The 53,818-nt window shown below is 69.0% G+C and carries 59 protein-coding genes (2 of these 59 cut by a window edge); 25 read left to right on the top strand and 34 right to left on the bottom strand.

The window, feature by feature from the left end:
• The 3 genes in view from NKJ07_RS16765 to hemC are tightly spaced (each overlapping or abutting the next) and all read right to left on the bottom strand, a layout consistent with a single transcriptional unit that may run on beyond the window.
• Positions 1 to 94, bottom strand: the 5' end (the start) of a protein-coding gene (locus NKJ07_RS16765) for a uroporphyrinogen-III synthase (protein WP_318567932.1). Its footprint begins 650 nt before the window's first position; 94 of the gene's 744 nt are visible here — the first part of the coding sequence; its start codon is at positions 92 to 94; its stop codon lies off the left edge, out of view.
• Positions 91 to 876: a uroporphyrinogen-III C-methyltransferase gene (gene cobA / locus NKJ07_RS16760; RefSeq protein WP_318567931.1), complete on the bottom strand. Its 786-nt coding sequence runs from the start codon at positions 874 to 876 to the stop codon at positions 91 to 93. The genes NKJ07_RS16765 and cobA overlap by 4 nt, the downstream gene beginning before the upstream one ends.
• Positions 873 to 1,952 (bottom strand): hydroxymethylbilane synthase, encoded by a 1,080-nt coding sequence (hemC, locus tag NKJ07_RS16755; RefSeq protein ID WP_318567930.1) that lies wholly within the window; start codon positions 1,950 to 1,952, stop codon positions 873 to 875. Before hemC ends, cobA begins: the two co-directional genes overlap by 4 nt.
• Before the next feature lie 165 nt (positions 1,953 to 2,117).
• Here hemC and NKJ07_RS16750 point away from each other — a divergent pair, with 165 nt between their 5' ends.
• Entirely contained in the window at positions 2,118 to 2,543 is a 426-nt protein-coding gene (locus NKJ07_RS16750; protein WP_318567929.1) for a hypothetical protein, read from the top strand.
• 29 nt (positions 2,544 to 2,572) lie between these two features.
• Here NKJ07_RS16750 and NKJ07_RS16745 read toward each other — a convergent pair whose 3' ends face one another.
• Positions 2,573 to 3,238: a hypothetical protein gene (locus tag NKJ07_RS16745; RefSeq protein ID WP_318567928.1), complete on the bottom strand. Its 666-nt coding sequence runs from the start codon at positions 3,236 to 3,238 to the stop codon at positions 2,573 to 2,575.
• Between the two features lie 168 nt (positions 3,239 to 3,406).
• Between NKJ07_RS16745 and NKJ07_RS16740 the strand changes: the two genes are divergently transcribed.
• Entirely contained in the window at positions 3,407 to 4,792 is a 1,386-nt protein-coding gene (locus NKJ07_RS16740; protein ID WP_318567927.1) for an MATE family efflux transporter, read from the top strand.
• Between the two features lie 28 nt (positions 4,793 to 4,820).
• Here NKJ07_RS16740 and hemL read toward each other — a convergent pair whose 3' ends face one another.
• The 9 genes from hemL to hemB form a co-directional block, all read right to left on the bottom strand.
• Entirely contained in the window at positions 4,821 to 6,158 is a 1,338-nt protein-coding gene (hemL, locus tag NKJ07_RS16735) for a glutamate-1-semialdehyde 2,1-aminomutase (RefSeq protein ID WP_318567926.1), read from the bottom strand.
• 108 nt (positions 6,159 to 6,266) lie between these two features.
• Positions 6,267 to 8,273 carry a hypothetical protein gene (locus NKJ07_RS16730; RefSeq protein ID WP_318567925.1) on the bottom strand — a complete coding sequence of 669 codons (2,007 nt, stop codon included), beginning with the start codon at positions 8,271 to 8,273 and terminating at the stop codon, positions 6,267 to 6,269.
• Positions 8,274 to 8,456: 183 nt separating this feature from the next.
• Positions 8,457 to 8,804 (bottom strand): nitrogen regulatory protein GlnK1, encoded by a 348-nt coding sequence (glnK1, locus tag NKJ07_RS16725; RefSeq protein WP_318567924.1) that lies wholly within the window; start codon positions 8,802 to 8,804, stop codon positions 8,457 to 8,459.
• Entirely contained in the window at positions 8,801 to 10,141 is a 1,341-nt protein-coding gene (locus NKJ07_RS16720; protein ID WP_318567923.1) for an ammonium transporter, read from the bottom strand. The genes glnK1 (NKJ07_RS16725) and NKJ07_RS16720 overlap by 4 nt, the downstream gene beginning before the upstream one ends.
• 498 nt (positions 10,142 to 10,639) lie before the next feature.
• Positions 10,640 to 10,987 (bottom strand): nitrogen regulatory protein GlnK1, encoded by a 348-nt coding sequence (gene glnK1, locus NKJ07_RS16715; RefSeq protein WP_318567922.1) that lies wholly within the window; start codon positions 10,985 to 10,987, stop codon positions 10,640 to 10,642.
• Positions 10,984 to 12,360 carry an ammonium transporter gene (locus NKJ07_RS16710; protein ID WP_318567921.1) on the bottom strand — a complete coding sequence of 459 codons (1,377 nt, stop codon included), beginning with the start codon at positions 12,358 to 12,360 and terminating at the stop codon, positions 10,984 to 10,986. Before NKJ07_RS16710 ends, glnK1 (NKJ07_RS16715) begins: the two co-directional genes overlap by 4 nt.
• A 313-nt stretch (positions 12,361 to 12,673) precedes the next feature.
• The gene (locus NKJ07_RS16705) at positions 12,674 to 13,342 is read right to left on the bottom strand and encodes a plastocyanin/azurin family copper-binding protein (protein WP_318567920.1); all 669 of its coding nucleotides are present in this window, start codon (positions 13,340 to 13,342) and stop codon (positions 12,674 to 12,676) included.
• 27 nt (positions 13,343 to 13,369) lie between these two features.
• Positions 13,370 to 15,148, bottom strand: a complete 1,779-nt coding sequence (locus tag NKJ07_RS16700; protein WP_318567919.1) for a hypothetical protein — start codon at positions 15,146 to 15,148, stop codon at positions 13,370 to 13,372.
• A 385-nt stretch (positions 15,149 to 15,533) separates the two neighbouring features.
• Positions 15,534 to 16,514 (bottom strand): porphobilinogen synthase, encoded by a 981-nt coding sequence (hemB, locus tag NKJ07_RS16695; RefSeq protein ID WP_318567918.1) that lies wholly within the window; start codon positions 16,512 to 16,514, stop codon positions 15,534 to 15,536.
• Positions 16,515 to 16,871: 357 nt separating this feature from the next.
• Between hemB and NKJ07_RS16690 the strand changes: the two genes are divergently transcribed.
• Positions 16,872 to 17,399, top strand: a complete 528-nt coding sequence (locus tag NKJ07_RS16690; RefSeq protein ID WP_318567917.1) for a DedA family protein — start codon at positions 16,872 to 16,874, stop codon at positions 17,397 to 17,399.
• A gap of 114 nt (positions 17,400 to 17,513) precedes the next feature.
• Complete coding sequence (locus NKJ07_RS16685; protein ID WP_318567916.1) at positions 17,514 to 17,945, top strand: universal stress protein; 432 nt, start codon at positions 17,514 to 17,516, stop codon at positions 17,943 to 17,945.
• 115 nt (positions 17,946 to 18,060) lie between these two features.
• Here NKJ07_RS16685 and NKJ07_RS16680 read toward each other — a convergent pair whose 3' ends face one another.
• The 3 genes from NKJ07_RS16680 to NKJ07_RS16670 form a co-directional block, all read right to left on the bottom strand.
• Complete coding sequence (locus NKJ07_RS16680) at positions 18,061 to 19,266, bottom strand: inorganic phosphate transporter (RefSeq protein ID WP_318567915.1); 1,206 nt, start codon at positions 19,264 to 19,266, stop codon at positions 18,061 to 18,063.
• 402 nt (positions 19,267 to 19,668) lie between these two features.
• Positions 19,669 to 19,833: a DUF6757 family protein gene (locus tag NKJ07_RS16675; RefSeq protein ID WP_318567914.1), complete on the bottom strand. Its 165-nt coding sequence runs from the start codon at positions 19,831 to 19,833 to the stop codon at positions 19,669 to 19,671.
• 50 nt (positions 19,834 to 19,883) lie between these two features.
• Entirely contained in the window at positions 19,884 to 20,678 is a 795-nt protein-coding gene (locus tag NKJ07_RS16670; protein ID WP_318567913.1) for a PHP domain-containing protein, read from the bottom strand.
• Between the two features lie 188 nt (positions 20,679 to 20,866).
• Here NKJ07_RS16670 and NKJ07_RS16665 point away from each other — a divergent pair, with 188 nt between their 5' ends.
• Positions 20,867 to 21,151, top strand: coding sequence for a DUF5789 family protein (locus NKJ07_RS16665; RefSeq protein ID WP_318567912.1), 285 nt, complete (start codon positions 20,867 to 20,869; stop codon positions 21,149 to 21,151).
• A gap of 62 nt (positions 21,152 to 21,213) precedes the next feature.
• Here NKJ07_RS16665 and NKJ07_RS16660 read toward each other — a convergent pair whose 3' ends face one another.
• Positions 21,214 to 22,203 carry a DUF5784 family protein gene (locus NKJ07_RS16660; RefSeq protein WP_318567911.1) on the bottom strand — a complete coding sequence of 330 codons (990 nt, stop codon included), beginning with the start codon at positions 22,201 to 22,203 and terminating at the stop codon, positions 21,214 to 21,216.
• Positions 22,204 to 22,459: 256 nt separating this feature from the next.
• Here NKJ07_RS16660 and NKJ07_RS16655 point away from each other — a divergent pair, with 256 nt between their 5' ends.
• Positions 22,460 to 22,633, top strand: a complete 174-nt coding sequence (locus NKJ07_RS16655) for a DUF5786 family protein (protein WP_318567910.1) — start codon at positions 22,460 to 22,462, stop codon at positions 22,631 to 22,633.
• On the opposite strand, the gene NKJ07_RS16650 is transcribed toward NKJ07_RS16655, so the two are convergent.
• Genes NKJ07_RS16650 through NKJ07_RS16640 form a run of 3 tightly spaced genes read right to left on the bottom strand, consistent with a single transcriptional unit; the run spans position 22,620 to position 25,348 of the window.
• Complete coding sequence (locus NKJ07_RS16650) at positions 22,620 to 23,345, bottom strand: DUF7530 family protein (RefSeq protein WP_318567909.1); 726 nt, start codon at positions 23,343 to 23,345, stop codon at positions 22,620 to 22,622. The genes NKJ07_RS16655 and NKJ07_RS16650 overlap by 14 nt on opposite strands.
• A 16-nt stretch (positions 23,346 to 23,361) precedes the next feature.
• Positions 23,362 to 24,420 (bottom strand): NAD-dependent epimerase/dehydratase family protein, encoded by a 1,059-nt coding sequence (locus NKJ07_RS16645; RefSeq protein ID WP_318567908.1) that lies wholly within the window; start codon positions 24,418 to 24,420, stop codon positions 23,362 to 23,364.
• A gap of 43 nt (positions 24,421 to 24,463) precedes the next feature.
• A complete protein-coding gene (locus NKJ07_RS16640; RefSeq protein ID WP_318567907.1) occupies positions 24,464 to 25,348 on the bottom strand; it encodes a YkgJ family cysteine cluster protein in 885 nt (294 codons plus the stop codon).
• 528 nt (positions 25,349 to 25,876) lie between these two features.
• On the opposite strand from NKJ07_RS16640, the gene NKJ07_RS16635 reads away from it, so the two are divergent.
• The 3 genes from NKJ07_RS16635 (at position 25,877) to NKJ07_RS16625 (ending at position 28,484) form a co-directional block, all read left to right on the top strand.
• Positions 25,877 to 26,113, top strand: coding sequence for a DUF7561 family protein (locus NKJ07_RS16635; RefSeq protein ID WP_318567906.1), 237 nt, complete (start codon positions 25,877 to 25,879; stop codon positions 26,111 to 26,113).
• A gap of 30 nt (positions 26,114 to 26,143) precedes the next feature.
• The gene (locus NKJ07_RS16630; protein ID WP_318567905.1) at positions 26,144 to 28,012 is read left to right on the top strand and encodes an ATP-dependent DNA helicase; all 1,869 of its coding nucleotides are present in this window, start codon (positions 26,144 to 26,146) and stop codon (positions 28,010 to 28,012) included.
• 280 nt (positions 28,013 to 28,292) lie between these two features.
• On the top strand, positions 28,293 to 28,484 hold the full coding sequence (locus NKJ07_RS16625) for a DUF7317 family protein (RefSeq protein WP_318567904.1): 192 nt from the start codon (positions 28,293 to 28,295) through the stop codon (positions 28,482 to 28,484).
• Positions 28,485 to 28,591: 107 nt separating this feature from the next.
• Here the strand turns inward: NKJ07_RS16625 and NKJ07_RS16620 are convergent, their stop codons facing one another.
• The 3 genes from NKJ07_RS16620 to NKJ07_RS16610 form a co-directional block, all read right to left on the bottom strand.
• Entirely contained in the window at positions 28,592 to 29,734 is a 1,143-nt protein-coding gene (locus tag NKJ07_RS16620; protein ID WP_318567903.1) for a 60S ribosomal export protein NMD3, read from the bottom strand.
• A 55-nt stretch (positions 29,735 to 29,789) separates the two neighbouring features.
• Positions 29,790 to 30,458: a phosphoribosyltransferase gene (locus NKJ07_RS16615; protein ID WP_318567902.1), complete on the bottom strand. Its 669-nt coding sequence runs from the start codon at positions 30,456 to 30,458 to the stop codon at positions 29,790 to 29,792.
• 120 nt (positions 30,459 to 30,578) lie between these two features.
• Positions 30,579 to 31,469, bottom strand: a complete 891-nt coding sequence (locus NKJ07_RS16610; RefSeq protein WP_318567901.1) for an NAD-dependent epimerase/dehydratase family protein — start codon at positions 31,467 to 31,469, stop codon at positions 30,579 to 30,581.
• A gap of 429 nt (positions 31,470 to 31,898) precedes the next feature.
• On the opposite strand from NKJ07_RS16610, the gene htpX reads away from it, so the two are divergent.
• The 8 genes from htpX to NKJ07_RS16570 all read left to right on the top strand — a co-directional run bounded on the left by htpX (position 31,899) and on the right by NKJ07_RS16570 (position 38,900).
• Positions 31,899 to 32,780, top strand: coding sequence for a zinc metalloprotease HtpX (gene htpX / locus NKJ07_RS16605; RefSeq protein WP_318567900.1), 882 nt, complete (start codon positions 31,899 to 31,901; stop codon positions 32,778 to 32,780).
• Positions 32,781 to 33,386: a PspA-associated protein PspAB gene (gene pspAB, locus NKJ07_RS16600; RefSeq protein WP_318567899.1), complete on the top strand. Its 606-nt coding sequence runs from the start codon at positions 32,781 to 32,783 to the stop codon at positions 33,384 to 33,386. It abuts the gene before it with no gap.
• A gap of 346 nt (positions 33,387 to 33,732) precedes the next feature.
• Positions 33,733 to 34,764, top strand: coding sequence for a DNA repair and recombination protein RadA (gene radA / locus NKJ07_RS16595; protein WP_318567898.1), 1,032 nt, complete (start codon positions 33,733 to 33,735; stop codon positions 34,762 to 34,764).
• A 168-nt stretch (positions 34,765 to 34,932) separates the two neighbouring features.
• Positions 34,933 to 35,169, top strand: coding sequence for a sulfurtransferase TusA family protein (locus tag NKJ07_RS16590; protein WP_318567897.1), 237 nt, complete (start codon positions 34,933 to 34,935; stop codon positions 35,167 to 35,169).
• Between the two features lie 74 nt (positions 35,170 to 35,243).
• Positions 35,244 to 36,386 carry an NAD(P)/FAD-dependent oxidoreductase gene (locus tag NKJ07_RS16585; protein ID WP_318567896.1) on the top strand — a complete coding sequence of 381 codons (1,143 nt, stop codon included), beginning with the start codon at positions 35,244 to 35,246 and terminating at the stop codon, positions 36,384 to 36,386.
• A gap of 9 nt (positions 36,387 to 36,395) precedes the next feature.
• Positions 36,396 to 37,022 (top strand): helical membrane plugin domain-containing protein, encoded by a 627-nt coding sequence (locus tag NKJ07_RS16580; protein WP_318567895.1) that lies wholly within the window; start codon positions 36,396 to 36,398, stop codon positions 37,020 to 37,022.
• Between the two features lie 160 nt (positions 37,023 to 37,182).
• Positions 37,183 to 37,737 carry a metal-dependent hydrolase gene (locus NKJ07_RS16575; protein ID WP_318570481.1) on the top strand — a complete coding sequence of 185 codons (555 nt, stop codon included), beginning with the start codon at positions 37,183 to 37,185 and terminating at the stop codon, positions 37,735 to 37,737.
• 215 nt (positions 37,738 to 37,952) lie between these two features.
• Complete coding sequence (locus NKJ07_RS16570) at positions 37,953 to 38,900, top strand: zinc-dependent alcohol dehydrogenase (protein WP_425504772.1); 948 nt, start codon at positions 37,953 to 37,955, stop codon at positions 38,898 to 38,900.
• A gap of 8 nt (positions 38,901 to 38,908) precedes the next feature.
• On the opposite strand, the gene NKJ07_RS16565 is transcribed toward NKJ07_RS16570, so the two are convergent.
• Positions 38,909 to 39,271, bottom strand: a complete 363-nt coding sequence (locus NKJ07_RS16565; protein ID WP_318567893.1) for a MoaD-like domain-containing protein — start codon at positions 39,269 to 39,271, stop codon at positions 38,909 to 38,911.
• 112 nt (positions 39,272 to 39,383) lie between these two features.
• Here NKJ07_RS16565 and NKJ07_RS16560 point away from each other — a divergent pair, with 112 nt between their 5' ends.
• From NKJ07_RS16560 to NKJ07_RS16550, 3 genes are read left to right on the top strand one after another with little or no spacing between them, the layout of a single operon-like run.
• Positions 39,384 to 39,767: a 6-pyruvoyl trahydropterin synthase family protein gene (locus tag NKJ07_RS16560; RefSeq protein WP_318567892.1), complete on the top strand. Its 384-nt coding sequence runs from the start codon at positions 39,384 to 39,386 to the stop codon at positions 39,765 to 39,767.
• An 18-nt stretch (positions 39,768 to 39,785) separates the two neighbouring features.
• Positions 39,786 to 40,877, top strand: coding sequence for a glycosyltransferase family 4 protein (locus NKJ07_RS16555; RefSeq protein WP_318567891.1), 1,092 nt, complete (start codon positions 39,786 to 39,788; stop codon positions 40,875 to 40,877).
• Positions 40,874 to 41,791, top strand: coding sequence for a hypothetical protein (locus NKJ07_RS16550; RefSeq protein ID WP_318567890.1), 918 nt, complete (start codon positions 40,874 to 40,876; stop codon positions 41,789 to 41,791). The genes NKJ07_RS16555 and NKJ07_RS16550 overlap by 4 nt, the downstream gene beginning before the upstream one ends.
• Here NKJ07_RS16550 and sufU read toward each other — a convergent pair whose 3' ends face one another.
• Together sufU and NKJ07_RS16540 are read right to left on the bottom strand one after the other, a co-directional pair.
• Positions 41,792 to 42,211, bottom strand: coding sequence for a Fe-S cluster assembly sulfur transfer protein SufU (gene sufU / locus NKJ07_RS16545; RefSeq protein ID WP_318570480.1), 420 nt, complete (start codon positions 42,209 to 42,211; stop codon positions 41,792 to 41,794).
• A gap of 74 nt (positions 42,212 to 42,285) precedes the next feature.
• Positions 42,286 to 42,447, bottom strand: a complete 162-nt coding sequence (locus NKJ07_RS16540) for a hypothetical protein (protein ID WP_318567889.1) — start codon at positions 42,445 to 42,447, stop codon at positions 42,286 to 42,288.
• A gap of 198 nt (positions 42,448 to 42,645) precedes the next feature.
• On the opposite strand from NKJ07_RS16540, the gene NKJ07_RS16535 reads away from it, so the two are divergent.
• Positions 42,646 to 43,332 carry a DUF998 domain-containing protein gene (locus NKJ07_RS16535; RefSeq protein ID WP_318567888.1) on the top strand — a complete coding sequence of 229 codons (687 nt, stop codon included), beginning with the start codon at positions 42,646 to 42,648 and terminating at the stop codon, positions 43,330 to 43,332.
• A gap of 116 nt (positions 43,333 to 43,448) precedes the next feature.
• Here the strand turns inward: NKJ07_RS16535 and NKJ07_RS16530 are convergent, their stop codons facing one another.
• The 6 genes from NKJ07_RS16530 to NKJ07_RS16505 form a co-directional block, all read right to left on the bottom strand.
• Positions 43,449 to 44,033 (bottom strand): mechanosensitive ion channel family protein, encoded by a 585-nt coding sequence (locus tag NKJ07_RS16530; RefSeq protein WP_318567887.1) that lies wholly within the window; start codon positions 44,031 to 44,033, stop codon positions 43,449 to 43,451.
• Between the two features lie 120 nt (positions 44,034 to 44,153).
• A complete protein-coding gene (locus tag NKJ07_RS16525; protein ID WP_318567886.1) occupies positions 44,154 to 44,447 on the bottom strand; it encodes a hypothetical protein in 294 nt (97 codons plus the stop codon).
• A gap of 14 nt (positions 44,448 to 44,461) precedes the next feature.
• On the bottom strand, positions 44,462 to 44,986 hold the full coding sequence (locus tag NKJ07_RS16520) for a DoxX family protein (protein ID WP_318567885.1): 525 nt from the start codon (positions 44,984 to 44,986) through the stop codon (positions 44,462 to 44,464).
• A gap of 235 nt (positions 44,987 to 45,221) precedes the next feature.
• Complete coding sequence (gene sufS / locus NKJ07_RS16515) at positions 45,222 to 46,499, bottom strand: bifunctional cysteine desulfurase/selenocysteine lyase SufS (RefSeq protein ID WP_318567884.1); 1,278 nt, start codon at positions 46,497 to 46,499, stop codon at positions 45,222 to 45,224.
• A gap of 225 nt (positions 46,500 to 46,724) precedes the next feature.
• Positions 46,725 to 47,027, bottom strand: a complete 303-nt coding sequence (locus NKJ07_RS16510) for a DUF424 domain-containing protein (protein ID WP_318567883.1) — start codon at positions 47,025 to 47,027, stop codon at positions 46,725 to 46,727.
• Positions 47,028 to 47,774 (bottom strand): tetratricopeptide repeat protein, encoded by a 747-nt coding sequence (locus tag NKJ07_RS16505; protein ID WP_318567882.1) that lies wholly within the window; start codon positions 47,772 to 47,774, stop codon positions 47,028 to 47,030. It abuts the gene before it with no gap.
• Positions 47,775 to 47,846: 72 nt separating this feature from the next.
• Between NKJ07_RS16505 and thpR the strand changes: the two genes are divergently transcribed.
• Positions 47,847 to 48,401 (top strand): RNA 2',3'-cyclic phosphodiesterase, encoded by a 555-nt coding sequence (gene thpR, locus NKJ07_RS16500; RefSeq protein WP_318567881.1) that lies wholly within the window; start codon positions 47,847 to 47,849, stop codon positions 48,399 to 48,401.
• A gap of 14 nt (positions 48,402 to 48,415) precedes the next feature.
• Here the strand turns inward: thpR and NKJ07_RS16495 are convergent, their stop codons facing one another.
• Both NKJ07_RS16495 and NKJ07_RS16490 read right to left on the bottom strand, forming a co-directional pair.
• Entirely contained in the window at positions 48,416 to 49,345 is a 930-nt protein-coding gene (locus NKJ07_RS16495; protein WP_318567880.1) for a DMT family transporter, read from the bottom strand.
• Positions 49,346 to 49,727: 382 nt separating this feature from the next.
• Entirely contained in the window at positions 49,728 to 50,237 is a 510-nt protein-coding gene (locus tag NKJ07_RS16490) for an Lrp/AsnC family transcriptional regulator (RefSeq protein ID WP_318567879.1), read from the bottom strand.
• Between the two features lie 348 nt (positions 50,238 to 50,585).
• On the opposite strand from NKJ07_RS16490, the gene NKJ07_RS16485 reads away from it, so the two are divergent.
• From NKJ07_RS16485 to NKJ07_RS16475, 3 genes are all read left to right on the top strand, one after another.
• Positions 50,586 to 51,008 carry an NAD-binding protein gene (locus tag NKJ07_RS16485; RefSeq protein ID WP_318567878.1) on the top strand — a complete coding sequence of 141 codons (423 nt, stop codon included), beginning with the start codon at positions 50,586 to 50,588 and terminating at the stop codon, positions 51,006 to 51,008.
• 10 nt (positions 51,009 to 51,018) lie between these two features.
• The gene (locus tag NKJ07_RS16480; protein WP_318567877.1) at positions 51,019 to 53,196 is read left to right on the top strand and encodes a universal stress protein; all 2,178 of its coding nucleotides are present in this window, start codon (positions 51,019 to 51,021) and stop codon (positions 53,194 to 53,196) included.
• Between the two features lie 478 nt (positions 53,197 to 53,674).
• Positions 53,675 to 53,818: the 5' portion of an LOG family protein gene (locus tag NKJ07_RS16475; protein WP_318567876.1), read on the top strand. Its footprint extends 438 nt past the window's final position; only the first 144 of its 582 coding nucleotides appear in the window; the start codon lies at positions 53,675 to 53,677; the stop codon falls past the right edge of the window.

Genomic DNA, 53,818 nt, shown 5'->3' with positions numbered 1-53,818 from the left:
CCGGCGTCGCGCCGAGCGACTCCAACAGCTCGACTGCGCTGGCGAGCCGGTCGTCGTCCGGGCGGAAGACGGCGACGCGAACCTGTTGTGTCATTCGTTTTTCACACTCCCTGTGGGCACTTCGTACCCCTGTAACAGCGAGCGAACCCGGTCGCGGGTCGCCGCCACCGCGCCGACGACGGTGATCGCCGGCGGTTCGATCTCCGCCTCGTCGCGGACGTCGACGATAGTTTCCAGCGTTCCGGTCGCGACCCGCATGTCGGGCCACGTCGCCCGCTCGACCAGCGCCACGGGCGTGTCGGGGGCCAGCCCCGCCCCGAGGAGTTCGGCGGTGTACGCCGGGAGCTTCCCGACGCCCATCAGCACGACGATCGTCCCGCCGGTCGCGGCGAGCGCGTCCCAGTCGACCGCCGACTCCTCTTTCGTCGGGTCCTCGTGGCCCGTCACGAACGAGACCGAGGAGGCGTGGTCGCGGTGCGTGACGGGGATGCCGGCGGCAGCCGGTCCCGCGATGGCGGAGGTGATGCCGGGGACGACCTCGAACGGGATCCCCTCGCGCGCGAGGTGTTCCATCTCCTCGCCGCCGCGCCCGAAGACGAACGGATCACCGCCCTTCAGCCGGACGACGTGCTTGCCCTCCAGGGCGAGTTCGACGAGCCGTTTGTTCGTGTACTCCTGGGGCGTCCACTCGCCGCCGGCGCGTTTGCCGACGTCCTCGCGGCGCTCGTCGGGGACGAGCGAGATGATCTCGGGGCCCGGGAGTTTGTCGTGGAGCACCACGTCGGCCTCGTCGAGGAGTCGGCGCGCCTTCACCGTCAGCAGGTCCGGGTCGCCCGGGCCAGAGCCGACGAGCGAGACGAAGCCCACGTCGCTCATTCGGTCGCCTCCGTCGCGCGGTCGATCAGATCGGCCGCTCCCCGGTCGCGGAGGTCCGCGGCGAAGTCGGCCGCGGCGGTCGCGTGCTTTTCGACGGGCAGGTCGCGCGACCCCTCGACGAGGTCGCCGTCGGGGCCGAACGCCTGTGCCGTCACGTGGACGTACGCCCCCTGGAGGACGGCGTAGACGCCGATCGGCGCGATACAGCCACCGCCGAGTTCTTTCAACAGCGTGCGCTCGACGGTCGTCTCGACCCGCGTGCGCGGGAAGTCGAGGACGTCGTTGAGTTCCTCGGCGCGCTCGGTGGCCGTCACGGCGATCGCGCCCTGGCCCGGGGCGGGGACGAACTGCGTCGGGGGGAGCCGAACGAACTCGACGTGGCGGTCGAGCCCGCTCCGTCGGAGCCCCGCCTCGGCGAGGACGATCGCGTCGTACGCGACGTCCGTCTCGCGGCCGAGCGCGTTGCGTTCGATCTCCGAGAGGGAGTCGAACCACTCCTCCGGCCGACGGTCGTACTCGGGCTCGTAGTCGTCGTCGCCGATGTGGCCTTTCCGGTCTTTGTCGGCCTCGATGCGGGTCTCGTGTTCGGCCTGCAACGGCGGGGCGAGCACCTTCTCGACCCGCGTGTCGACGTTGCCGCGGAGGGGTTCGACGGTCAGGTCCGGGCGGGCGTCGAGCAGTTGTGCGCGGCGGCGGAGCGACGACGTCCCGACCGTCGCCCCCTCGGGGAGTTCCTCCAGGGTGTTCCCGTCGGGTGTCACGAGGACGTCGTTCGGGCGGCCGCGTTCGAGGACGCCGGCGACGACGAGATCCCGCGGCGAGTCGGTGGGCATGTCCTTCATCGAGTGGACCGCCGCGTCGACGTCCCCCTCCACGACCCGTTCGTCGAGCGCGCGGACGAACGCGCCCGTCTTCCCCAGTCGGTGGATGAGTTCGTCCGTGATCCGGTCGCCCTCCGTCTCGACCTCGACGAGTTCGACCTCGTACCGGTGGTCTTCGAGCGCCTCGGCGACGCTCGCCGCCTGCCGGAGAGCGAGGTCAGACCCGCGAGTCGCCAGTCGGAGCGTCGTAGTCATACGCGTGGATGCGCGACCGACCGTGAAAAGCGCACCACTTCGGCCCTCGTCGCCCGGCGGTCCTCAGCCGTCAGTCGTCGGTCATCGGCACGCTCTTGTTGACCACTGCCGAGGTGTCGCCCGTGTCCCGCCCTCCCGTCGACCACACCCGTCTTCGATCGACGAATGTCCGGTGATCGCCTCGACGCGCTCGGCCGCGAGACGGGCGCGTTCGTCCGATTCGTCCTCCTGTGGTTCGGGCTCGACTCCGCGGTGGCCCCAGTCCGAACCGTCGTCCGCGTCGCCACGGGGAGCCGTCCCGAGTTCTGGCTCGTCCCGGTCGTCGCCGCGGTCGTGACGACGGCCGTCTACTGGTCCGTCGATCGGCTCTCCTGGCGACTAGTCGGTCGCGCGTGGGCCCTCAGCATCGTCGTCTCCGTGCTGTCTGTCGTCGGGTTCGCCCTCGTCTCGCTCGACGATGGCTCGGGTCTCGTCGCCGCCGCAACCGTCGGGTCGTGGTGGGCGTTTTCCGTCGCCGTCGGTCTCGGTCTCACCTCCCCGGCCGTCTGGCGGGCGTTCCGCGACCGTTTGCTGTTGCGCCCGCGGTCCTAGCCTCGACTCAGGGCCGCCGCGTGTCTGCCTCAGGGCGTCCCGAGTTCCTCGTGCCGCTTGTAGAGGTAGTACAGCGCCAGCGGCACGCTGAGGACGAAGTTGGTCACGAGCACGGCCACCACAGCCACGAGCCCCCACAGCACGGGGTCGGGCTGCCACTCGCCGCCCGCGGCCTCGATCGCCCGCGCGTCGACGTACACCGCGACGGGAAAGGCGAACGCGACGACTACCCCCACGAGCCCGAAGAGGGCGGCGACGCCGCCGAAGAGGACGAACGTCGAGAAGCTCGCGAGCCCGCCCAGTCCGAGGACGTCGAGCAGCCCCGCGAAGACGAACAGGACGGCGGCGACGGCACCGCCGACGAACGTGACGAGGAAGTAGACGGGGACCGCCGCGATCCAGTACCACCAGCGCGAGTCGACGTCGGCCGCCGGGAGGACCCCGTCGAGCGTCCGGCGGAGGCTCTCTGTCGTCGTCTCCGCGGCGGGGGTCGACGGGCCGCTCGCGTCGCTGGCGGCGCGCGCGTCGTCGCCGCGCCGCGCGTCGACCGTGTCTTCGTCCTCGGTCGGCGCGTCGAACTCGGCCGCCGACGGCTCGTCCGGTCGGTCGCGTGGCTCCGCGGCGGCAGCGTCGGGGGTGCGCTCGTCGGCCCCGTCGTCCGGGTCGCGCTCGTGGTCGTCCGGCGGAGGGCTCATAGCCGACGCAACGACGCGACGGCACTCAACTCTCACGGTCGCAGGGGTGGACGGGTGCTGGCATCCGTACCCAGGTTCGGATCGAGGTGGGCGGAGACGGGCCGACGCGCGTGTCTTCCTTGCTCCTACCGGCGGCTTGTTGCGCCCGGTCTCCGTGCGACGAACCGGATGCCGCTGGTCTCCGATCGGCTCCGCTCGGTGTGGAGTCGAACCCTCGCGCTGGGATGGCCGATCGCGGTCCAGCAGACGCTCAACACGCTGATGCGGACGGTCGACATCGTCGTCACCGGGCTCTTCTCGCCGGCGGCCGTCGCCGCCATCGGGCTCGCCGACCTCTACGCGCAGGTCCCGCTTCGGATCGGCCTCGGGCTCGGTGCCGGCGGGATCGCGCTGTCGAGCCAGGACACGGGACGGGGGGCCGACCTCACGCGCGACCGTGCCGTCACACAGGCGCTCCTCCTCGGCGCAGGTGCGGGGATTCCGCTCGTCGCCGTGGGCCTGCTATTCGGTCCGGCGCTGATCGACGTGTTGGGAGCCGAGTCGGCGGTCGTCCGCCAGGGCGGGACGTATCTGACGATCCTCTTCGTCGCCGCGCCGATGCGGATCCTCGCGCTCGTCGGCGCGCGCTCACTCCAAGGGACGGGCGACACGCGGACCCCCATGCTCGCCAACGGGAGCGCGAGCCTGCTCAACATCCTGCTGACGGTCACGCTGGGTCTCGGCGTCTGGCTCGCCCCCACGCTGGGTATCGTCGGCGTCGGGATCGCGACGGCGGTCAGCCGGACGTTCGAGGCGGTGGCGATCACGGGCGCGATCGCGAGCGGCCGCACGCCGCTCTCTTTGGCCCGCCCGCGGGAGTTCACGATCACGCGGCAGCTCGTCGCGGTGAGTGTTCCGACGTTCGCGGAGGGGATGAGCACCTCGCTGGCGAACTTCCCGTTCAACGCGCTGTTGTTGCTCTTCGGCACCGAGGTGAACGCCGCGTACCACATCGGGCGGCGGCTCTACCAGCAGCTCACCGGCCCGTTGTATCGGTCGTTCAGCACCGTCGCCAGCATCGTCGTCGGGCAGACGCTGGGCGAGGGCGACGTGGAGGCGGCGCGGGAGACCACGCGGGCGATCCTCGTGCTCAGCGTCGTCGTCCTCGGCTGTGCAGGGGTCGTTCTGTTCGTCGCCGCCGAACCGCTGGTTCGAGTGTTTACGCGCGATCCAACGGTGGTCGACTACGCGGTCGCGTTCACCCGGGTCTTCGCCGTCTCGATGGTCTGGTTCGGCGTCTTCTTCCCGCTCTCGGGGGCGTTGCGGGGCGCGGGAGACACCCGGACGCCGTTTTACGCCCGCCTCCTCGGCTCGTTCGTCTTCCTGCTCGGCGTGTCGTCGCTCCTCGGGATCGCGCTCGGCTACGGACTCCCGGGCGTCTACGTCGGGATCGCGCTCTCGTACCTGTGCTGGGCCGCGGTCGTCGGCTGGGGGTTCCGTCGGGGATCGTGGGCCGAGACGGCGGCGGCGATGATGGACGAGCGAGCGACGGTGGACGAGCCCCCACACCGGTGAGACGGCGCGATCGCCCGACGCGACCGGCTCAGAGCGCCTCTTGGTACGCGTCGAGCGTCTCTTGGACGTCGTCGTCTGTGTGGGCGTACGAGACGAACTGCGACTCGAACTGGTTCGCCGTCAGGAACACGCCCCGGTCTTTCATCTCCTGCCAGAAGACGCGCTCCCACCGCTCGGTCTCCGCGTTCGCGACGTCGTGACCAGTCTTCGGACAGTGGTCGTACCGCGGACAGTCGGTGCGCTGTTCGCACCCGCCCGAACACTGGTCGGCGAGACCGGCAGGGGCGTGGCGGGTGAAGACGGTCTTGAACATCGAGTCGCTGCCGACGACCGTGTACTCGGGGGCGCGCTCCTCGCAGATGTCCGTGATCCCCGCGCGGAGTTCCTCTCCGAGTCGGTTGACGTGGTCGTACACGTCGTGTTCGGCGGCGTACGTCAGGTAGGCGTGGCCTGCCGCCATCGTCACCGGGTGGCCCGAGAACGTGCCGGACTGGAACACGTCGCCCGCGGGCGTGAAACTCTCGATAATCTCCGCTTTCCCGCCGATCGCACCCACGGGGAAGCCGCCGCCGATGATCTTCCCGAACGTCGTGACGTCGGGCGTCACGCCGAGTTTCGACTGCGCACAGCCGAGGCCTCCTACCCTGAAGCCGGTGATGACCTCGTCGAAGACGAGGAGCGCGCCGTGGTCGTCACAGAGTTCGCGGAGGGTCTCGTGGTAGCCGTCGACGGGCCCGACGATCCCCGTGTTCCCGAGGATCGGCTCGACGAGGACGCCCGCGATCTCGTGGCCGTGCTCCTCGAAGACGGCCTCGACAGTCGCCTCGTCGTTGAACGGCACCGGGATCGTGTGTTCGGCGAACGAGTCGGGGATGCCCGCCGTCGAGGGCCGGGGGTTGTCGGGGCCGCCCTCGACGAGCGTCGACTCCTGTGCGCCGTGGTAGCCGCCCTGCATGACGACGATCTTGTCCCGCCCCGTGTAGCCGCGTGCGAGGCGGACGGCGGAGACGGTCGCCTCGGTGCCCGAGTTGACGAACCGGATCATCTCGACCGAGGGGACGTGCCGGGCGACGAACTCCGCGTGGTCGACCTCGATCTCCGTGGGCGCGCCGTACATCGGCCCCTCCGAGGCGAACGACTGGACCGCCGCGCGGACCGGATCGGGCATGTCGTGGCCGTACAGCAGCGGTCCGTAGCCCATCACGTAGTCGATGTAGCGGTTCCCGTCGGCGTCGACGACGTGCGCGCCGTCGCCGCGCTCGATGAAGAAGGGGTACGGGCGAACCGCGCGGACCGAGGAGTTCACCCCGCCGGGCAGGACCGAGAGCGCCCGGTCGTACAGGTCGCGGGAGCGGTCGTGGTTCATACCCGTGAGTGGCGTCGAAAGGGAGATAAATCCACGTCACTCGTCGGGGCCGCGGACGGACCGCCAGGCGCGTTTCGGCGGGGTCCGACGTCCCACCCCGGACGGTGCTCAGTCGGTCAGGGAGTCGAGCGCGCCGCGCGTCTGCTCGCTGACGGTGTCGTCAGTGTCGTCCCGCACGATGGTTTCGAGCGTCTCTCGGTGCGGCTCCAGCGCGTCAGGGTCGACCTCGCCAACGAAACGGAGAACGAAGCTCAACTGTTGCCGTTCCTGATCGGTGCCGTCGGTGATCGCCCCGACGACCGTGTCCGCGTGTTCTACCAGTCGCTCCGGGGACTCCTGTGCGATCGACGCCAACAGTCCCGCAGCAGTCGCTCGCGTGTACTCGTTCGAGTGACTCTCGAGGATCGAGACCAGGTCGTCGGTCAGGTGGGCGATCGTCTCGGGGTGGTCGTCAGCCGCGAACGACAGCGCGGCGAGGGCGTTCGAGACGATCGGCTCGTTCGGGTCAGCCAGCAACGGCGCCAATTCGTCGACGAACGTCCGACCGACGGCGGGCCTGACCTGGCTGACCTCCAGCGTGATCGCGGCCGCGTGGTTGCGCAGGACGGCGTCTTCGGCCCGGAGGTGGCGTGTGACGGCTTCGAGTCGCCCGTCGTCGTGTAGCGACGCGAGCCACTCGGGGGCCTCCTCGTGTGTCCCTGCGACGTCACGGACGATTTCGAGCGAGAACTCCTGGACGGCGTCGTCGTCACGCGAGAGGCACTCGATCACCGCTGGCAGCGCGTCGACGGCATCGGGTGACGCCGGATCGAGGCTCTTCTTGAGGGCGAGCAGTACGAACTGGACCGTCTCGGTGTTCTCGCTGTCAAGTCCCGCAGTCAGCGTCTCGGTGTGCGAAGCGAGGCGCTCCGGTTCCTCCTCGGCGACAGCGACCAGCATCGATCCTGCCCGGTGTTTGATCGTCTCGTCCTCGGCCGTGAGCGTCTCGGCGACCGCTCCCGCTTCGAGTCGGGCCGGGTCGTCCGTGGCCGCGTTCTCCTCGATCACCTCGTCGACGGTCCGCCCGTCGACGGTCCCGGTTCCGCTGGCGGTGGCAGTACCGGTGTCGGCCGACTCGCCGTCCGAGGTTTCGGCCGCGGCGTCGACGGCGTCCAGACACGCCCGTGCGTGTTCTCGCTCCTCGTCGCGGGGCGCGTTCTCCGCGAGGTCGGCGAACGTCTCCCGGTGGGGACTGAGCGCGTCGGGCACCGTCTGGCCCGCCCTGCGGAGGGTGACGAGACACCGAGCCCGGAGCTCCTCGGAAGGATCCGTCGCCCCGCCGACGAGCGCGTCGGCCTGGGGAGCGACCTTCTCGGGGTGCTCCTCGACGACGTGTGAGAGCGCTCCGGCCGCGGCCAGCCGCCCGTTTTCGACCGAGCAGTCCGCGAGCACCGCCGCCAGCGGTTCCGTGGAGTACTGGACCGCGTCCCGGTGCTCCGAGGCGACCCACGACAGGGCGGCCGCCGCGGCCGTGACGACCTCCTCGTTCGGGTCGGCGAGCGCGTCGTCCAGATCGGCGACGTACTCCGTCCCGTAGTCGGGTGAGATCCGACACGCTTCACGCAGGACGATCGCGGCACGCAGTCGGTTCTGGTCGGCGTCGTCCGAGAGGTGCCGGACGACGTTCGTCAACATGTCGTGGCGGTGTAACGAACCGATCGCCTCCGCGGAGCGGTCGTCGTGCGTGGCGACCTGCCAGAGCACGTTGAGCGAGTACTGCCGGACGAGTTCGTCGGTCGACGAGAGGTTGTCTGCGACCACCGCCAGGAGAGGTCCGACCGCCACGCTCGGGTCCGACTCGATGGCGTACGTCAGCGCGTACGTCACGTTGGCGACGACCTCGTCCTCCGGGGCCTCGGCCCCGGGCCGCATCTCCGCGACGTGCGGCGTCAGTCGCGTCGGGTAATCGTCGGCGACCGCACACAGCAGCTTCGACGCGGCGAGCCTGATCTCCCCGTCGTCGTCGTTGAGCGTCGAGACGATCGCCTCGACGTCGTACGCCGCGGGATCGCTCTCGTTCCAGTGCTCCTCGATTATCTCCTCGTTGCTCTTGCTCCCGAACCCGAACAGCCCCATGCAGAAATGTAGGCTATCGTGAATATAAAACTGGTCACAGCCTCAAAACTACCGGCAGAACGCCCCGCGATCGTCACGGACCGCGGTCGCGTGTCGTGGCCGGCGGCGGACGGGACTGGGCAGTGGCGCGTGTGGTACGGGCGTCGAAATAACGGAAGGTACAGTCGGGGAGCCGAAGCGTCGTCAGACGGCCTCGGGGCCGCGCTTTCCAGTTCGAATCTGGATGGCGTCGGAGACGGGGAGGACGAAGATCTTCCCGTCGCCCTTCTCGCCGGTGTTGGCGGCGTCGGCGATGGCGTCGACGACGTCGTCGGCGGGGATGTCCGCGACGACGCACTCGACCTTGACCTTCTGGTGGAGATCGACCGTGTACTCCTCGCCGCGCCACTGCCCTTTCTTCGCCGGCTGGGAGCCGCGGCCGGAGACGTTCGTGACCGTCAGCGACGGCGCGCCGACCTCCGCGAGCGCCTGTTTGACCGCGCCGAGCTTCTCGGGCCGGATCATCGCAACGATCATCTCGATTTCGCTCATTCTTCGGAGCCTCCGTCGGTACGAACGTCCGCACCCGTGTCAAAGGCACCGCCGTCGGTGGCGACGTCGGGTTTGCCGAACTCGGGGTAGGTGTCGACGCCGTGTTCGGAGGTGTCGAGCCCCGCCTGTTCGTGTTCGGGGGTGACGCGCGCCTGGCCGATCGCCTTGAGGAGGCCGAACACCGCGGCGGTCGCGGCGAACGTCCACAGGGCGATGACCACGACGCCGATGACCTGGTTGACGAGCACGCCGACCGAGAAGCCGCTGATGCTGAAGAACGGGAACAGCAGCGCGCCGAGGACGCCGGCGGAGCCGTGGACCGGGAAGACCGCACAGACGTCGTCGATGTTGAGGCGCTTCTCGACGAACTCGAAGACGATCGGGAGCTGTGCGCCGGCGAGCAGGCCGATGACGAGCGCGCCGGGCCAGACGACGGCGTCGGTCACGGAGGTGATCCCGACGAGACCGGCGAGCAGGCCGTTGGCGACGTAGAGCGTGTCGACCTTCCCGGTCTTGACGACCGAGAGCGCGGCCGCGCCGACCGCGCCGGCACCCATCGCGAGCGTCGTGGTGAGCGCCACGCGGCCCACGTACGAGAACGCGCCGAGCGTGACGCCCCCATCGTCGGCCATCGCAAGCGGCGAGGCAGCGGTGCCGACGTTGAAGCCGTACCAGCCGAACGCTAACACGAGCGTCCCGAGGACGGCGAACGTCAGCGAGTGGCCGGGGATGACGTTGACCGAGCCGTCGGCGTTGAAGCGGTCCATCCGCGGGCCGATGACCCACGCCGCGGTGAGGCCGGCGATGCCGCCCATGCCGTGGACGATCATGCCGCCCGCGAAGTCGTGGAAGTCGACCAGGAAGCCGCCGGCCCACGTGAGGCCGGTGACGACTGGGTAGATCACCGCGGCGAGCGCGATGGTGTAGGTGACGTACGCGCGGAGCTTCGCGCGGCCGGCCACCGCACCCGAGACGATGGTCGCGGCGGTCATGGCGAACACCGCGCCGAAGAGCCAGCCGACCCACGCGGTCGTCTCACCGGGGTACCAGACGTCGGTGAACGCGCCGGCGACCGAGTACGAGCCGCCGCCGGTGAGCCCGCCGACGATGGTCGAGATGGCCGCGCCGACGAGGAAGAAGGCGATGACGCCGATCGACCAGGTGAGCAGGTTCTTCGTCAGCTGGTTGGCGACGTTCTTCGAGCGGACCTGCCCGGCTTCGAGCATGGCGAAGCCGGCGTGCATGAAGAAGATGAGGAACGTGACGGTGAGAACCCACACGAGGTTCACCGCCTCGACGATGGCCGAGAGGTCGGACTGCAGGAGGAGCTCGTTCATTCGGACGATACCTCCGTCGGTGGTGCAACGATCGTGGTGCTTGGACAGTCGTTCATGATTTGGTCTGATTTTCGCGGGTTTGTACCGCGAATCACATCGGTACGTATCCACATACGAGTACATAAGGATTTGTCTTTACGAATGTCGATATATTTCCCCCTTAATGGTCATCCGTCTAATCTGGAATCAGATATATGGTATATAAGGTCGTATTCATCGGACTCTCGGGCAAACGTTGCCACGGATCTGGACGTTCGTACACACCCGCCAACGGAACGTCGCGCCCCGACACGCGCGCCGCCGGACCGGTGTGCGCGCGACGCGGACGGGGGAGCGATCGACGGGGCGGCGAGTCCCCCGGAAGCCGCCCACGGCGGGGCAGTCGCTCCCGACGCGGGCGGCGGGAGACGGTGGTGAGAAAGCAGAGGAAGAGAAAAGAGAGAAAGGAAAAAAGAGAAAGAAAAACAGAACCACAACGGAGGAAAGCCGGACGCCAGCTCAGACGGCCTCGGGGCCGCGCTTTCCAGTTCGAATCTGGATGGCGTCGGAGACGGGGAGGACGAAGATCTTCCCGTCGCCCTTCTCGCCCGTGCTGGCGGCGTCGCTGATCGCGTCGACGACGTCGCCGGCGGGGATATCCGCGACGACGCACTCGACCTTGACCTTCTGGTGGAGGTCGACCGTGTACTCCTCGCCGCGCCACTGGCCCTTCTCGGCGGGCTGTGAGCCGCGGCCAGAGATGTTCGTGACCGTCAGCGACGGCGCGCCGACCTCCGCGAGCGCCTGTTTGACCGCGCCGAGCTTCTCGGGCCGGATCATCGCGACGACCATCTCGATCTCGCTCATTCGTCAGCACCCCCGTCGGTGCGGGCACCGCCGTCGGCGCTCATCGCCGGCCGGTCGCGGTTGGTGGCGGTGAACTCGGGGTAGACCGAGACGCCGTGTTCGCTCTCGTCGAGGCCGAGTTCCTCTTCCTCCTCGGAGACGCGGAGGCCGAAGAGCGCCTCCGCGACAGAGAACGTGACGATCGTCGCCAGCACCGTCCAGACGCCGATGACGATCACGCCGACGGCCTGCATGATCAGCTGGTTGACGCCGAGGAACGTGTAGCCGCCCGCGGCGGTGACGCCGAACACCGGGATCAGGACGGTGCCGATGGCACCCGCACTGCCGTGGACCACGAAGACACCGCAGACGTCGTCGATCTTCAGCGAGTCGACGACCCAGCGGAAGGTGGGCAGGACGAGCGCCCCGGCGATCCCGCCGAGGATGACGCCGCCCCACCACGTGACGTGCGGGACCGCGCCCGTCACGGCGACGAGGCCGGCGAGCAGGCCGTTGGCCGTCCACAGGGGATCTGGCTTGCCCTGCCAGCTCGCCGAGACGATCATCGCGGCGACGCCACCGGCGCCCATGCCCAGGGTGGTGTTCAGGACGACCTGGCCGAGCGCGCCGCCCATGAACGCGAGGCCGCCGTCGCTGGCGGCGAGCACCGTCGCCTGCGTGCCGACGTTGAACCCGTACCAGCCGAACGCGAGGAACAGGGTCCCCAGCACGGCGAGCAGCATCGAGTGCCCCGGGATCGGCTGGGAGTTGCCGTTCGCGTCGAACCGGCCCTGCCGGGGGCCGACCATCTTGGCCCCGACGAGCCCCGCGAGGCCGCCGACCATGTGGACGACGGTCGCGCCGGCGAAGTCGAGGTAGCCCGTCCCGAGCGCCTGGCCGATGTAGCCGCTCCCCGAGAGGAGGCCACCCGCCCACGTCATCCCGGTGACCACGGGGTAGATGACCGCGGTCATCGCCGCGGCGACGAACACGTACGCCGTGAAGTTCATCCGCCCCGCGACGGCTCCGGAGACGATGGTCGCGGCGGTCATGGCGAACACCGCGCCGAAGAACCAGCCGATGTACGCCGTCGGGTCGTTGATGTACGCGAACGCGCTGCCGATGTCGAGCGCCGTCCCGGGCGCGGTCAGCGCCCCGACGATCGAACTGACCCCCGCCCCGATAGCGAAGAACACGAGGACGCCGAGCGTCCAGTCGGTCATGTTCTTCATCAGGACGTTGCCGACGTTCTTCGCCCGCACCTGCCCGCTCTCCAGCAGCGCGAAGCCTGGCTGCATGAAGAAGATCAGGAAACAGACGACGAGGATCCAGACGTTGTTGACGCCGTTCGCGATGGTCCCGGCGTCCAGTTGCAACAACAGGTCGACGGTCATCCGACCACCCGTGGCACACGAACGTCTACTTCTGAACCGAACTGAACTGTATTAGTGTTCCAAATCACGCTTTGACGACAAGAACACCCAATATATAAATCATGGGGTTGACAATGCTGTAGTTCTGTTTCTATTAATAGACGACCGTCTAATCTACTACACAATAATATGAGTATAAGGTCGTTCTCTGTCGCGGAGTCGTGCGAATATTGCACGAACATTCGGACGTTCGTGGAGGCGGCAGCCGCCGGTCACAGGGGGTGGACCATCGCGCGCGTCGGCTGCGCGCGACGGGCCGGAGACCGGCCGTCGGCTACACGTTCTCCTGCCAGTCGGCCCAGGCGATCTCGCCCTCCTCGACGATTCGCGCCGAGTCCGGGAGCGGCAGGTCGGGGTTCTCGGACTCCTCGGCCGGGCCGCCGGGGCTCCCGACGACGATACGGCCGACCATCCCCACCATCTTGTGCGGGATGCAGTAGTAGTCGTGTGTCCCCTCGGTCTCGAAGGTGACGTTCCGGAAGGTGCCGACGTCACCGAACGTCTCGGTGTCCCAGGCGGGCGCGCCGTCGGGGATGCGGCGGTTCAGCGCGTTCGGGTTATCGGGGTGGTAGGCGGTCGCCGAGTGCGCGCCGCTGACCAGCTCGAACGAGACCGTCTCGCCGGGCTCGACGAACAGCCCCACCGGGTCGAAGTACAGTTCGGTGTACATGTCGACCGTGTACGCCCCCCGCTCGGTCGTGGTCGTCGCCGTCTCGACCGTCGACGTCGCGGCCTGCGTGTCCGGTTCCGTCGGCGTCGCGGTTGCGGTCGCGGTGTCGGCGCTCGTCGCGGTCGGTGTCGCCGTCGCGTCGCCGCCCCCGCCGTCGGCGGTCTCGGGTCCCCCCGATCCCCCGGCACAGCCGGCGAGGCTCGCGACGGTCGTCGCCGCCGCCAGCCGCTTGAGTGCGGTTCGTCTCGTCGTCGGTCGTGGGTCGTCTGTCACGTGTCGTAGCCTCCTGTCCCGGGCGGCTCAGTAGTTCTCCGCGCGCATCGTGAACCGGAAGGCGAACGGATCGGTCGTCGCGTGCGTCCCCTCACCCGTGTCGCGGGAGGCGTACATCCGCATGAGGACGCGCTCGCCGTCGATGGAGCGGTCCCCGAGGTAGTTGTCGGCGTCGAGGTACTGCTTGTGCTGGATCATCTCCCTGGCGACCCCTTCGAGCGTCTGGTCGTACTCGATCGTCTCGGGGTCGTACTGGAGCGCGTAGCACTCGTCGCCCGGCCGTTCGATCACGAGCCGTTCGGGACCGTCGGCGTTCTGGATGCGGACCTGTTCGACGTCGCCCGCCTGCATCTTCGCCTCGGAGGCGACCTGGCTCCAAGAGGAGCCGTCGTGGGCGTGGACGGTCGCGGCGTCGAAGGCGGGTTCGGCGGTGAAGTGGAACGTGTACTTCGGGTAGCCGTTCGTCGTCCGGAAGCCCGTCGTGGGGTGTCGCGAAGTGACGTCGATGGTGCCGTCGGAGTGGAAGTTCCAGTCGATGAGGTAGCGGTAGGGGCCCCAGTTCTGCCCGAAGCGCCACTCCCAGTGGTCGAGCGATCCCGTGTGGTACGAGCCCCGGATCCGGAAGCCGTCCGAGAGGTCGTGCTTCTCGATGACGCCCGGGCCGGTGAAGCCGAGGGTGTCCCAGAAGTGCCAGTTGCGTCGCCCCGAAGGAGTGCCCGGACCGGCCATCCCGAACGGTTCGTAGTCGCTCAGCATCCACGGCACCTTCGACTCGTTGCCGAGCACCGGCTTGCCGTTGTAGCTCGCCGTGACCCTGTAGGCGTCGTGGAGGGTGTTCTCCCACGTGATCTCCCAGTTGTCCTGTTCGATCGTCCGCGAGGGCCGGCGGATCTCCCAGTCGGTGTCGTCCATCTCGCCGGGGACGTCGATGGTGCCCGTCCGGTAGCTGCCGGGGTCGTTCCCCGACACCTCCGAGATCAGGCCCGTCAGCGGGTCGGGCGACTCCTGGGTCGGCGTGTAGACGTCGAGCACCTCGTTCTCGGTCGCGACGTCGTTGAGACCGGTCGTGGTGACCGCCGCCGAGATCCCGCGGAGCTGGTCCCCCCTGTCGTTCCAGTTGAAGATCACCGGCGTGACGACGCCGATCGGACGCTCCTCGTCGTAGGCCGTGATGATCGAGTAGTCCGCCGCCAGGAGGTACCAGTCCTTCCCCTCCAGCGCCGACTGTATCTGCTCGTTCCCCATCGCGGCCCGGACCGTGTTCATGTTGAGCCCCTCGTACGACCGCTCGATGACGTGTGGCTCGCGCGTCGTGGTGTGTAGCTTCACCAGCTGGTCCGTGTCGCGGTCGACCAGCGCCCGGACGCTCGTGATATCGGCGAACTCGATGGTGTGTGCACCGGGGTTCTCCGCCTCCACGTCGATGCTCCCCTCCACCGTCATCTCCTGGGGCGCGAGGATCTCGACGAAGTCGTACCCCTGGAGGATGCGGTGGTACGCCGTCGACGAGACGGCGCTCTCGATCCGCGACGCGACGTCGTCGACGGCGAGCACCTGCCGGAGCGCCGTCAGTTTCCGCTCTTCGACTAGCGCGTCGAAGTCGTCGGCCTCGCGCGGAGACATGTAGGCGAGGTCGCCCACCGCCTGTGGCGTCTCGGTCGGCTCTTCGGTCTCCGTCTCGGTCGCCGTTGCCGTCTCCGTCGGTGCGTCGGTCGGCGCAGCCGTCGCCGAGGCCGTCTCGGTGCCGCCGCCCGACTGCTGTGAGCCACAGCCCGCCAGTCCGGCGACACCCCCCAGCCCGACCATCCGTAAGAACGCACGTCTCTGTGTCGTTCGGGTCAGCTCCCGTAATTTATCACGATTCATACTGAAAAACTGTCGTGAGACCTGCTGAATAGCGTTACCCCGACTATAGGCGGGGATTTAAGCCAGCTTCCCGACAGATCCGACGAGTCGACGACGGTCGACGGTCCGCCCGTTCCGCGGCCGTGCGTCGGGGGTCGATCGCCTCCGCTCGGACTGTGCCGTCTGGTTCGGTCGCGCATCACGCCCCGAGGACGTGAGCGCCGGCTATACAGTTCTGTGTACTGATGTGTTTATACTGTATCGAGACTCGACACACCTTCGATTGAGTAAGACAGTATGGAGCCGTTGGCCCGAGGACCCGCTCGCGCGGTTCGGTCGTGGCGGCCTACAGGTGGTCGGCGACGTCCTCCGCGAAGTAGGTCAAAATGAGGTCCGCACCGGCGCGCTTGATCGACAGCAACGATTCGAGCGCCGTCTCCTCCAGCGAGAGCCACCCCTTCTCGGCGGCGGCGTGCAGCATCGCGTACTCGCCGGAGACGTTGTAGGCGGCGACCGGGTGGTCGAACTCCTCGCGGACGGCCCGGACGATGTCGAGATACGGTAGCGCGGGCTTGACCATCAGCACGTCCGCGCCCTGTTCGACGTCCAGTCGGACCTCGCGCAGGGCCTCGCGTGCGTTCGCGGGGTCCATCTGGTAGTGCCGGCGGTCACCGAACGCCGGCGCGCCGTCGGCGGCGTCGCGAAACGGCCCGTAGAAGGCCGACTCGTACTTCGCGGCGTACGACATGATCGCGCGGTCCTCGAAGCCGGCGGCGTCGAGTTCCCGCCTGAGCGCGCCGACCATCCCGTCCATCATCCCGCTCGGCGCGACCATGTCCGCGCCGGCGTCGGCGTGCGACCGGGCGGTTCTGGCCAGGAGATCGAGCGTCGCGTCGTTGTCCACGGTGAGGTTCGCGTGCTCGCGGGCGTCCGATTCGAGCAGGCCGCAGTGGCCGTGGTCGGTGTACTCACAGAGACAGACGTCGGTGACGACGTAGGCGTCCGTCTCCCGACTGATGCGTCGGACGGCCTCCTGAACGACGCCGTCGTCGGCCCACGCGCGGCTCCCTTCGGCGTCCTTCGACGCCGGGATGCCGAACACCATGACGGCCTCGACGCCCGTCTCGCGCACCTCCTCGACGCACGCGGCGGCCTCGTCGACGGGGACGCGCTCGTGGCCCGGCATCGACTCGATCGGGACGCGTTCGTCCGTGGTGGCGTCGACGAACACCGGTGCCATGAGGTCCGTCGCGTCGAGGCTCGTCTCGGCAACGAGCGACCGGATGCCGTCCGTCCGAAGCCGTCGCGGGCGGTCGGTGAGGTTCATGTGCGGGCGTTGGGCGGTAACCGGCAAAGGCGCATCGTTCCGCGGTCGGCGTCGGGACGGGAGGACTGCTGTGGATGGGTCGACGGCGGCTCCGGACGGACCAACGACGAGTGAGGATGGATCGGAAGCGACCGCGACTGATCGACGACAGGGATGGATCGGGAGCGACTGCGGACCGTAGGGCGGTGTTACCGCCTCCTCCCCCAGTCGACTCTCTCGCCGATTGGCTCGAACTCGGCTTCGACCCTCCATCACCCGTTCTCCGCGTCGGTTCGGGTCCGCCGACAGTCCCGCGGAATATTCATTCCGACGCGTGGACCACAACGGATTTGCCGATCCACGTCCACAGAATCCACGATGGACTCCGCCGCGGTGCTCGCCCAACTCGGCGAGATGCCCCCCACCCTCCGCGCGCTGCTGGACTCCGAGTGGGCGCTGGTCGCCCTCTTCGGGGTGTTCGTCCTCGAGGGAGCCATGCTGATGTACTTCATGCCGAGCGAACTGATCGTCCCCGGGTCGATCGTCCTCCTCGGCACTGAGGCGCTCGTGCCGGTGTTGGCCATCGCCGTCCTCGGCGCGACGCTCGGGCAGTACGCCCTCTTCCTAGCCGCGAAGCGCGGCGGGCGGGCCTACCTCGAACGGAAACGATGGTTCCGGATCTCCCCGGAGCGACTCGACCGCTTCGACCGCTGGTTCGACCGCTGGGGGCCGATCGCCGTCCCCGTGAGCAACGCCCTCCTGTTCACGCGGGGGATGCTCACCGTCCCCGCGGGCTTCGCCGAGATGGACGACCGGCAGTTCGTACTCTACTCCGCCGCCGGCACGCTCGTCTTCGAGGTCGCGCTCGCCGGGCTCTACCTTGCCGGCTCCTCGATCCTGTTCTGATGCCCGTCCCCGGGGCCGTCCGCCGTCTCTGTTCGCTCGTCTCTCGTCCGTCGCCCGCGCCGACCGGCCCGGTGGAAACGGAGTACTGTTGTCCGTCGCCCCGCACGTACCGCCATGGCACCAGCCCACGTCCTCGTCCCGCTGGACGGCTCCCCGCTCGCGGACGAGGCGCTGACCCACGCGCTCGAGACGTTCGACTGCCGGACGACGGTCCTGAACGTGGTCCGGCCGGTCGACGCGGCGATGAGTGAGGGCGGGATCCTCGAGCCCGGCGCGGAGCGACGGGCCGACGCACGGGACCGCGCCGACGCGCTGATCGAGCGAGCGACCCGCCGCGCCACGGCGGTCGACCGAACGGTCGAGACGGCGGTCGAGACGGGCGACCCCGCCGATACGGTCCTCGCGTACGTCGACGCCCACGACGTCGACCACGTGGTCATGGGCGGCCACGGCGGCGCGCGAAACGAACTCGCCCGCCGCCTGCTCGGGACGGTCGCCACCGCGGTCGTGAGCGAGGCCCCGGTCTCGGTCACGGTCGTCCGGTGACGGAGCGCTGTTCAGTCGTTCGGGATCGAACTGACCGGTCGAGGATCACCCGCTCTCCCACCGATGATCGACGGCCAGCCGTGGTCGATCACGGCTTCGATATTCCGCCCCCGCGTCAGCCGCCGAGGACGGTCGAGAACAGCCGATACACCCCGAAGCCGACGCCGATCGAGGTGACGAGCGTCAGCACCCAGAAGAGGATCGTCACACCGATCTTCCGCCGCGACACCCCGGCGGAACCGCCGGCGAGCCCCCCGCCGATGACGCCGGAGATGATGATGTTGTTAAAAGAGATGGGGATCCCGAGCGTGATAGCGGCCTGGGCGATGACGAAGCCGGGGACGAGCGCGGCGATCGAACGCCTGATTCCCAGCTGGGCGTACTCGCGAGAGGTGGCCTGCAGCAGTCGCGGCGCGCCCATCCACGCCCCCCCGAGGATCCCGGTCGCGCCGACCGCCAGCAGCACGATCCCGGGGAGGCCGAGTTCGGCCCCGTAGAGGTTCTCGAGCGGGCCCGTCGCGAGGCCGACCTGGCTCCCCCCGCTGGAGAAGGCGACGACGCTCCCGAGCAACACCAAGAACGTCCTGACGCCGCGGTCGACCGAACGCTGGGTCCGCCGGCGGATGAACTGGAAGCTCGTGAGGGCGACCACGAGCGTCACGAGGGCGGCGTCGAGTTCGACGCCGGCGACGGCGGGCATCGAGGCGAACCCGCCGAAGAAGGCCGCGATCGAGCCCTGGTCCCCACCCGCGGGGTCCGGGATGACGCTCAGACGGACGTTGGCGACGATGCCGCCGACGACCCCGGCCAAGAGCGGAACGCCGATCGTCTCGGGGATGTCGTCGCGCCGCAACACGGTAGCAGTGAGGTACGCCAGGCCCCCGGAGACGGGCGGCACGAGCACCCAGAACGTCAGAATGCGGCGGTAGGTGTCGAACGCGGGTGTCCCGCCCAGCGAGAGGCCGACGCCGACCATCGCTCCGGTGGTCGCGAAGGCGGCGGGCACCGGGTAGCCCGTGTAGACGCCGAACGCCATGAACGCCGTGGCGCTCAACAGCCCAGCCGTGGCGGCGAGCGACGTGATGGCGACGCCATCGATGAGCCCTGCCCCGACCGTCTCGGAGATGCTCCCACCCTGCGTGAGCGCCCCGAGCGCGGCGAGAATACCGATGAGGAAGGCGGCTCGCATCGTCGAGATCGCGTTCGCGCCGATCGCGGGGGCGAACGGGGGCGAGTTGCTGTTCGCCCCCAGCGTCCACGCCGTCACGAGCCCCGTCACCGTCGCGAGGACGACCAGCGCCCAGAACGTGACGTCCGTCACGGCGGTACCAGCACCCCGCGTCGAGTGCGACCGCCAGTGTGCGGGACCGGTCCGTTGACGGGCCGCGGGCGTCCGCCGCCGGCCGTCGGGTGGCCACGGCTCCCTGAAGTCATTGGAACGGGTACAGAGCGACCGGTGAAACCACTGTCGGTCGGGGGGACGGGCGTCGAGGGCGTCGTGACGGCCGACGTCGGTCGCGTCGCTCGAACCGATCAGTGCGCGCGGTCACCACGAAGAGTGGGCAGAGGAACCGGCACGGCCGGGCGACGCGAGTATCGCGACGGGAGAGGGTCGTGGGGACGGCGGAGAAATCGACAGACGGAAACGAGAACGTGAGAGAACGAAGGTCGGATATATGACAGACGGGAGCGCGGCGTGTCGACGGCGGGGAGGGAGGGTCGGTTACTCTGTCCGGTCGATGTCGAGTTGCTCGCGAAGCGTCGAGAGTTCGTCCGACTCCGCGAGCGTTTCGAGGCGCTCGCGGAAGTGCTCCTCGCAGAGGCCGACCTTCACCCCGTCCTTCTCGGCGGCGTACGCGGCCTCGCGGTCGCAGTAGTGACAGCGCATACTTTCAGAACCGGTCCGGCGAAAGATAAGTCTGCCTTCTCCGGCATTCGTCACCCCGCCAGTCGGGCGAGAAACGCCGCCGCCTCCGCGCCGTCGAGCCCCGCACGCCCCAGGGTTCGGTCGTGGGCGTCGCTCCCACCGGTGCGCAGCAGTCCGGCGTCGCGGACGACGCGTTCGATTCGCTCGGTTGGGACCGACCGGCCGTACGCGTAGTACCGTTCGACGGCTCCGAGGTCGCGCGCGAGGTCGAGTGCCCGGTCGACGTCGGGATACCGAAAGGGATGGGCGAGCGAGACGACCGCACACGACTCGCGGAGGAGTTCGGCCCCGGCGTCGAACGTCGGGAGCGACCGAGGGACGTAACACGGGCAGTCGCTCCCGATCAGGTGGTCGAACGCCCCCTGGTAGTCGTACGGCGCGTCGCTCGCCGCCACGGCGCGGGCGATGTGGGGTCGGCCGATGCCGTCGACGAGGTCGACGGCGAGCGTCGTGTCGGTCTCGTCTTCGACGCAGTCGACGATCGCGCGGGCGCGCTCAACCCGGTCGCGCTGGAGGCGGTCGAGTTCGGCGGCGAGCGCGCTCGCGTCACGAACCGCGTAGCCGAGGAGGTCGACGCGGATATCGCCGGCGTCGACCCGGAGTTCGACGCCGCGGACGAGACGGACGCCGTCTCTGACCGTCACGGGCGCGTCGAGGCCCGGGTGGAGCCGGTCGTGGTCGGTCACGGCGACCGTCCCGACGCCCGCCCGGCGCGCCGCGGTCGGCACCTCGTCGAGTTCGAGCGTCCCGTCCGAGGCGGTCGTGTGGACGTGCAGGTCCAGCCGCGGCCCGCCGTCGCTGGTCATACCCGACGCTCCGCCGCCGCCACGCAAAGCGCTTGCGTCGCACTCGTCGAGAATGTCTCGACCGGCCGGTCGTCGAGCAAAAAGTATCATGACAGTACATGACATTTTAGGAGGCTAAGGAGCCCTCATCCGACTAAGGATGTACATGGAAAACCGTTATAGTTGTGGCCTGGATCCTGTTGAATGTAATGCGCCTAAACGGCACCCAGGAAGTCATCGACGCGACCGACTACCCGCTCAGCAGTGAGGAGTTCATCTCCGAACACGGCGAGCACGTCATCGAGCACGCGAACGGGTCGGAGACCGTCGCGGAGGTACTCGGTCGCATGGGTCCGGAGACGTACGCCTGCGCGGACGACGTCACGACAGCCCTCTACACCGGTGTCTCCCACGAAGCGATCGGACGGCGGTTCTACAGCGACCGCGACGCCTACGCGCTCGGCGAGGACGGTCCGACCCCCGAGTCGTTCTGAGCGCCGCCCCGCTCGTCACCGACGGACGGAGTTGACGGTTCTTTCTCGCGGACGGTAAATCTTCAGAACGGCAGATCCAGCGGGACGCGTCCCTTGGTGTAGCCCTCGACGCGACCGTCCGGGCGGGTCCGGAAGACGGCGGCGGGGCGGTGCCGGACCTCCGGTTGTTCGCCGAGCACCGCCTGCCAGTCGTCGTCGGGGAACGACGAGCAGTCGACGAACAGCACCGCGCCGCCGCCGTGGTGTTCGAGTTGGCCATCGGTCTTCGTCTGTGCCGTGTCGCGGACCGCGACGACGGGGCTGTTCGCGGCCCGTCTGTTCGGCGGGAGCGGCCGCGTCACCTCCACGAGCGTGACCTGGCCGTCCTTCTCCACCCGGAAGTCGAGCGAGTGCCCCGTCGTCACCTCCGCCTCCGGTTCGAGCGCGTAGCCGGCGTCGTGGAGGAGTTTCGCGACGTTGAACTCGCCCATCGCGGCGCTCATCCGGACGAGGTCGAGCGACTGCGAGGTGCCGAGCTTCCCGGCCATCACCTCGCGGTCGGCGTCGAGCACGCCCGTCGCGAGGAACGACTCGTAGAACGCGAGCGCCTCGTCAGCCGTGGCGTCGGGGAAGCCGGCGGCGTGTTCGGCGAAGAACGACCTGGTGGTGTCGCGGCCGTCCTTCGAGCAGAAGACGGGGAGGAAGAACCACGAGAGCTTCGGATACTCCGTCAGCCACGGCGACTCCTCGTGGAGTTCGGCCAGGAGTTCCCGCTCGACCCACTCTGTGAGTTCGGCCGGGGCGGCCTCGAGGGCGATCTTGTCCGTCCGCCAGAGCGCCGAGGGCGTCTCCGTATTGCCGACCCAGTAGGCGACGTCGTCGGTCCACGCGAGGAGGGCGGTGTCGCCGTTGTCCATGTCGAACCGCCGCGCGTCGTAGCCGTCGGGCTGACGGTACCACGGGCGGGACATCGTCGCCCCGAGGTTGCCGTCGAGATCGGCGTACACGTCACGCCGGACCCGGGCGAGCGTCCACCGGCCGGGGGCGTGTCTGAAACGGAGTGGTCGTGCCACGACCGTCCTACTCGGTCGGGGCGTTTATACTGTCGGTCGTGGCCGCGCGGGGGCCGACGTGGTCGCCCCGAAATCGACCCGCGAGGATCGCCGTGCGAAGGGTGGCCGGCCGCGTCGCGACGCGCCGCCCGTCGTCTCGGCCGATCGCCGACGGCAGCGAGGTTCGTTACCCGCCCGCCGGCCGTTGATTTTTCCACCACTGGGGGGTCGTTCACCGGAAATTATATATTGGCAACATTCCAAGGTAACACGTACCATGTCAATGGGTGCCTATGACGAGGACGAGCACGAGCGCCGCGAACAGAAGACCTCGACAGTGGACGCCGCGTTCGACGACGAGCGCGTCGTCTACCACGGCACGCTCGAGTACGACTCCGGTGACTCCACTGAGGCACTTCTCGACCAGTTCAAGCGGATCAAACAGCAGTAGCGTCCTCCGTTTCGATCGTCGCGAACGCCACCGTCGAGACGACGGTCACCGCGACGACGTGTCCCGCGACGGCCGCGAACAGCACGGGCTGCTCCCGGAGAAACGGCAAGAGCGCGATCTGGATCAGTCCGAACGCGACGTTGTTCGCGTCCGTTCGCCTGAGCGCCGCGGCGGTGTCGGCGTCGAACGTGTACCGGTACGAGCGCCACGCCGCGACGACGGCCGCCCACCACGACGTCCCGATGCGGTAACAGAGGTCCCAGAGGACCAGTAACATGAGGTAGACGACGATCACCGGCGGGTCGGGGCCGAGCAGCGCCGGCAACAGCGCCGAGTCGCCCGACTGCGGACCGTAGACGAACAGGTGGGTGACGAGCGCAACGAACGCTAAGACGCCGAGCACCACCTCGATCCCCGAGGAGAAGAGAAAGCGCTGGTACGTCGGTGGCAGGTCGAGTTTCCGCGTGGCGGTGCTGAACCGGAGCATGAGCGCGCTCCCGACCGCCGCGACGCCGATGGCGGCCGTTCCCGCTGGCACCACGGCCCAGAGATCGTACACCCACGCGAGGACGAACAGGCTCGCCTGGAAGATCGCGATCTGCAGCGCGATCGCCGCCCGCCCCGACAGCGAGGCACCGGGGAGCGCGCCGACGATGCTCTCGTACACCCACGTCTCGCCGTACTGCGGCGCGTCCTCTCCCGCCGCCGTCATCGTCGCGTCGTCCCCGTCACTGTACCCCCGGTCCCGCCTCGGTCTCCGGCCCGGACTCGAAGCGGTCGTCGGCCGGTTCGCGGACCTCGACGGTCAGCGTCCGATCCGGCTCCGGTTCGTGCCCAAGCGCCCGGGCGACGGCGACGTCGAACGGGGTATGATCGACCTGGACGAGCCCCTGGATGCGCGTGTCGCTCACGACGACGGGGTTTTTCAGCCCCTCGATGAGCGGGTGGGCGACCTCCCGCGGCACGTCGGTCACCAGGTCGAGCCAGTACGCCGACAACCGCGGCGTGAGCACGGGCACCGAGACGATGTGCGGCTCCTGTCCCAACTGGCGTCCCGTCCGTCGCATGATCTCGCGGTAGGTCATGACCTCGGGCCCGCCGACCTCGTACGTCTCCCCGACTGTCTCGGGGACGTCGAGCACGCCGACGAGGTAGGCGACGACGTCGTCGACCGCCACCGGCTGGCACGGGGTCTCGACCCACCGCGGCGTCACCATCACCGGCAGTCGCGACGAGAGCTGGCGGATGAGCTCGAAGCTCGCGCTCCCCTCGCCGATGACGATCGCCGCCCGGAGCGTCGTCAGCGCCGCCGTCCCGTCGCCGAGGATCCGCTCGACCTCCCGCCGCGACCGGAGATGCGGCGACAACCGGTCGCTGTCAGCCCCCAGCCCGCCGAGGTAGATCACCCGCTCGACGCCCGCCTCCGAGAGCCCGCGGGTGAACGTCCGCGCGGCCGTGCGGTCCCTCGTCTCGAAGTCGCTTCCCGTCCCCATCGAGTGGACCAGGTAGTACGCCGCGTCGATCCCCAGCGGCGACAGGACCTCGCCGAGCGTCCCCTCTATCGGCGTCGCTGACGCCGCGTTCGAGGCGTCGTCTCCGTCGCCAGGATCGACGAGCCGGAACGGCCCCGACGCGACGAGGTCACCCTCGACCACGTGCACGTCCGGTGGGCCGCCGTATCGCGTCGCGTCGCGGGTCAGGACGGCCACCTCGTGTCCCGCCGACAGCAGTGCCGGGACGAGTCGGCTCCCGACGAACCCTGTCGCACCCGTGACGAATACCTTCATACACTCTTCCAGGGGCGGAAACGAATTAACCCTTGCCGCCGGATCAGCCCTCGCCGCCGGGATGGATCGCGTCCCACCCCGGCGTCGCCGGCGCTCCCGCCTCGTCTTCGATCCCGAGCGCCGCGTTCGAGGCGTCGTCGCCGACGGCCGTCGCCCGGGCCGCCCAGGCGTCGAGCACGCCGGAGAGCCACGACGACGATCCCAGGACCGCCTCGCGAACCGCCGCCGCACGGTCGTCGTCGACCGTGAGCGACCCCGGCAACGAGGCCACCGCGTATCCGACGAACTCGGCGCGGTCGGCGGGCCGGAGCGTTCCGGCGACGAGGCGGTCGGCCACGCCATCGAGGCGGGCGGGGTCGGGGTGGGCGAACACCGTCGTCCCGAGCGCCGCCGGCCCCAGCCGGAGGTGTCCGGTCGGCGGATCGCGCCCGTCGACGAGTCGCTCCCCGCCGTAGACGCGCTCGACCCGCTCGCACTCGGTCTCGCGGTCGAGCGCGAGGTTGTGGCCGGGGTAGTCGGCGCACTCGCCGGGGTACAGGTGGTCGCCGTGGATCCGACACTGCAGGCTGTCGGGGTCCAGAAAGACGCACCCCCGGAGCCACCGGCGGTCGAGGCCGAACGGCGCGACCGGTTTGGGCGGCTTGCGGAGGCCGACGACGAACGCCGGCCGGCCGTCGATCGCCGCTACCGCGCGGTCGTCGATCGTCACTGACGCGTCGCCGTCGGCCGGTCGCCAGAGCCGGGGCGTGAGCGCGTCGCCGTGGCCCGCGTCGACGAACCGCCCGATCTCGTCGCGCGTCAACGAGACGAGGTTGTACGTGTCGTCCAGCGGGAGGCGTCCGCTTCGGCGCTCGTGGTCCAGAGGCACGGGTGAAACGGGCCGCCAGTCGATGCAACAGCCCGCACAGCCCTCGCAGTTCACCTCCATGCGTGTGGTACGGTGTTGCACGTCATGAAACTATGTTATCTTTCGAACAAGTTTCGACTCCGGTGAACGTGTCGGACGTGTTCGGTCGGTGGCGGGAGGAGTGATCGGTCGGTGTGAGGAGCAGGAACAGGTCAGTCGACGTGGCGCAGAGAGAACGATAGCACGGTCGCCAGGGCGGTGCGGCCACGAGCCTCCCCAACCGATTCGGACACTCGCTCACGGTGTTCGCTCGTGTCCTCATCCCTCGCGCGGCGGTCCGACCGGCGTCGGACCGGCCGCGCCACCGCACCCCGTGCCATTGTTCCGGCCTGTACGCTGTCGGGGCCATCGGGCCGAGGCCACGGCGTGCGAGGGACCGCGGCCGGGCTCCGTCCGGGCCGTCTCGGCTGGGGAAGAGAAGACGGTTCGTCGCGTCCGTGCCCGCGCGTGAGGGCAGCGCACGGCCGTCTCTCGATGTCTCGCGGGGCCCGATCCGGAAGCCACGCGACCCCCGTCGCGCTTATCCGACGCCCAGCCCTACGTCGGGCGATGGGCGTACAACGCTGCGACGGCTGCGGCTCCAAGGTCAGAATCGGCGGCGGCATCGGCGACTTCTGGACGTTCGCGGGCGAGTCCTCCGGTGGGATCGACCTCGAACTCGCCGACGGCACCGATCACTTCCTCTGCTTCGACTGCGTCGAGCGACTCCCCGAAGAGCGCGACGCCACCGAAGCGGACGTCGCCGCTCTGTCCGAGGACGCCGCCGGCGACGCCAACGAACGCTAGCTTTACCAGCCGCAGTCACGACCCTCCGGTGTGGATCCCGCCCGCATCGTCGACGAGTTCCCCGCGCCCGCCTACCGGGGCGCGCAGGAACGGGCACTGCGTGACATCCGCGACGCCTTCGCCGCCGGTAACGACGTCGTGTTGGTCCGCGCGCCGACCGGGAGCGGGAAGTCCCTCCTGGCGCGCGCCATCTGCGGTGCCGCGGCGACCGTCGAGGAGTCCAGACCCAGGGACGCGACGGACGCGTACTACACCACGCCGCAGGTCTCCCAGCTCGACGACGTCGCCGCCGACTCCCTACTCGACGACTTCCAGGTCATCCGGGGCAAACGGAACTACAACTGCATCCTCGACGGGGAGGAGGATACCCCCGTGAACCAGGCACCCTGTGCCCGCCAGCGGGGGTTCGACTGCCCGGTCAAACACCGCTGTCCGTACTACTCCGCGCGCGCAATCGCCTCGAACAGACGGATCGCGGCGATGACGCTCGCGTACTTCATGCAGACCGCGGGATCGGACGTCTTCCGCAAGCGGGACGTCGTGGTGATCGACGAGGCCCACGGCCTGGCGGAGTGGGCCGAGATGTACGCCACGATCGATCTCACCCCGCGGACGGTCCCCGTCTGGGACGACCTCCGCGTGCCCGCCGTTTCCGACGCCGAGGACCCCCTCGAACGCACGGTGAAGTTTGCCGACGCGCTCGTCGGCACGTGCACGCGGGCGAAGGATGCGCTCCTCGCGAAGTCGGAACTGTCGCCCGACGAGGCGGCCCGCCGCGACCGCCTGCAGGAACTCATCTCCGAGTTGAAGTGGTTCGTCGACGACGCCCGCGACCCGCGGTCGCCGACGACGTGGGTCGTCGACCAGCCCGACGGGGCCGGGTCCTCGATACGGATCAAACCCCTCGACCCCGCGCGCTACCTGAAACACACCGTCTGGGACCGCGGCAACCGGTTCGCTCTGCTGTCGGCGACGATCCTCAACAAGGCGGCGTTCTGCCGCGGCGTGGGACTCGACCCCGACCGGGTCGCGCTCGTCGACGTCCCGCACACCTTCCCCCTGGAACACCGGCCGCTGTACGACGTGACCCAGGGGAAGATGACGTACGACCACCGCGACGAGACGATCCCGAAGATCGCACGCCTGCTCGTCCGTCTTTTAAGTGAGCATCCCGACGAGAAAGGGCTCGTTCACTGTCACTCCTACCACATTCAGGAGCGTCTCCACGACCGCCTCGCGGGGATGGGCGTCGGGGCGCGGGTCCACGCACACGACCGCGACGACCGGGACGCGGCGTTGACCCGATGGAAGGAGCGTTCGGATCCCGACCTGTTCCTCTCGGTGAAGATGGAGGAGGCGCTCGACCTCAAGGGCGAGCTCTGCCGGTGGCAGGTCATCTGTAAGGCGCCGTATCTCAACACCTCGGACTCGCGGGTCGCGCGCCGACTCGAAGACGGCCAGTGGGCGTGGTACCACCGCGCCGCGCTCCGGACGGTGATCCAGGCGTGTGGGCGGGTCGTCCGCGCGCCCGACGACTACGGCGCGACGTATCTGGCGGATTCGAGCCTCCTCGACCTGTTCGACCGCGCGCGGACCGACCTCCCGCCGTGGTTCAGCGAGCAGGTCGACGCGATGTGTGTCCCGGACCTCCCCGCGTTCGACCCGGCCAGCGCGCTCGCCGGCGTCGACGCCGCGCCCACGCCGGGACGCGTCGAGCGCGGGTCACGGGGATCGCGGGGGTCGTCCGCGTCGTCGAACTCGGGTTCCACCTCTCCCGGGTCCGCATCCTCGTCCACGTCGTCGACGTCGTCTTCTGCTCCCTCTTCGTCATCGTCCTCGTCGTCCTCGTCGTCCGACGACGGCCGCCGTCACCCGCTATCGGACGTCTGGGGCGAGTGAGACGCCCGCGAGGACGGAGCAGTCGCGCCGTTCTCCCGCCAGGCGACGCCGTCAGCCGTGGCTCGGCACCGCGTCGACCGGCGAACGAAACGAACTTCCACCGAATCCGACGCTCCGCCGACGTAACTAACATGATCGTTCATTATTGTAACTAATCGTCAGCCTATACGGGACAAAAACTGGTGGAATAAGCACGTTATGGCGAGAGTACCTGCAGCTTTGACACAGTATCTCACGATATACTTAACAACCATGCACCTGTACAGATGATCGTACGACGATGCACACACACGCCCTCACAACGGCGCTGACCCTGTACCGCAGCGGAACCCTCTCGCTGACACAGGCGGCACACCGTGCCGGCTGCTCGGAGTCCGAGATGGTCCGGTCGCTCGGCAGGCACGGCATCGCCGTTCGGGAAGCGTTCGTCTCACACGCGGCCGCGAAGAACCGGTCCGCCAGCGCCGACTGACCGCGTCGCTCGCTCGGTCGACGGCCGACTCCAGCTCGGCGTCGTCCCCGCTAGCCGAACCGCAGCCCCGCTCGTCGGGTTCGCCATCCGACGGACCGTTTCGCCGGCTACGCCGGCCCGTCTTCGTCGTCCTCGTCGGTCGAGCCGGGGAGGATGTGTAATCCAGCGCGACTCTTGAGCACCCGCACCGTCTCGGCCGACGGATCGAAGTAGTCCGGGCGTGGGACCGTCTTCGCCTCGTACGTCTCGGGGTCGAGGAGCTGCACCGCGTGGTCGTCCTCGACGGTGACGACGGTGGTCTCCGCGCCGTCCGACCGCGTGCCGAGCCGACGGGCGTCCGGTGCGATCCCCTCGTCGAACGCCGCCTCGTAGCTCTCGCCCGTCGCGAGCCGGACGCCCTTCAGCCGCCGGCGGGCGCTCCGGACGAGGACCGGTCCGTCGCCGTCCTCGGGGTCGACGACGGTCCCCGGCGGGTACCGCGGGAGTCGCACCGCGAACGTTACTCGGTACACTTCGTTGCCGTCGCCGTCCTCGGTCACGAGCGTCGGGTACTCCTCGACGTTCCCCCCGAGTTCGCGCGTGATCCGTTTGGCGACGCCGCCCCCCATCTGGTTCGTCGAGATCTTGATGTCGACGCCGTCGTCCTCCTCCGAGACGTCGGAGATGAACGCGTTGCGGTCGCCCGTCGCCTCCCGTTCGGCGATGTACGCCTCGGCGATCTCCACCGCGCGCGAGCGCTCCTCTGACGTCGGCGTCCGGTCGTCGGCCCGCACCTGGACGAGCGCGGCGTAGTAGCCGCCCGCGATGCGCCCACAGCGGTTGCACGTCCCCCGGGCGATCAGCACCGGGACGGTGACCGCCTCCTCGACGTGCGTGCCGCGGACGACGCCCGAGAAACTACAGTGCATCCGGATCGTGTTCTCGTCGACCTGCTCGGCCTCGACGCCCCACCGGACGTCCTCGGCGTTGAGGTGGACGCCGAGCGCCGCGGTCACCTCGTCGACGGCGACGTCGGTGTAGTCCTGTGCGCCCACGTCCACCCAGCGGTTCCCGCGCTGGACCGCCCCACAGCTCGAACAGACCTGGACCTCGATGCGCTCGGGCGCGTCGACGAGGTCGAAGTCGGCGAAGTAACAGGCGTTACAGAGCACCGCGTCCCGCTCGCGTGGCTGGCCCGGGAGCGGCTCGGAACGGTCGGGGACCGGGTCGCCACAGCGGGGGCAGAACTCGCGGGACTCCGCGTCGGTCATGTGCTCGTCTACCCCGCGAACGTGGTTAAGCCCCGCGAACCCGCTCGGGCCCGCCTCACGCGTCGGTCTCGTCAGTTCCGTTGGGCCCGTTGGCCTCGTCTGGATCGTCGAGATACGACAGCGCCTCCGCGTCGCGCACCTGTCGGAAGTCGCGGTAGTACTGCCCGACGGCACCGAACAGCTCGGGTGTGTCGACCGCGACGACGGTCGCGCCCTCGTCGCGGACCCGCGCCGCGGAGTCGGGCGACGCGACCGGCACCGCGAGCACCACGGCCTCGGCACCGGCCGCCTGCACCTGCCGGACGCACGCGAGCGCCGTCGCCCCCGTCGCGAGACCGTCGTCGACGACGACGGCCTGCTTGCCCGCCAGCGGCGGGAGCGGGTCGCCGCCCCGGTACTGCCGAACCTTCTGCGAGGCGGCGGCCTGTCTGTTCGCCTGTTCCGTCTTCAGGTACTCGTCGTCGACGCCGAGTCGGGCGACGAGGTCGTCGTTCGTCCAGACGCTCCCGTCGCCGGCGACCGCGCCGACGGCGAGTTCGGGGTTGCCCGGCGCGCCGACTTTCACCGCCACGACCACGTCCAGCGGCGCGCCGAGTCGGTCCGCGACCGCTCGACCCACCGGGAGGCCGCCGCGCGGGATGGCCAACACCACGTCGGCCTCGATGCCCTCGCTCACGAGCCGGTCGGCGAGTCGCTCGCCCGCATCGGTCCTGTCAGCGAACATACGTCTGGTACGTCGACCGAGCCTAAAACCTCTCCCCCGAGGGAGCGGAGCGACCCCACGCCGTCTCGATCTCTCAGATCGTCAGCGCCGAACGCCGCGAGTTCCGGCCAGTCGGCCGGCTCACTCCGCCAACAGCGACGGCTCGGGCACGTCCTCGTCGGCGGCGTCGCGCCACGAGTGCGCGGGCGTCCAGCCGAAGCGGTCGCGGGCGGTCGCGGTCGAGAGCGCCGACTCGTCGCCCTCGACGGCGCAGTCGTCGGGTAGCCCGCCGAAGAACGCCTCGACGGCGTCGACGGTGGGACGGTCGAGGTAGTTGTCCGCGGCCGCGGCGTGGACCGCCTCGTGACCCGTCCCGTCCCACGCGAGCGCGCTCGCCACGAGCGAGGCGACGTCGCGGACGTCGACGTACGACCAGAAGTTGCCCGCGCCGCCTTCCAGGCCCTCGTCGGCCACGTCGCGGCAGGCGTACTCGCCGGGGTACTGGATCCACGACGGGCGGATCGAGGTGACGGGGACGTCGTACCGCCGAGCGACCATCTTCGCGACCGCCTCGCCGGCGACCTTCGAGGTGCCGTAGGGGTCTTCGGGGCGCTGTGGGTGCGATTCAGTGATCGGGAGCGTCTCGGGGAGCGCCTTCTCGCGGGCGAACGCCCAGCCGTAGGTGGACTCCGAGGAGGCCCAGACGGTCCGCGCACCGACGCGCCCGGCCGCCGTGAGGGCGTTGTACGCCGCGAGGACGTTCGTCTCGAACACCCGCCCGCCGGGGTGTCGCGTCGGTGCCGGGATCGCCGCCCAGTGGACGACAGCGTCGGGGTCGATCTCCGAGAGGAGGTCGAACGCGTCCCCCCTGTCCGTGAGGTCCGCCGCGCGGAAGTCGACGTGGGCGCGCTCGGCCACCTCGAAGCCAGGCTGGTCGTAGTCGACGCAGACGACGTCGTAGTCGCCGGCGAGGCGGTCGACGAGCCAGCGGCCCGACCGACCCCGGCCACCGGTGACGAGTACGGTCTCCATACCCACCGGTAGACGGCGGATGTAAAAGAAAACACCCGAACCGTCGCGTCCGCGACGGCACCCCGACCGCGTCAGTACGGGGTGAAACCGTGCACCTCTCGTGCGTGTGCGAGGAGTTCCTCCGTGGTGTCGAAGGACTCACCGCAGCTGCACGTGTGGTACGCCGATTGGGGTGTTTGACCAACGGCCATAATTCTACTCCCGCGTCGATCCATAATAATCTTTCGTAGGTTGTGCGCGAACACGTCGCATATGCTCGCATCGACGACTGTTCGTCACGCTGTTTACTCGGTTCGTAGTCGTTTGTCACAGTGATCGAGGAGGATATGAACACGTCACGGACGATCGTCGGACGGCGGTGCTCCCGATCGGGAACGCCGGTCGTCCGGACCCGGCAGGGTTTATGCCGTCGAGACAGTAAGAGCGAGCATGCAGTGGAAACCAGACTGGGGGCTCCGCGGTCGGATGGCTCTCACCATGTTCCTGCTGTTCGCCCTCTACATCATCTTCGTCGGCGTGTTGAGCCTCTACTTCGGGAGGCTCCTGCCCGTCGTCGCGTTCATGGGGATCTTCCTCCTCGGACAGTTCTTCTTCAGCGATAAGCTCGCGCTGTACAGCATGGGCGCACACGTCGTCGAGGAAGACGAGGCCGACACGGAGATGCGGAAGGTTCACCGCATGGTCTCACGCCTGTCCCAGCAGGCCGACCTGCCCAAGCCGAAGGTAGCGGTCGCCGACACCTCGATTCCGAACGCGTTCGCCGCCGGGCGCTCGCGGAAGAGTTCGACCGTCTGCGTCACGCGCGGCATCCTCCGGAGCCTCGACGACGACGAACTCGAAGGCGTCCTCGCACACGAACTTGCCCACATCAAGAACCGCGACGTGATGGTGATGACCATCGCGTCGTTCCTCTCGACGCTCGCGTTCTTGATCGTGCGCTGGGGCTGGTTCCTCGGCGGGAATCGCGAACGGGGCGGCGCGCCCGTCATCGTCGCCATCCTGGTCTCGCTGGTGGTGTGGATTGTCTCGTTCCTGCTGATCCGCACCCTCTCGCGGTACCGCGAGTTCGCCGCCGACCGCGGCGGAGCGGTCATCACCGGCAAGCCCTCGGCGCTCGCCTCGGCGTTGTTGACCATCGAGGGTCGGATGGACCGCGTCCCCAAGGAGGACCTGCGCGAGCAGTCGGAGATGAACGCCTTCTTCGTCATCCCGATCAAGGGCGACTTCATCGGCCGGGTGTTCTCGACGCACCCCTCCACGGACAGGCGAGTCGAACGGCTCCGCGAACTGGAGCGGGAGATGGAAGCGTAGATGGGCCTGTTCGACTCGCTTCGCTCCGTCCTGGGCGTGAGCGCCGAGGCCGACGCGACCCGCGCAGCCGACCCCGAGGACCTCTTCGGGATGTCGACGGCCTACCTCACGATGGAGGCCGACCTCGGCCTCCCCTCAGCCGGAGAGGCCGCCCTCTGTTTCTCGAACGTCGACTCCACCGACTTCGCGTCGACCGTCGAGGAAGTCGAGACCATCCTCGACGCCGGCCAGGAAGAGACCGGAACGAAACACTGGCGCCACAGCGACGACTACGGCTACCACTGGTTCGTGCTCAGCGATTCGGACCCCGAAGACCTCGTTACCTCCGTGCACTTCGCGGCCGACGAGTTCGTCGAGCGCGGTTACGGCTCGCGACTGCTGGCGGCGCTGTTCGCGTTCGAGGGGGACCAGGGGTACGTCTACTGGGTCTACTCCTTCCGGCGGGGGGCATACTACCCGTTCGCCCCGACGGGGACCAGTTCGCGCGACTCGAAACGGGAGTTCAAACTCCAGTCCGTGCTGGACGGCGAACTCGCGGTCGAAGGCGACGAGGGTTACTGGTACCCGCTCTGGCCCGACCGCGCCGGCCAGCATCCGTGGGAGTGACGGCGGCGGCGGTTCGCCCCCGACTCCGGTGAGTTGCTGAGAAGGCCCCCGGATGCGGTGTTCGCGGGAGAGCGGTGACGGCCGGAAAGGCGGTTATACCACAGCCTCCCCAGCCGATTCCTTCGCGCGCGGGTCGCGCTCACGGGGGAGCGCGACGCCACGCGCCACCGTAGCGGCCACCCGCGACCGCAGCTCGTTCTCGGCCCGATTCCGGACCACCATCTCGCGCGGTATCCGATTTGAACCCGTTGGCGCTGTCGCAATCGTTCCCGCTCCGTCTACCGGTTACACTTTCACTATGCTGTTAACAAGCTTTTATGTACGAACGGGCGGAAGGGACGTGTACATGCCAGACGACGACCTCGAGTCCCTTCCCGGCGTGGGGCCGGCGACGGCAGACAAACTCGTAGAGGCAGGCTTCGAGAGCTACCAGTCCATCGCGGTCGCGAGCCCCGGTGAGCTGTCGAACACCGCGGACATCGGCGAGTCGACCGCGTCGGACATCATCAACGCCGCGCGCAAGGCGGCGGACGTCGGTGGCTTCGAGACCGGCTCTGCGGTGTTGGAACGCCGCAAGCAGATCGGCAAGCTCTCGTGGTACATCGACGAGGTCGACGACCTCCTCGGCGGCGGGCTCGAAACGCAGTCCATCACCGAGGTGTACGGCGAGTTCGGGGCCGGCAAGTCGCAGGTGACCCACCAGATGGCGGTCAACGTCCAGCTGCCGACGGAGGTCGGCGGGCTGCACGGGAGCTGCATCTTCATCGACAGCGAGGACACGTTCCGCCCCGAGCGGATCGACGACATGGTCCGCGGCCTCGACGACGAGATCATCCAGGCGACGCTGGACGACCGCGAGATCGAGGGTTCGCCCGGCGACGAGGCGGCCATGGAGGAGCTCCTCGCCGACGTTCTCGACCGGATCCACGTCGCGAAGGCGTTCAACTCCAACCACCAGATCCTCCTCGCCGAGAAGGCCAAGGAGCTCGCCTCCGACAGCGAGGACGACGAGTGGCCCGTCCGCCTGCTCTGCGTCGACTCGTTGACCGCGCACTTCCGCGCCGAGTACGTGGGGCGGGGCCAACTGGCCGACCGCCAGCAGAAGCTCAACAAACACCTCCACGACCTGATGCGCGTCGGCAACCTCTACAACAGCGTCGTCCTCGTGACGAACCAGGTCGCCTCCAACCCCGACTCGTACTTCGGCGATCCGACCCAGCCGATCGGGGGCAACATCCTCGGGCACACCTCCACGTTCCGGATGTACCTCCGCAAGTCGAAGGGCGACAAGCGGATCGTCCGCCTGGTCGACGCCCCGAACCTCCCCGACGGGGAGGCCGTGATGCGCGTGCAGGACGGCGGGCTCAAGCCCGAGTAACCTCCAGATCCCTTCTCCCGGTCCCGACGGCGGCCCGCTCGCGGACGGCCTCGCTCTCCGTCGGTCGTCGATCGTTCGCGTCGACGACCGACGGTTCTCACACTCTTGGAAACTATGCACAATATTATCTACCAGGAAGCCGTCACTCTATACACTGGTGACACCTTCATGAGCACACTCACACCCGACGTCACGGTCGACTCGCGCGGTGCCGGCTGTCCCGGTCCGCTGATGGACCTCATCGGGAAGGTCAAGAAGTCCGAGCCGGGGACTGTCATCGAACTACAGACCTCGGATACAGGGTCGAAAGACGACGTGCCCGAGTGGCTCGACAAGGCGGGCCACGAACTGCTCGACGTCGTCGAACACGACGACTACTGGAGCATCTACGTCCGAATCGGCTGACAGATCGGGACCGAGACGCCTGCACGACAGCCCGACGCGAACCAACTCACACCACACACCACACACCACACACCATGACACACCGAATCGCCATCGTCGGCGCGGGCACCGGAGGATCGGTGCTCGCGAACCGACTCGCGGACCGGCTCGCCCCCGAGATCGACGCGGGCGACGTCGAGGTAACGCTCGTCACCGAGAGTGAAACGCACGTCTACAAGCCGATCTGGCTCTACGTCGCCTTCGGGAAGCGTGACCCCGCCGACGGTCACAGGCCGGTGGCGGAGCTCGTCGACCGCCGGGTGTCGCTGCGGTTCTCGCGCGTCGAGGCCATCGACACCGACGGCAAGACGCTGTCGCTGAACGGCGGCGACACGCTCGGCTACGACCAGCTCGTCCTGGCGACGGGTGCGCGCATCGTCCCCGACGAGGTACCCGGGCTACGCGAGGCGGCCCACGACTTCTACAGCGAGGAGGGCGCGCTCGCCCTCCGCGACGCGCTCGCCGACTTCACCGAGGGCCACCTCGTGCTCTCGGTCGTGGGGACGCCACACATGTGCCCCGCCGCGCCCCTAGAGTTCGTCTTCATGGCGGACGACTGGTTCCGCGAGCGCGGCATCCGCGACCAGGTCGACATCACCTACACCTACCCGATCCAGCGCGTCCACGGCAAGCCGACGATCGCCGAGTGGGCCGCGCCACGGATGGAAGAGCGGGGGATCAACGCCGAGACGTTCTTCAACGTCGAGTCGGTCGATTCGAAGGGCAAACGGCTGGTGTCGATGGAGGGCGAGACGCTGAACTACGACATGCTGGTCACCATCCCGCCGCACGACGGCGTCCCGATGATCCGCGAGGCGGGCCTCGGCGACGACGGCTGGGTCGAGGTGGACCGCAACACGCTCGAGGCGGTCCACGCCGACGACGTCTTCGCGCTGGGCGACGCCTCCGACGTTCCCGCGCCGAAGGCCGGCAGTGCCGCCCACTACCAGGCGAGCGTCGTCGCCGACCGGCTCACCAGCCTCGTCCACGGCGGCGTGCCGACGGCGACGTACGACGGGAAGACCGTCTGCTTCCTCGAAGCCGGGATGGACGAGGCCACGTTCGTCTCGTTCGACTACGAGAACGAGCCGTACCTGCGGCCGGAGTCGCGGCCGGTCCACTGGGCGAAGCTCGCGTACAACGAGTCGTACTGGCTGACCGCCAGGGGGCTGCTGTGAGGTGGTTCGATGAGTGAATCATCCTCCCTCGACGGGCTCGACGCGTCGGAGTACGACTCGCTCGAAGCGGCCATCGCCGAGAACCCCGACACCGTCGCCGCGTTCGTACGCCGGCTCGACGCGGTGAACGAACTGCTCGACGTCGTCGCACTCGGGACCTCCGCGCTCGAAGACGACATGGTCGCCGAACTGGCGGGGACGGCCGCGACGCTCGCCGAGGCGGGCGACGGACTCGCCACCGACGAGACGGTTCGGCTCGCCTCCCTCGTCGGCGAGAACGGCGACGAACTCGCGTCCGCGTTAGAGACGCTCGTCGCGCTCCAGCGCGCGGGGACGCTCGACGAACTCGTCGGGATCGCCGACGCGCTCTCGCTCGCGACGGCGGCGCTCGAAGACGACATGATCGCCGAACTCGCCCGGACCGGCTCCCGACTCGGCGAGGTCGCCGACGAGGCCGCCGACCCCCAGGCCGTCCAGGGGCTGACGCGGCTGGTGCGGGCGGTCGGCGACGCCGAGACGGCCGAACACGACCGGGTCGGCCCCGTCGGACTCGTGCGGTCGACCCGCGATCCCGAGGTGCAGGCGGGGCTCGGCTATCTGCTCGCACTCGCGCGTGCCGTCGGCCGGCAGGCCTGAGCCGCCGCGCTCCTGCCCGCTCGCGCGAGTTTTATGCGTGGGCCGTGCCGTTTCGCTGTATGCACGCGACCGACGCGGCGTCGCCGACGGACCGCCGTCGAGGCGATTCGTACCGCTCGACTCGAACCCGATCCGTCCGCCGCGCTCCGCGATCAGCGCGATGATGGTCACGTCCCACGCCGTCGTCGGCGTGGCCGTCACGGCACCGTTGCTCGTGGTCGCCCCGGAGTTCGCCGCCGTGGCCGCGCTCGCGGGGTTCGCCGGCGGCGTCGCCCCTGACCTCGACCTCCTCGTCGGGACCCACCGGAAGACGCTGCACTTCCCGCTCCTCGGCTGGGTCGCCGCCGTCCCCGCCGTCGGGGTCGCGGCGCTCGCTCCGACCGCCGTCACGGTCGCGGCCGCGGCCTTTCTGGTCGCCAGCGCGGTCCACGCCGGCATGGACGCGTTCGGCGCGGGCGAGGAGATGCGCCCCTGGGAGCGGACGACGACCGACGCGGTCTACCTCCACCCCGCCAGCCGGTGGCTCCGTGCCCGCTACTGGGTACCGTACGACGGTTCCCCCCGCGACCTCGCGCTGACGGTCGGTGGCGCGCTTCCCGGTCTCCTGTTGTTCTCGGGGAGCATCCGCCTGCTCTGTGCGCTCGCGGTCGCCGTCGCGGTCCCGTACACGCTGCTCAGAAAGCGGCTCCCGCCGTACTTCGAGCGGATCGTCTGAGCCGCTGCGGGCGTCGCCCGACCGCCCGCGCGGACGTTCCGCCTCCGCGACAGCTTTACGCCGAACGAATCCTACGATGCGGTTATGCCCGAGACGACGCGGCTGTCGGGGGATCAGCGGTGACCGCCGAGAGCGGAACCGAGGCCGGTGCCGGGAGCGACCACGTGGGGCGGCAGGTTCGGTTCGTCGCGCCACACCACGCCGAAGTCGCTCGGATGCCGATCGAGACGCCCGGGGCCGGCGAGGTGCAGGTCGAGGCGTCGCTGTCCGCGATCAGCCCGGGGACCGAACTCCTCGTCTACCGGGATCAGGTCCCCGACGACGTCCGGCTCGACGAGACCATCGACTCGCTCGACCGCGCCGCCACCTACCCGCTCTCGTACGGGTACGCCGCCGTCGGCACGGTCACGGCCACCGGCTCCGACGTCGACGACGAGTGGGTCGGCCAGCGCGTCTTCGCCTTCCACCCCCACGCCAGTCACTTCTGCGTCACGCCCGAGGCGCTCGTCCGGCTCCCGCCCGGCGTCGACGACGAGGACGCCGTCCTCCTGGCGATGGCCGAGACCGCCGTGAGCCTCGCCATGGACGGCCGTCCGCGCGTCGGCGAGCGCGTGGCGGTGTTCGGGCAGGGCGTCGTCGGTCTCCTCACGACCGCGATGCTCTCGCGGTTCCCCCTCGACCGACTGGTCACGTTCGACCACTACCCCGCCCGCCGGGAGCGTTCGCGGGCGCGCGGTGCCGACGCGAGCCTCTCGCCCGACGCCGCGGGCGAGGCGTTCGAGGCGGGCGACCGCCGCGCCGACCTCTCCTACGAGGTGTCGGGGAACCCGGCGGCGCTCGACGCGGCGATCGACACGACCGGCGACGACGGCCGCGTCGTCGTCGGCTCGTGGTACGGCTCCAAACCCGCGACGCTCGATCTCGGCGGACGCTTTCACCGGAGCCACATCCGTCTGCAGGCCAGCCAGGTCTCGCGGATCGACCCCGCTCACGCGGACCGATGGGACAAGGAACGACGGATGGGGCTCGTGCTCGACCTGCTGTCGGAGCTCTCTCCCTCGGAACTCGTGACACACCGACTGCCAGTCGAGGAGGCACCCCGGGCGTACGAACTGCTCGATCAGTCGCCCGAAGAGACGCTCCAGGTCGTCTTAGAGTATTAAAAATCCGCTCAGCCCGGCGCGCGGAACGTCTTGAGCCGGAACTGCAGGACGAGCGGGTCGACGATCTCCTCGCGGCCGGTCCACGTCACCGTCACTTCGGTGAGCCGGTATGACGGGCCGACAGGGACTTTCCGAGTCGAGAGCCGGCCCCGCCAGCCGTCACCCTCGACCGACGCCGGCCCGGTTCGCTCGCCGCCGAGGTGTTCGAGATACCCCAGCGCCTGTTCGACAGTGAGTCCGCGGAACCGTCGCGTGACGCGGAGCACGCCGTCTTCGACCGATCGCTCGACCGGCGGGATCGCTTCCAGTGCGGTCTGTCGACGCTGTCTCCACGTTCTTCCTCCCGATCGGGTCTCCGTCTCTCCCCCCATGGTACCGTTTGGTCACGGGCGAGCATAACCGTTGGTTCGGTTCTCACGTCCCGGGTTCCGTGGACGCCGCCGCGAGCGCACCTTTACGGTCCCCGCCACCGACCGCCTGCGCATGTACACCGTCACGGTCGTCCGTCCGCTCATCGCCCAGCACTTCCTCACCGTCCCCGACCCCGGCCCGGAAGGGGAGTTGCACTCACACCACTTCCGGCTGGAGGTCGAACTCGCGGGCGAGGAGCTGAACGAGTACGACTACCTCGTCGACATCGACGAGGTGGAGGCGGCCCTCGACACGATCGAGGCGCGCTACGCCGACGAGACGCTCAACTCCCTCCCGGAGTTCGAGGGGTACAACCCGAGCGTCGAGCGCTTCGCCCGCGTCGTCCACGAGCGGTTCGCCGGGGCGGTCTCGACGGACGGGGTCGACCGGCTCACCGTCACCGTCTGGGAGGACGACGTCGCCAACGCCGCGTACGCCGCCGCCCCCACCTCGTAGATGCGGGTGGCATGCGTCGTGCCGGGCGACTTCGACACCACCTCGGGTGGCTTTCGGTACGACCGCCGGCTCGTCGCCTCGCTCCGCGACGCGGGCGACGAGGTCACCGTCCACTCGGTGCCCTGGCGGCGCTACCCGTTCGGCCTCGCCGACGCCCCCCGGACGCCGCTCGCGCGGTTCGCGTCGGGTACGGACGTGGTCGTCGTCGACGAACTCGCCCACCCGACGTTCGTTGCCCTGGAGGCGGAGACGCCCGTGGTCGCGCTCGTCCATCATCTCCGTTGCGACGAGGGGCGCGCCGACGCGCCGTTGGCCCGGGCGCTCGAACGGCGGTTTCTCTCCCGCGTCGACGCCGCGGTCTGTACGAGTTCGGCGACCGCCCGCTCGGTCCGCGAACTGGTCTCGACTGCCCTCGGGCCGGGCAGCGCCGATGGACCGACCGGCGTGCCGACAGTCGTCGCGCCGCCGACCGACGACCAGTTCGATCCCGACGTCGCCGCCGCTGAGATCGACGACCGCGCCGCAGCCGACCCCTTTCGCGTCGTCTTCGTCGGGTCGGTCCTGCCTCGGAAACGACCGCTCGCGCTCGTCGACGCGCTGTCGGGGCTGGAGGGAGAGTGGACAGCCACGCTCGTCGGACCCCAGCCCGACGCCACGTACGCCGATCGGGTCCGCCGGCGCTGTCGCCGTCGAGGGGTCACAGAGCGCGTGACGCTGACGGGACCCCTCTCGACCGGCGAACTCGCCGGGGTGCTCCGCCGGAGCCACGTCCTCGCGCTCCCCTCCGCTCACGAGGGGTTCGGCATCGCCGCCCTCGAAGGGATGGGCTTCGGGCTCCCCGCGGTGGTGACCCACTCGGGCGGCGCGACCGACCTCGTCACCCACGGCGAGACGGGCGTCCTCGTGCCGCCAGACGGCGTCGGTGCCGTCTACGCGGCGCTGTCGACGCTCGCGTCCGACCGGGACCGTCTCGCGCGGATGGGGCGGGCGGCGCTGGAGCGGCACCAGGCACATCCGCCGTGGCCGGAGACGGTCGCGCGGGTCCGGGCGTTCCTCTCGGGCGTCGTCGACGGCCAGGCCGACCGCCAGTCGGCGGTGGTGGCGGAATGAAAGGCGATTTCCAGCAGTATCTCTCGGCGAAGGAGACGGTCGACGACCGGGCGCTCGATCGGCGGGTGCTCGACCGCGTCCGCGAGGACCTCCGGACGAGCGCGTCGCCGCGCGTCCTCGAAGCCGGCGCAGGCACGGCCGCCTTCTGCCGCCGCCTCCTCGGGTGGGACGACGTTCCCGACTGCACGTACGTCGCCGTCGACACCGACGCCGACCTGCTCGCGACCGGGTGCGAACTGCTCCTCGCGCGGGCCCAGGACGTCGGCTTCGAGGCGCGGGTCGTCGATCCGGCCGCGGCCGATCTGGGGTTCTCGCTCGACAACCCGGAGTTCACCCACGTCGCCACACTCCGTCTGCGTGGCCCGGCCCGCATCGACGTCCATCTCGTCGCCGGCGACGCGCTCGGCGTCGCCGCCCGCGGGACGTGGGAGTTCATCGTCGCGCAGGCGTTCGCGGATCTGCTCACGCCCGGAGGGGTCGAACGGCTCGTCTCGGGCGTCGACCGTGGCGGCGTCTACCTCCCCATCACGTTCGACGGCGGCACGGCGTTCGCCCCGTCGCACCCCGACGACGGGGCCGTCGTCGACGCGTACCACGCGACGATGGTCGACGATTCGGGTGAGCGGCTCGGCGCGACCGCCGGGCGGCGGCTGCTCACCCTCCTCCCCGAACTCGGCGTCGGCCTCGACGCCGTCGGCGGGTCGGACTGGGTCGTCTCGCCGCTCGGCGGCGCGTACCCGGCCGACGAGTCGTACTTCCTGCGGGTCGTCGTCGATACGGTCGCCGACGCGGTCGACGGGCACGTCGCACCCGAGACGATCGACGCGTGGCTCGAAACCAGACGGCGAGAACGGGAGGAAAACCGCCTGCACTTCGTCGCACGGAACCTCGACCTCTACGGGCGGGTCGGCTGACTACTCCTCGGTCGTGGTGTGGTCGACGTCGAGGTCGCCCTCGTGGATGCGGGCCCCGTCCTGGGCGACCTGTCGTGCGAGGACGGCGCACTTGATCCGCATCGGGCTGATGTCGACCCCGAGCATCTCCGTGACGTCGTCGGTGTCGAGCGCGTCCAGCTCCGAGAGCGTCATCCCCTGCAGCCGGGAGGTGAGCATCGACGCCGACGCCTGCGAGATGGCACAGCCGTCGCCGCTGAACGCGGCGTACTCGATGGTCTCGCCGTCGTCTTCGAGTGTCACATCGACGCGGATGGTGTCGCCACAGGAGGGGTTCTCCCCCTCGTGGGTGAACGTGGGGTCCTCGATCTCCCCGTAGTTCCGGGGGTTCTTGTAGTGGTCAAGGATCTGCTGCCGGTACATGTCCGAACCCATACCCATGATCGATTCGAGGTACGCGAGTGCGACGCAAAAGGATTCCGGGCGCTCGGTGGCGTCGCTCGCCCGCACGCGACTCAGACGCGCTCGATCGGGTAGCTGTCGATGCGGAGGAAACTGTTCGACCGCGAGTTTCGGTCCGCGAGTCGTTCGGCACCCTCGCGCGTCTCGGTCACGCCGACGATCCCGTTCGTCTCCCCGCTGAGCGACACGGTCACGATGTACACTTCCTCGAGCATACGAGGGTGAGACGGTGCGCAGTCCCCTGAACGTACCGCCGACGCGACCCGCGTGGGCCCGCGGCCGCACCGACGAGTCGGCTCAGGTCCGCGCCGCTTCGGGTGACCGTCGGTCGGGAACGCGTCCGGTTCTCACGACCTGAGACGCGGCGTCCGTCGCTATCCACCCGGGGATCGTCTCTCGGAGTGGTGAGCCAGATGACGGGATTCGACCGACAGTCCACGGAGCGCGGGACCGGAACGGTGACCGAGTACAGCGACGTCCGCGAGCGGTTCGCCGCCGGCGCGCTCCTGTTCGTCGTCGGCGTGGTCGCGCTCATGGGGATCATCACGGCCGAGGCGTTCTACCCGGGGTACAACGCCGGCGTACAGGAGATCAGCGACCTCGGCGCGACGCGGCCGCCGAACAGCGTCGTCGTCGAACCCGCCGCGACGGTGTTCAACGCCACCATGATCGTGTCCGGGCTGTTGGTCCTCGGGGCGACCCGCTTCGTCCACCGGACGTTCGGCGACCGGCCGCTCACCGTCGTGCTCGGCCTCTTCGGGCTGGGTGTGCTGGGCGTCGGCGTCTTCGACGGGAGCGAGGCACCCATGCACGGGATCAGTGCCCTCCTCACTTTCTTCACCGGTGGGCTGTCGGCGCTCGTCGCCGCCCGGGTGATCACGACGCCGTTCCGGCTCCTCTCGGTGGCGATCGGTGGGTTCGTCCTCGCCCTGCTGGTGAGCGTCATCGGCTTCGGACTGCTCGGTGTGCCGCATCCCCTGTCGTTCCTCGGACTGGGCGGGATCGAACGCTACGTCGCGTACCCGGTGTTGCTGTGGCTCCTCGGCTTCGGCGGCTACCTCATGGCCCCCGCGCCACCGACCGACCGTCCGTCGGCCTGACCGGGGACGAGAGCGGAGATGGAGGCGAGAACGAGAGCGGAGATGGAGGCGAGAACGAGAGCGGAGGCGGGAACGAGAAGAGAGACGGGGGCAGGTGACGGAGACGGCGACCGCGGCTACGGACTCCCGTCGACCACCTGGGCTCCCTGTTCGGGCTCACCTTCGAGCGTCCACTTCTTCTCGACGGCGCTGTTCGCCACCACGACCGTGTCGCCGTCGTCGAGTCGAAAGCGGCTCTTGCGGAGACCGATATCCCGTACCTCGCCCGTGACTCCATCGGCGGTGACGCGGTCCTCGGGGGTGAAGTCGGGGTCGCGGAGCAGGTAGACCCCGGCGACCGTGTCGGCGATCATGCTCGACAGGGCGTAGGAGACGCCCAGGGCGATGAAGCCGGCGGCGGTCCCGAGACTGGCGGCGATGTCCCCCATCCCCAGGATCTTCAACAGCGTGAGCGCGGCGGCGAACCAGAGGAACACCCCGACGACCGTGGTCGCGAGGTTCACGATGAGGTCCTGTTCGGCGGGGTAGACGGCGTCGAGCGCGCCGTGGACCAGACGGAGCGCGAGTCGGATCCCGACGTAGGCGATGCTGAGAAAGACAAGCGCCATGATGAGTTTCGGAAGCGCGTCGACGAGCCCTCGCTGAATCTCGGTGACGGTCCCCTGCACGAGGTCGGTCAGGAAGCCGACGGACGACTGCATGGATCGAGTGCACGAACGGGCGAGTAAAAACTGTTCGGCCTGCGAGTAACTCAGACACTGCGATACGAAACAGCGCGTCGAGCGAGCGCGTCAGGTCGGGACGTCGAACCGCACGTCGTGTCAGTCGCCCGCGGGCGTTCCCGCCGGCGCGTCCCTGTCGGCACCCTCCGGGAGCGCCATCTTGTACAGGCCCCAGAGGAACAGGACCACGAGGCCCGCGATGACGAGGCCGGTCCGGATGGTCGGGTCGACCATCGGGGTCGCGACGATCTCGCCCGCGTCGTTCGTCACGGGAGCCGCGCCGTAGGGCTGTCCCGCGATGATCTCTACGATGCCGAGGACGACGACGCCGACGAGGATCAAAGCGCCGCCGAGTCCTTTTGCGAGTTTGTCGATCGTGTCTTCGGGGTACATTTGCGTTCACCTCCTCAACCGAGCAGGTATCGGAGCTTCGGGTGGCGTTCGACGAATCCGGTCTTCTCGATGATCGCGTCGAGGCCGTAGCACCGCCCCGCCGCGAACACCATCAACGTGACGAACAACAGCAGTCCCATCAGGTCGCTGTTGACGAGCCCGTGGCCGAACCCGGCGTTGCCGACCCAGAACAGGGTCATGAAGACGACTCCGCCGAAGGCCGCCAGTCGCGTCAGGGCGCCGGCCATCAGCGCCAGGCCGATGAGCGTCTCGAACAGCGGGACGCCCGGCTCGATGAGCCACGCGAGGTTGTTTCCCATCCAGACGGGGATGGGCCCGAGCGCCGTGCCGGTCATCCCCTGCATGTAGGCCGTGCCGTAGGTGAACGCCAGGCCGTCCTCGATGAGCTTCGTCACGCCCGCGTGGAGGAACCACCAGCCGGTCAGGACGCGCAGCATCGCGATCCAGTAACCCGCCAGCGGCCCGTCGACGCCGAATGCGAACTCGTTTTTTAGCCGAGTTCCAGGTTGGTACGCCATCGGTCTCACCTCACATCTGCGGATTGCGGGGGGAGGTGGGTATAACTCCGTCCAGCTTCCCAGCGGCTGAAAACCGGTCCACTCGCGGGATTCGAGGGAGTATATAAACCGTCGTGGCTTCCCAGTCGCTGAAAACGGCTCTCGGCGGGCGGGCGTCGGACGCGAAGTCGTCACACGACGCCACTGTGAGGAGAGAGGTGAGAGCGGAGAGACGCCGACGGCAGAACGGCAGTACTCAGGCGAAGAGCTGTCGCGCCTCGTCGACCGCCTCCACCAGGGCGTCGACCTCCTCGCGCGTGTTGTAGACGTAAAAGGAAGCGCGCGCGGAGGCCGCGACACCGAGTTTGTCGTGGAGCGGCTGGGTGCAGTGGTCGCCGGCGCGGATCGCCACGCCGTAGTCGTTCAGGATCGACGAGAGGTCGTGGGCGTGGACGCCGTCGACGTTGAACGCCACGAGGCCGCCGCGGTCGTCGCCCGGCGGGCCGTACACCGTGACGTCGTCGAACGCCGTCAGCCGGTCGTACGCGTACTCGGTGAGGAGGTCCTCGTGGGCCTGGACGTTCTCCATGCCGAGGTCGTCGAGGTAGTCGACGGCGGCGTGCAGGGCGACGCCCTGGGCGATGGGCGGCGTGCCGGCCTCGAACTTCCACGGGAGGTCCTCCCACGTCGACTCCTCGTACGTCACCTTCCGGATCATCTCCCCGCCGTACAGGTACGGCTCCATCGCTTCGAGGACGTGCTCCTTCCCGTAGAGGACGCCGATGCCCGTCGGCCCGCACATCTTGTGCCCCGAGAAGGCGAAGAAGTCGGCGTCGATCGACTGGACGTCAACGGGGCGGGTCGGGACGGACTGTGCGCCGTCGACGAAGACGTACGCGCCGACCTCGTGGGCCATGTCCGCGAGATCGGAGACGGGGTTGATCGTCCCGAGCGTGTTCGAGATGTGCACGACGGAGACCATCGCGGTCGACTCGTCGATGAGCTCGCGGGCGTGGTTCATGTCCAGATACCCCGCGTCGTCGACGCGGATGTACCGGACCTCGGCACCGGTCTTCTTCGCGATCTGCTGCCAGGTGACGAGCGACGCGTGGTGTTCCATCTCGGTGAGGACGACCGAGTCGTCCGGGCCGAGTTCGGAGAGCCCCCACGCGTACGCGACGAGGTTCATCGACTCGGTGGTGTTCTTCGTGAAGACGACCTCCTCTCTCCCCCGAGCGCCGATGAACTCGGCGACGCGGTCGTGGGCGCGCTCGTACGCCACGGAGGCTTCCTGGCTCAGGTGGTGGATGCCGCGGTGGACGTTCGAGTTGTAGCCGCGGTAGTAGTCGCAGATCGCCTCTACGACCGGTTCGGGGGTGTGGCTCGTCGCGGCGTTGTCGAGGTAGACGAGGGGGGTCGTGTCGTCAGGGCCCTCGCCGGGCGTCTCCAGGTCACCACCGACCTGCCGGTCGAGGATGGGAAAGTCCCGACGGACCGTCTCGACGTCGAGGGGGTACGACTCCTGCGTTTCCATTAGGTACACCTAAAGACTCGAACACCAACACACCTTCGGTCCGTGGCGTGTCGGGAAACCACGGGCGGTTACACTCGGTCGAGAACGGGGCCGCGTAGCCTTTCGCGGGACGGGTTCGACGGCGGCGCATACGCCGGTCGGTGAGCCGCGGCCACCCGCGAGCGCGGCGGCCGTTCTCGGGTCCCGCGCGCTCCGACGCGTCCTCGACGAACCGAGACGGCTCCGCTACCGCAGCCACAACAGCTGTGCGTGGAGCGTCCCTTCGACCTCGAGGACGCGCTCCTCGTCGACGAGCCCCGCGTCGATCGCCACCGACACGGCGCGCTCGCCGACGATGTTGGCCGTCGTCGCCCGCGTGAGGCTGTCGACGACCGTCTCGGGGTCCGCCTCCCGCGCCTCGTCGCCGCCGTAAAACTCCTCGGTGACGTCGAGCGAGACGGGCCCCTGCTCGAACGTTTCGCCGAGGCAGTCGGCGTCACAGACCGACACGAGCAGTCCCTCGGGGGTGTCGCGCTCTCGGAGCAGCATCTACCGGTCCTCGACGAGCCGCTCCTCGCGTTTTTCGCGCAGTTCGTCGGCGCGTTCCTGCGCCCGTTCGGCCTCCTCGTCCTCGCCCAGTTCCTCGAGGGCGAGCGCCTTCTCCTCCAGCACTTCGGCGCTTCGCATTCCGAGCCGAATGGCGTTGTCGAAGGCGGTGACGGCGTCCTCGAAGAGGCCGCGTTCGGAGAGGAAAAAGCCCCGGTTGTACCACGCCTGCGGGAAGCGCGGGTCGATCTCGACCGCTCGTTCGGCGTGGTCGAGCGCCTCCTCGGTGTGGCCGAACTCCCAGAGGGCGTACGCGAGGTTGGTCTCCGCCGAGGCGGCGTGTTCGGAGTCGTCGTCGATCCGCAGCGCCTCCTGGTACGCGCCGATCGCCTCGTCGTACTCCTCCAGTTCGGCGTGTGCGACGCCCTTGTTCACCCACGCCTCCTGGGCGTCGAGCGAGTCCTCCTCGGCGAAGCGCGCGGCGCGGGCGAACGTCTCGGTTGCCTCCTCGTATCGGTTGATCCCCATGTACGAGAGGCCGACTTCGAGGAGGTCCCCCGCGTCGACGTCGTCGCGGTCGATGTTCCGACGGTCGAGGATGTCGGCGAGGACCCGGGAGTCGACCGGATCGACCTTCGTCGGGTCGACTTTCAACTCCGGTGGGTCGAGCGTGAACTCGTCGTAATCGGCGTCGACCCCCTGGCCCTCCGAGAAGCGGTGTCGGTTCGGTGGGTCGCCGTCGTCTGTCATGACGCGACGTTGGCGGTCGTGGGGGGTAAGGGTTACGTCACGGTTTTGCTCCTCGGGGGCTCACGTCGTGACATGCGTCTGTTCGTCGCGATCGACCTGCCCGCCGACCTCGCCGCGGACGTCGCCGCCGCCCAGCGGCGGTTCGGGGACGCGCCGGGGCTCCGCCTGACCGATCCGGAGCAGGCCCACGTCACGCTCAAGTTCCTCGGCGCGGTCGACGACGACGCCGTGGACGGGGTCGAACGGGCCGTCGAGCGAGCGGCCGACGACGCCGCCGTCGAACCGTTCGAGGCGACCGTCGGCGGGTTCGGCGTCTTCCCCTCGCTCGACTACATCAGCGTCGTCTGGACCGGCATCCGACAGGGAACCGCGGAGTTGACGCGGCTCCACGAGCACGTCGAGCGCCGGACGACCGACCTCGGCTTCGAGCCCGAGGCCCACACGTTCACGCCGCACGTCACCCTCGCACGGATGGACGACGCCCGCGGGAAGCGGGCGGTCCAGGGGGTCGTCCGCGAGGAGGATCCGACGATCGGCTCGTTTCGGGTGGACGAGGTGCGACTGAAACGCTCGGAACTGACGCCCGACGGGCCCGCGTACTCGACGGTGGCGACCGTTTTGCTCTAGCTCGACCCGCGGTGTCAGTCGTCCGCAGGCGGTCGGGCGTCCTCACGCGCACCCCACCGCCGCAGCTCCGCCCGCACCGTCCGGCCTTTGACCAAGAGGAAGCCGACGAGGATGAGCCCGAAGCCGGCGACGGTCGTCCCCGAGAGCGACTGGTCCAGCGCCAGCCACCCCGCGAAGGCGGCGAACACCGGAATGACGTACTCCAGGAGGCTCATCTCGACGGGCCCGAGCGCGTCGAGGAGGAGGAAGTACAACACGAAGCCCCCGACGCCGGCGACGACGGCGAGGTAGAGCACGGCCCCGACGGTCTCGACGGGCCAGGCGGTCGGGACCGGTTCCCGCAGGACGGCCGACGCGACGTGGAGCAGGGCGCTCCCGACGAGCATCATCCACGCCTGTTCGGCGGGGTGCGACAGCGTCGTCTCGCGGTCGTAGGTGAGCACGGCACCGAGCGCGAACGCCAGCGCCGACGCGAAGACGAGCGCGACGCCGCGGACGTCGGCCAGGAGGTTCGAGACGTCGGGGTTGGCGATGACGGCGACGCCCGCGAAGCCGACGAGGACGCCGACTCCGGCGATCGGCGAGAGGCGCTCGTCCGCCACGGTTACCCGGGTCAGCGCCGGAGTCACGACCGGAATGAGTCCGAGGAGGACGCTCGCGACGGCGCTGGGCACGTACTGCTGGCCGGCGAAGAGGAAGGCGTGGTGGACGCCGACGAGGAGCGCCCCACCGGCGACGAGCGGGTACCAGTCGCGCCGAGCGGGCCGCCAGTTGACGTCGCTGAGCGCGAGGTAGCCGGCCAGGACGAGCGTCGCGACGTCGAACCGGACCGCGGCGAGAAGCGTCGGCGGGACCGTCCGGAGGCCGACTTCGGTCACCATGAACGCCGTCCCCCACACGGCCGCGAGGAGGACGAACAGCCCGGCGTGTCTGCGTCGGCTCACGGCTCCGAATCTGGTCACGTCCGCTGAAAGCGCTGTCCATTCTCCCCACGGCTCGCGTGACTGTCCGTGTCCGTCCCACCGATCGGGTGACGGCCGCACGCCGGCGCGGCGACCGTTCGTCGGGACGGAACCGCGAGACCCCGCCGCCTCTCGCGGCGTTTCGTATAGCCGTATCCGATACACGACCCGTTTCGGGCCGACGTCGTCAGTGACGGCGACGCCGCTTGTGGCTCCCTGGCGGCGCGCGACCGGAGCGTCCGCCCCCGTGCGGTCGACGCTTGCTCGTCTCTCGCGGTGTCGAATCGCCGCTCCCTGGAGACGGCCGAGCCTCACGCCCGCGGCCGGGTTGTCAGCGGCCCGACCGGTCGGGGGCCCCCGACCCTCACTCCGTCTCGACTTCGTCCACGTCGTCCGGAGCAGGGTCGTCGCCCTCGTCGATGAACCCGTGGTACGGGCAGACGTACTCGTCCCGAATGAGCTGTTCGTCGACGATTTCGAGCCCCAGCGCGTCCAGGTCTTTGCTGATCCGGTTCAGATCGTCGTGGTCCGTGCCGATCGCGTTCACGTAAACGTTCCGCTCGCCGGTCATGATCTCGCGGACGGCTGTCACCCCGTGTATCTCCTGTGCCTGACTCGCGAGGCTATCCCGGTCGGGAACCGGTGCCGTACAGATGATCTTCGTGTACAGCGGATAGCCGGCGAGATCGTAGTCGATATCGAGGTGGTAGCCCCGGACGATGCCGCTGTTTTCGAGCTTGTTGAGGCGTGTCCGAACCGTGCTCGCCGAGAGGTCGAGTCTCTCCGCGATGTCGCTGGACGACGTGCGGCGGGCGTCCTGCTGGAGGTAATAGAGAATGCGCTTGTCTATCGAATCCAGGTTCCCGTCCTTCATACGTGCCGCAGTTCGTCGCCGGGGCTGTTATTACTCCCGCTCCGGCCGGGACAGCAGGCGTCGGCCCCCGAGAGGCGGCGACCGGGACGCCCTCGGGCGCGGACAGAGGGAGGCAACCGGGCCACCACACCAGTGCGGTCGTCGGACGCCGTGCCCGGCGACCGTGATTCGAGCCGACCGTCGACCACGACGGCGCGAGGAGCAGCACCAACTGCCCCACTTGAGACACAAAAAGTGTGCATACATATAGTTCATTGACGATCCGTCAATCTGATCGGCCAGTTTATATTGTTCCGTCACATACATCGGGTCGTGTACCTCGATACGGGGTACCACGCTCACCAGAGAATGCCATCGAAACGATCCACGAGAGACGAACGACTCGACCGGACGGAGGCGGCCGATCATTACGTCCTCGGCGGCGGGCGCGTCGGGGTGGCGGCGGCCAGACGCCTCCGGGCGGCCGGCCACGACGTCGGCGTCGTCAACGAGTTACACTGCCCAGCAGAACTCCCCGGTCGGCGAGGTGACCCGACGGACGTCGGGGTCTTGGACGACGCCGGACTGTCGAACGCGGAGACGGTCGTCGTGGCGACGCGCTCCGACGCCCGCAACCTGCTCGTCGCAGGGCTCGTCCGGACTCGCTTCGACGTCCCCCGCGTCGTCGTACTGACGAACGCCCCCGATCGAGTGGCCGCCGTGGCCGAGGCCGGTCACGACCCGGTCTGTGCGACGGCCGCACTGTCGGACGCCCTCGTCGACAGCGTATGAAGGCCGACGCATGAAGGAACTCGAACGGGACCTCGGTCTCCCCTCCGTCCTCGCGATCAGTATCGGTGCGATGATCGGCAGCGGGATCTTCATTTTGCCGGCGCTCGCGCTCGAGATCGCTGGCCCCGCGGTGATACTCGCGTACGCGCTCGCCGGCCTGCTCGTGGTGCCGGCAGCCCTCTCGAAGTCCGAGATGGCGACCGCGATGCCGGAGGCCGGCGGGACTTACATCTACATCGAACGCGGGATGGGTCCCTTGCTCGGGACGGTCGCCGGCGTCGGAACGTGGTTCTCGCTCTCGTTCAAGGGAGCGCTCGCGCTCGTCGGCGGCGTCCCCTACCTGCTCCTGTTGCTCGACCTGCCGCTGAAGCCGGTCGCGCTGGGGCTCGCAGCGGTGTTGATCCTGGTGAACGTACTCGGCGCGAAACAGACGGGGCGACTCCAGGTCGCCATCGTCGTCGTCATGCTCGCAGCGCTCGGCTGGTTCGCCGCCGGGAGCGCCGCGAGCGTCCAGTCGGCCAACTACGTCGACTTCTTCGACGCGGGCGTCGGCGGCCTCCTGGCCGCGACGGGACTGGTGTTCGTCTCTTACGCCGGTGTCACCAAGGTAGCGAGCGTCGCAGAGGAAATCGAGGATCCGGGGCGCAACATCCCGCTCGGCATCCTGGGCTCGCTCGCGTTCACGACCGTCCTGTACGTGGCAATCGTAGCGGTGTTGGTCGGGGTGACGGACCCCGGAAGCGTCGCCGGGACGCTCACGCCCGTGGCGGTCGCCGCGGAGGCGACGCTCGGGCAGGCCGGCGTCGTCGCCGTCATCCTCGCGGCCATCCTCGCGCTCGTCTCGACGGCCAACGCCGGGATCCTCTCCTCGTCGCGCTACCCGTTCGCGATGAGTCGAGACCGACTGGCACCGCCGTCGTTCTCGACCGTCAGCGACCGGTTCGGCACCCCGGTGAACTCCATCACCCTGACCGGCGCGGTGCTGTTGCTCCTCATCGCGTTCGTTCCGATCCTCGACATCGCGAAACTCGCCAGCGCCTTTCAGATCATGGTGTTCGCGCTGATCAACGTGGCCGTCGTGGCCTTCCGCGAGGGGGAAAGCGCGTACGACCCCGAGTTCTCGTCGCCGCTGTATCCGTGGATGCAGCTGTTCGGCGTGGTCACCGGCGTGGGACTGCTCACCCAGATGGGGACCGTCGCACTCGTCGGGGCGGCCGTCATCACGGTCGGGAGCGTCGTCTGGTACTTCCTCTACGTCCGGCCACGGGTCGAGCGGGAGGGGGCAGCGACCGACGCGATCCGGCGACAGGTCGGGAGGGACACCCTCGCGGACGTCGGCTCCGTCTCCGAGGAGTCGACCGACGAGGTCCTCGTCGCGCTGAACAAGGACGTGGGCGTGGACCGCGAGCGGGCGCTCGTCGGGTTCGCCGCCGACCTCGTCCGTCGCGACGGCGGCCGGGTAGTCGTCGTCCGGTTCCAGGAGATCCCGGATCAAGCGCCGCTCACCGAGAGCGCGACCGTCCAGTCGCCGGCCGACCTCTCGTTCGAGACGCGGACCGAGGCGCTCTCCGAGGTGTTCGACGTCGACGTCGAAGCCGACGAGATCGTCAGTCACGACACGAAACACGCGATCGTCAACTTCGCGGCGCACCGCGGCGTCGACACGATCGTCGCCGAACACGAGCCGCTTCGGCTCCGGTCGCGACTGGTCGGTGACCCCGTCGACTGGGTCGTCCGACACGCCCCGTGTGACGTGCTCCTCGTCGACAACCTCGGCTACGATCGCCCGGAACGCGTCGTCCTCTCGGGCGACGGGGGGCCGTACCCGCCCCTCGCGGTGAACGTCGCCGAGACGGTCGCCACGGCCAACGACGGCAGCGTGTCGCTCTGGTACCCCGCCGACGGCAGGGAAAGCGACCAGTACAGGCGCACGATCGCCGACTACCAGTCGGAATTGTCCGAACTCCTCTCCGTGCCGGTCCGCTCCGAGTCCGTCCGGACCGACGGCGGCCAGCCGTTCCGACCGGACCTGCTGGTGCGCCGTGGCTCCGTCGACAGCGTACAGGACGCGCTGTTCGACGACAGCCCGGTGTTCCCGACTCCGGGCTGTACGACGGTGACGGTCTACCCGCACGAGTCTCGGCGGCCGCCGTTCACGCGGCGACTGCTCGAGCGGGTGACGTTCTGAGCGGCGGGACTGAACTCACCGCTCGCCCCACGCCACACACCCACTCGCGTCCCTCGACGGAGACACGAGCGTGCCCACCCGCCGTCCGGTCCGGCACCCGCCGGACGGTCGTCGGCGAGTGTGCCGGGGCCGCCTCGCAGCTCACGCCGGACGTCTGTCGTCGCCCCCTCGTCGTCCCCTTCGGCTCGGATGCTCCCGCCGATGATCGAGACCGACCGCGGATCGACAGTCGTGGCCGCGTCGTGACGAGCGCGACGAGAACCCGGAGCGTCAAGGAGAGACCGCGTTCGGGGTACCGAACGGCCCGTGCGCGAGCCGGGTCCGTCAGCCGAGCTGATCAGTACAGACCCCGGCAGTCGCGTGTTTGTATCGTATGTCGCTACATAAAATCGGGTCGGAGACGCGAACTCGTGGTCTCGTCCTGCCGCGTCGGCCGGGTTGACGGGCGACTTATGATCGGCCGGTGGCATCCCCGAGTATGGACCGGATCTGCGTCTACTGCGGTTCGCGCCCCGGAAACGACCCTGCTTTCCTTGCAGCCGCCGAATCGTTCGGCCGACTGCTCGCCGACCGCGGGGTCGGACTCGTCTACGGTGGCGGCGACGTCGGAATGATGGGAGCC

The sequence above is a fragment of the Salinigranum marinum genome (assembly GCF_024228675.1).
Classification (GTDB): domain Archaea; phylum Halobacteriota; class Halobacteria; order Halobacteriales; family Haloferacaceae; genus Salinigranum; species Salinigranum marinum.
Note: the sequence above shows the minus strand (reverse complement) of the source record. Positions and strands in the feature narration are given on the sequence as shown.

Excerpts from the sequence above, each read along its gene's own strand:
- NKJ07_RS16650 (WP_318567909.1), bottom strand. The coding sequence starts at position 23,345 with ATGACGGCGGCGGGAGAGGACGCGCCGCAGTACGGCGAGACGTGGGTG.
- NKJ07_RS16590 (WP_318567897.1), top strand. The coding sequence starts at position 34,933 with ATGAGCACACTCACACCCGACGTCACGGTCGACTCGCGCGGTGCCGGC.
- NKJ07_RS16685 (WP_318567916.1), top strand. The coding sequence starts at position 17,514 with ATGGCACCAGCCCACGTCCTCGTCCCGCTGGACGGCTCCCCGCTCGCG.
- cobA (WP_318567931.1), bottom strand. The coding sequence starts at position 876 with ATGAGCGACGTGGGCTTCGTCTCGCTCGTCGGCTCTGGCCCGGGCGAC.
- glnK1 (WP_318567924.1), bottom strand. The coding sequence starts at position 8,804 with ATGAGCGAAATCGAGATGATCGTTGCGATGATCCGGCCCGAGAAGCTC.
- NKJ07_RS16610 (WP_318567901.1), bottom strand. The coding sequence starts at position 31,469 with ATGGAGACCGTACTCGTCACCGGTGGCCGGGGTCGGTCGGGCCGCTGG.
- hemB (WP_318567918.1), bottom strand. The coding sequence starts at position 16,514 with ATGAACCTCACCGACCGCCCGCGACGGCTTCGGACGGACGGCATCCGG.
- NKJ07_RS16540 (WP_318567889.1), bottom strand. The coding sequence starts at position 42,447 with ATGCTCGAGGAAGTGTACATCGTGACCGTGTCGCTCAGCGGGGAGACG.
- radA (WP_318567898.1), top strand. The coding sequence starts at position 33,733 with ATGCCAGACGACGACCTCGAGTCCCTTCCCGGCGTGGGGCCGGCGACG.
- thpR (WP_318567881.1), top strand. The coding sequence starts at position 47,847 with ATGCGTCTGTTCGTCGCGATCGACCTGCCCGCCGACCTCGCCGCGGAC.
- hemL (WP_318567926.1), bottom strand. The coding sequence starts at position 6,158 with ATGAACCACGACCGCTCCCGCGACCTGTACGACCGGGCGCTCTCGGTC.
- NKJ07_RS16570 (WP_425504772.1), top strand. The coding sequence starts at position 37,953 with ATGCCGATCGAGACGCCCGGGGCCGGCGAGGTGCAGGTCGAGGCGTCG.
- NKJ07_RS16575 (WP_318570481.1), top strand. The coding sequence starts at position 37,183 with ATGATGGTCACGTCCCACGCCGTCGTCGGCGTGGCCGTCACGGCACCG.
- NKJ07_RS16580 (WP_318567895.1), top strand. The coding sequence starts at position 36,396 with ATGAGTGAATCATCCTCCCTCGACGGGCTCGACGCGTCGGAGTACGAC.
- NKJ07_RS16585 (WP_318567896.1), top strand. The coding sequence starts at position 35,244 with ATGACACACCGAATCGCCATCGTCGGCGCGGGCACCGGAGGATCGGTG.
- NKJ07_RS16645 (WP_318567908.1), bottom strand. The coding sequence starts at position 24,420 with ATGAAGGTATTCGTCACGGGTGCGACAGGGTTCGTCGGGAGCCGACTC.
- NKJ07_RS16615 (WP_318567902.1), bottom strand. The coding sequence starts at position 30,458 with ATGTTCGCTGACAGGACCGATGCGGGCGAGCGACTCGCCGACCGGCTC.
- NKJ07_RS16700 (WP_318567919.1), bottom strand. The coding sequence starts at position 15,148 with ATGGTCGGGCTGGGGGGTGTCGCCGGACTGGCGGGCTGTGGCTCACAG.
- NKJ07_RS16745 (WP_318567928.1), bottom strand. The coding sequence starts at position 3,238 with ATGAGCCCTCCGCCGGACGACCACGAGCGCGACCCGGACGACGGGGCC.
- NKJ07_RS16750 (WP_318567929.1), top strand. The coding sequence starts at position 2,118 with ATGTCCGGTGATCGCCTCGACGCGCTCGGCCGCGAGACGGGCGCGTTC.
- NKJ07_RS16640 (WP_318567907.1), bottom strand. The coding sequence starts at position 25,348 with ATGGAGGTGAACTGCGAGGGCTGTGCGGGCTGTTGCATCGACTGGCGG.
- NKJ07_RS16675 (WP_318567914.1), bottom strand. The coding sequence starts at position 19,833 with ATGCGCTGTCACTACTGCGACCGCGAGGCCGCGTACGCCGCCGAGAAG.
- NKJ07_RS16485 (WP_318567878.1), top strand. The coding sequence starts at position 50,586 with ATGCCATCGAAACGATCCACGAGAGACGAACGACTCGACCGGACGGAG.
- NKJ07_RS16560 (WP_318567892.1), top strand. The coding sequence starts at position 39,384 with ATGTACACCGTCACGGTCGTCCGTCCGCTCATCGCCCAGCACTTCCTC.
- NKJ07_RS16665 (WP_318567912.1), top strand. The coding sequence starts at position 20,867 with ATGCGCCTAAACGGCACCCAGGAAGTCATCGACGCGACCGACTACCCG.
- hemC (WP_318567930.1), bottom strand. The coding sequence starts at position 1,952 with ATGACTACGACGCTCCGACTGGCGACTCGCGGGTCTGACCTCGCTCTC.
- NKJ07_RS16525 (WP_318567886.1), bottom strand. The coding sequence starts at position 44,447 with ATGTACCCCGAAGACACGATCGACAAACTCGCAAAAGGACTCGGCGGC.
- NKJ07_RS16670 (WP_318567913.1), bottom strand. The coding sequence starts at position 20,678 with ATGACCAGCGACGGCGGGCCGCGGCTGGACCTGCACGTCCACACGACC.
- NKJ07_RS16505 (WP_318567882.1), bottom strand. The coding sequence starts at position 47,774 with ATGACAGACGACGGCGACCCACCGAACCGACACCGCTTCTCGGAGGGC.
- NKJ07_RS16565 (WP_318567893.1), bottom strand. The coding sequence starts at position 39,271 with ATGGGGGGAGAGACGGAGACCCGATCGGGAGGAAGAACGTGGAGACAG.
- NKJ07_RS16635 (WP_318567906.1), top strand. The coding sequence starts at position 25,877 with ATGGGCGTACAACGCTGCGACGGCTGCGGCTCCAAGGTCAGAATCGGC.
- NKJ07_RS16490 (WP_318567879.1), bottom strand. The coding sequence starts at position 50,237 with ATGAAGGACGGGAACCTGGATTCGATAGACAAGCGCATTCTCTATTAC.
- NKJ07_RS16620 (WP_318567903.1), bottom strand. The coding sequence starts at position 29,734 with ATGACCGACGCGGAGTCCCGCGAGTTCTGCCCCCGCTGTGGCGACCCG.
- NKJ07_RS16730 (WP_318567925.1), bottom strand. The coding sequence starts at position 8,273 with ATGGGGCTGTTCGGGTTCGGGAGCAAGAGCAACGAGGAGATAATCGAG.
- NKJ07_RS16655 (WP_318567910.1), top strand. The coding sequence starts at position 22,460 with ATGTCAATGGGTGCCTATGACGAGGACGAGCACGAGCGCCGCGAACAG.
- pspAB (WP_318567899.1), top strand. The coding sequence starts at position 32,781 with ATGGGCCTGTTCGACTCGCTTCGCTCCGTCCTGGGCGTGAGCGCCGAG.
- sufU (WP_318570480.1), bottom strand. The coding sequence starts at position 42,211 with ATGGGTATGGGTTCGGACATGTACCGGCAGCAGATCCTTGACCACTAC.
- glnK1 (WP_318567922.1), bottom strand. The coding sequence starts at position 10,987 with ATGAGCGAGATCGAGATGGTCGTCGCGATGATCCGGCCCGAGAAGCTC.
- NKJ07_RS16550 (WP_318567890.1), top strand. The coding sequence starts at position 40,874 with ATGAAAGGCGATTTCCAGCAGTATCTCTCGGCGAAGGAGACGGTCGAC.
- htpX (WP_318567900.1), top strand. The coding sequence starts at position 31,899 with ATGCAGTGGAAACCAGACTGGGGGCTCCGCGGTCGGATGGCTCTCACC.
- NKJ07_RS16720 (WP_318567923.1), bottom strand. The coding sequence starts at position 10,141 with ATGAACGAGCTCCTCCTGCAGTCCGACCTCTCGGCCATCGTCGAGGCG.
- NKJ07_RS16690 (WP_318567917.1), top strand. The coding sequence starts at position 16,872 with ATGGACTCCGCCGCGGTGCTCGCCCAACTCGGCGAGATGCCCCCCACC.
- NKJ07_RS16625 (WP_318567904.1), top strand. The coding sequence starts at position 28,293 with ATGCACACACACGCCCTCACAACGGCGCTGACCCTGTACCGCAGCGGA.
- sufS (WP_318567884.1), bottom strand. The coding sequence starts at position 46,499 with ATGGAAACGCAGGAGTCGTACCCCCTCGACGTCGAGACGGTCCGTCGG.
- NKJ07_RS16740 (WP_318567927.1), top strand. The coding sequence starts at position 3,407 with ATGCCGCTGGTCTCCGATCGGCTCCGCTCGGTGTGGAGTCGAACCCTC.
- NKJ07_RS16710 (WP_318567921.1), bottom strand. The coding sequence starts at position 12,360 with ATGACCGTCGACCTGTTGTTGCAACTGGACGCCGGGACCATCGCGAAC.
- NKJ07_RS16535 (WP_318567888.1), top strand. The coding sequence starts at position 42,646 with ATGACGGGATTCGACCGACAGTCCACGGAGCGCGGGACCGGAACGGTG.
- NKJ07_RS16530 (WP_318567887.1), bottom strand. The coding sequence starts at position 44,033 with ATGCAGTCGTCCGTCGGCTTCCTGACCGACCTCGTGCAGGGGACCGTC.
- NKJ07_RS16520 (WP_318567885.1), bottom strand. The coding sequence starts at position 44,986 with ATGGCGTACCAACCTGGAACTCGGCTAAAAAACGAGTTCGCATTCGGC.
- NKJ07_RS16480 (WP_318567877.1), top strand. The coding sequence starts at position 51,019 with ATGAAGGAACTCGAACGGGACCTCGGTCTCCCCTCCGTCCTCGCGATC.
- NKJ07_RS16510 (WP_318567883.1), bottom strand. The coding sequence starts at position 47,027 with ATGCTGCTCCGAGAGCGCGACACCCCCGAGGGACTGCTCGTGTCGGTC.